This is a genomic window from Cryobacterium sp. TMB3-10, assembly GCF_004402305.1.
Classification (GTDB): domain Bacteria; phylum Actinomycetota; class Actinomycetes; order Actinomycetales; family Microbacteriaceae; genus Cryobacterium; species Cryobacterium zongtaii.
Genome location: NZ_SOGH01000018.1, coordinates 1 through 56,040 on the forward strand (window position 1 = coordinate 1; position 56,040 = coordinate 56,040).

Sequence of the window (56,040 nt, forward strand, 5' to 3'; positions counted from 1 at the left end):
TCTGCAAGGCCTGCCACCGCCTCAAACACCAATCCAGCTTCACCACCCGCCAAGGCCCCGGCGGCGCCCTCACCTGGACCACCCCCGCCGGCAAGACCTACACCTCAGCGCCCACCAACACCGACCCCACCACCTACGACCCCACCACTTACGACCCCACGACCTACGACAGCCAGCCACTCGGCCTCAGCAACTCGGCGGTCTCGCCACCGACGCCACCGGAACCACAGCTGCCGGCCCCGTCCAAGCGGTCGGCCTCCGCGTCTCGACGCAGCGGCGAAGAACCTCCCCCGTTCTAACCGCCCTGCCCAGCTGCGCCTGTTCGTCACCCGCCCAGCAACCGGCGCACCAATCGGCGCAAAGACGTCCGCCCAGGGATGCTAACCTAGAGGTTCCTGGGCCCCCATAGCTCAGGGGATAGAGCACTGCCCTCCGGAGGCAGGGGCGGCAGTTCGAATCTGCCTGGGGGCACATTTTTTCACGTGACACGCCAGTTCGGACTTCTGCCATCTAGTTCGGACAATCGCCATGCGAATTCCGGGAGTTCATCCCGCGGCAGTCCATGAAACTGTTGCGATGACTCCGTTCCATTCCCCGTCGGGTAGGAGCGGATTGCTCCTCGTTGCGTCGATTCCTGTGCCGTTGACGCGGCCCCCAGCGAGTGTCACCATTAACACATGGCTCGAACCCTTGAAGCCGACTACCTTGTGGTGGGCGCGGGTGCCATGGGGATGGCATTTACCGACACGCTAATCGACCACGCCGACGTGCGCGTCGCGATGGTCGACCGCCGTCACGGGGTCGGCGGGCACTGGCTGGAGGCGTACCCGTTCATCAGGCTGCATCAGGCCTCGGCGTTCTACGGCGTCGCCTCGAGCATGCTGGGTGGCGGCAAGCTCCAGGTGAGCGGACCGGAGACCGGGCTTCAGGAGCGGGCGAACCAGGCGGAGATCACCGCGTACTACGGGCAGATGCTCGACCGGATGCTGGAGACGGGCAAGGTCGACTTTCTGCCCAACAGTCACTTCGACGGCGACCACACCGTCGTCTCGCATATCGCAGGGGTTCAGTTCGAGGTGCCCGAGTCGTGCCGGATCGTGAACGCCCACTACCTCGCTCCCAGCATCCCGGCCGAGACGGCACCGCCGTTCGATGTCGCCGACGCGGCTCGCGTCCTGCCCATCAACGACCTCGCGCGGCTGGAGGAGGCGCCGAGCCGGTACGTCGTCGTGGGCGCCGGCAAGACCGCGAGCGACGCCTGCATCTGGTTGCTTGCGCGCGGCGTGGACCCCGACGCGATCTGCTGGGTCCGGCCTCGCGACCCGTGGATGTTCAACCGCGCGCTCATCCAACCTGAGCCCGCAATTTTCCTCAGAATGGCCGCCGACGTCATGCAGATCTCCGAGGGCGCGGCCTCGCTCAGCGGCTTGTTCCTGCAGCTCGAGGACGCCGGGATCCTTCTGCGTATCGACCGCTCGGTCATGCCGACAATGGCCAAAACACCGACTCTCGCGTCGTGGGAGCTCGACCAGCTTCGCTCCATTTCAAACGTCGTCCGCCGCGGGCACATCGAGTTTGTGGATCGCGGCAAGCTCACCTTCGCCGACGGCGCCATGCGGGTTGCGGATGATGCCCTCGTCGTGCACGCCGCGGCGGACGGCCTGAAGTACCCACCCCTCGTCCCAGTGTGGCGACACGAGGACATCACGCTTCAGCCGATCCGGACGGGCTTCCCGTGCTTCGGCGCCGCCCTGATCGGGTACGTCGAGGCCACCCGCACCGACGATGCCGAAAAGAACCGGCTCTGCCCGCCTTCGAACTACGGCAATTCGATGTCCCAGTGGGCTAAAGCGACCGTTCTCGGCACCCGGGCCGCGATCAACTTCACTGCCCAGCCCGACATCAAGGCGTGGTCGGACGGGGTTGCGCTCAACCCCGCGCGAGTGCCGCCGGGATACCCGCATTCCGCTGCGTTGGACGACGCTCGCGAACGTCTTGCGATCCACACCCGTCCGGCGCTGGCGAGGCTCGTCGAGCTGATGTGAGCTCAGCCTGTGCTCGGTCGCTCTTTGAGTCGCGCCACCGCCCGAGCTGGCCCGGCGGGGCGGCGCGCTTCTGCTCACTGTGGGGTGGGGCAGGATCGCGTGTCCGATGTGCGGTGGCAAAACCATCGACCTTGCACGGAGCTACTTCCGCGCAATTACGCGTGTCCGACCTTGGTAATTTGTCCGGACTGGACTGTCACGCGACCACATTTGTCGCGTGACACGCTACTTCGGACTTCTGCCGTCTAGTTCGGACAAACCGCAGACCAGCTCAATGTCTCGCAACCTAAGTGCTTCGAAACCCATGGGATACGAGACGTCGAAGATCGCCGCCGCGACACGGTACCGTCAGGACAGACAACAGGACTGGAGCGTGGGCAATGGTTTGTTTAGGAGTCGATGGGCATGCTGGGTCCTCAGGAGACTTTCAACCGAATAGCAATCTACGCGTTGCCGAGTCTCGTGGTCGACATTGACTAACAGATCTGAAGTGGGAGAAACTCTGCCGGTTGCGGTTAGGGCCACCGTTGTCACCAGGAAGCGCCGTTCACTTATTTTTGGTCGTAAGTACCTTTCGTACGACGTCCGATTCAAGGATGGCAAGGTTCAACAGGACGTGAACCCCAATGCTGTTTTACAGGGCGCCCGTTTTCCAGCTGACTATTGGACGGTCATGCACGGTGCGGAGGCAGTGGCCGGTGATGGCGTGCCGGGCGAATGGGTGGACTATCCGTATGGTCGGCCACTGCACGACTGAGGGAGTCGAGGCCTGACGCAGCGTCATTCATTGACTTGCCATGGACCAGGTCGAATCCCTCACCTCCATTTCGCTCATTGGGCACTTCAGTCTTGTCTCGTAACCTCCGTGTTTCAGAACCCATGAGAAACGAGACATCGACTCAGAAACCGCTCCCGTCAGACAAAGAAAGGGAGACAGGAGGATTGATGCGGGTCCCTAGCCGGTCCGGGTTGCAGGCCGGCACCACGGCCGCCCTGAAAACGCGCAAAGTGCCGTCGGCGCAGACCAGCGCGGCTTCCCTGCTCACCTCGGTGCAACACAAGACGCGGCTGAACCAATCTCTGACATGCGTTTGCGTATGGGCAAGTAGACGTCGATCATTGCGGTGTGCGCTCTATCGACGAAATACCTGTCCATGAAGTAATGGCGAATCTCCTGGACTTCCGTACTCGTTGGATTAAAGGCACGGCGATCTGCACTAGTGCCACCACAGCGTCCTACCACGTTGAGGCGTGGCCCCTGGAAGGGCGTTGGACCACAGAGAACGCAACCACCGGTGTGACCACCAGCTACTCGGCCGTCACTCAGCGAATGATCCAGGCAGGGGCGAGGTCACGCGTCCGCCGTACCCACTCCTACCGACTCATGAATCGGTGTCCTTGGCTTTTCCGTTGTCGTTGCCAATCTGGGGAAGGACTCGTGACGATTTCACGCCAGTCTCCGCCGAGCGATTCGAAGACGAAGCGGTAGTACTCCTTCGGCACCGAACGGACCCGCAAATACTCGGTTCGTTAGTCGTCAACTTGGCTCGCGGACACGCGATCCGACTGCTGACGCCAATGTCGTCCCTGCAGCTCATCGACCTTCTCACACGCGAATCAGCAAGCGTCTCATAACCCAACCGCCTCCTATCCCATGGGTTAAGAGACGTCAAAGTTCGCCTGCTCACGCGACGAGCGGCAGGCGCCTTGTCTCATATCTGGACCTGTCCCGCATCCGTAGGGTTATGCGACATTGGAGGTACCTCTCGTGGCCCTGTGACTGGTGAATTCTGCTTGTGCGGCCTAATCGCAGCGCCATAATTGACCGGTCATTTTCGAGGTTAGGGCGGCGTTGGGGGGGGGGGGCGATATCGTTGATTTGTGACCCCTTCAGTGCTGAACCCAGTCCTCGTGGTTATCCGTGGTAATTCCGGGTCAGGAAAGTCCACTGTGGCTCGGGGAGTGCAGGAGCGGTTCGCTTCCGGCGAATGCGCGTTGATGGAGCAGGACAACTTTCGCCGAACGATATTGCGCGAGGGCGACTTTACCGGCGCACTTAACATCAAGCTGATCGAGCAGGCAGCATCGACGTGCCTCGAACACGGTCTCATTGTCATCGTCGAGGGAATCTTCCACACCGCGCGCTACGAATCGATGCTCGAACGGCTGAGCCGTGCAACCACAGCGAGCACCCTTTTCTACGCCTATGACCTCACGTTCGCCGAAACAATGAGCCGACATGTGACCCGTCCGAAGTCGAAAACTTTCGGCTACGACCAGATGATGGAGTGGTACCACGGATGGCAGCCGTTGACTTTCGTGCCCGAAGTGCGGGTCGATTCATCGTGGTCCGAAAGCGCGACCGTGAATCGGATTGCATCTGACATCGCCACGGCTCGGGTTTCGTCATCTCGCTAGCAGCTGTACTAGAGGTTTTGGCTCGCTACTGAGACGAGTCCCGCTTAGGAAGCATGGACACGATTGATCGGGTGGCGATCGTTGGCTTCAAAGATATCCAGCGCGCCTTTCTGAGGTCCGTATCGAACCCGGACGGTTCAAGAGGCGTGCAGGTGAGTTAGCAAGGCGCCTTATTGCGCCGTTACGAGACAAAGCGATCGGTGGTGATCGCGAGCGGTGACGGGTGAGTTGTTGATCATGTCCGGGGTTGAGCAACAACTGGATGACGTGCTCGAGCCGGTGCGTATGACGCCCGCCATCAGGCTTAATGTCGGGCGGACTTGTGTCTATGCTAATGAACGTTTCGCAGCGATTTCCTCGCCCCCGACCGGTTACCGGTCGTGAGGGCTTAGTCGTTCGCGCTTAGGTCCAGCGACAGATCGGTCGGGGGAGGCTCCTTCATCCGATCTCATCAAAGGACCAGACCATGACTTCATATCTCTCCGCGACGGAACTCACCGACGCGCTCAACCTTCGAGACCTCTCCAACCCGGACCAGGGTCATCACGCGATGCAAACGCTGCTCGGGGGCGTCATATCCGCTCTCGCCGGCCTCTGGGGCATCTCGGCCGAGATCATCCGAAACAGCCCACTCGTCGCCGTCGCCGACAACTATGACAAGCTGGGCTTCGATCCCGCTTCAGTCACCAGAGACCAGCGATACTCGCGTTATGTGAGCCCAACGGTGATGCTGCGCAGCCACACTTCGGCTTCGATTCCTGCCCTGCTGAGTGACTTACCGCCGGAAGCCGGCTGCAACCACCTACTGGTGCTGCCCGGCCTGGTCTATCGCCGCGACGCCATCGACCGCACCCACGTTGGGGCCCCGCACCAAGTAGATCTCTGGCTGGTGAGTTCTTGCACAGGGCTCGAATCCGCGGACCTGCAGACGATGATCGGGACCCTGGTGGAAGCTGTCCTGCCGGGTGCACAGTGGCGTGCCATTCCCGCCGTGCATCCGTACACGGTCCAAGGCTGTCAAGTCGATGTGCTGGTCGGTGCTGAATGGCTCGAGCTGGCCGAGTGCGGATTGATCGCACCCCATATCCTCACTGCGGCTGGCCTGGACCCCGAGGTTTGGTCGGGTCTGGCTCTCGGTATGGGACTGGACCGGGCGTTGATGCTGAGAAAGGGTGTCCCCGATATTCGGCTGCTGCGGGCGGCCGATCCGCGGATCGAACAGCAAATGCTCAACCTATCGCCCTGGCAGGCGGTCTCGGTTATGCCGCCGATCCGCCGGGACATCTCGATTGTCGTTGACCTTGAGGCCGACGCTGAAACTTTAGGCGATCGAGCCCGAGCGGCGTTGGGAGATCGCATAGACGATCTCGAATCGGTAGAAGTTCTGGCCGTCACCGCGCACGCGGACTTACCCGGCGGCGCGCAGGACAGACTCCGACTGCGCCCCGACCAGGCGAACGCACTCGTACGCCTAACGCTTCGCCCCCTCTCCAAAACACTCACCGACTCCGAAGCGAACACCATCCGAGACGACGTCTACAGGGCTTTACACGAAGGCCCTGTGCTCGAACTAATCGGCTGAACATGCGATCGTATCTCTGTTGTGCGCGAACTTCTGCGCACAACAGAGTCTCGGTGTCTAACTACCCATGGGACACAAGCCAGTGAGATAGATCTTGACAATCGCAGAAGCTGCACAGATGCGGCCGATCCGGAGAGCTACCTCGTGAGGTGTGGCCCGACGCCCACCGTGCTGAGCCTCAGTCGAGAACGCGCCATTCGCGAACGAACTCCTCGACGGTCTTGGTTTCGAGGTCGCGGCGCACGGTGTCCAAGAGGACGTGGGGGTCGCCGACGTCAGCGGCAGTGCGTAGAACCTCGGCCCCGCCCGCGCGCCGGCGGATGACAAGGTCGGCATCGACCTCGACGTCACCCAATGCTGCGCGAACCAGCGCCCACGCCCGACGAAGTAGGAGTCGAGTGCGCGTGCCCGATGGCTCCTCAAGCTCTGCGATTAGGTGGTTTGACGCGCGCTCCATTCCCATATCTTGTCGCATAGCGAAGCGCCCGAAGGTTCTTATCCCCGGACTCGGACTATCCAGCCGACAATTTGCCCGTGATGTGCGCGCGGGTCCCGCAGGCTCCTCACACTGTGCTGCATGGCACCACCGGTTTCTGGCACCAGTCCACCTTCCGCCGGGGCGGCCGGTGGCTCAGCGCGGCAGCGCCGCTCACACCTCGCATCAGACATCCCTCTGTCTGGCCAGGTCGCGTCTCATAGCTGAGGCGTCTCGCAACCCATGGGATTCGAGACACAGGAGACCGCCTGTTCGAGCGTCGAGCATCAGGTGACTTGTCTCGTATCTGGACCTGTCTCGAATCCGTAGGGATATGAGACACAATGTGCAGTCGCAGAGCGAGAAGATTGGGAGATTCCCTGGTCTAGAGGACGGACCCCTCCGAGCCCTTCGAAGGGTCTGTCAAACTCAACTGAAATTTCCGCACGACCTCAGCAAATTCGCGTGAACTTGCGGCGCCGGTAAATAGTCGACCGCACTTCTGGGGACAGATCGGAAGGTGGAGCGTCTGACCCTCGTGGCAAAGTATCAGGACCACGGCTGGGTCGTCGTTGAGTCCCCAAGTCACGCTGCCGAGCTCCCACGACATGACACGCGACCAAGGGACCCGGACAACGCATTCGTCGCGGCCATGGCGCGAACGCCAGATCTCGAATTTGGGGCCGACATCCACGAACGCGAGGAAAGCGCCAGATCGTGACCAGCGCGAGGCAAGACGTACACGTTTGAGAGCCCAGATCGCTTCTTCTAAGTCTCGGGACATCGATGTGGTGATCGGTTCAAGCCCCGAAAGGCGCAGCTTCCTGTCCATGGTTCGGCTAGGACGATGCAGGAACCAGAGGTAGAGGACGCTAAGGAACGCAGCTGCCAGAAGCGTAGCCGCGAGAGATATTGCCGCAGACCACAGCTCACCGGGAGGCTTTCCTGCAAAGCGATCTACTTGGCCCGGAATGACTGTCCAAGCAATTAATCCGAAGAAGACTACTGCGAGAGGCCAGCGTTTCCGGCTTCTGGGCAGCTTCAGCTCCTCATCATGCCTGCGGATCCTGGCTGAACTAGCTTCGCTTTGCACGCGTTCGTACTTTCATCTTGGTTCCCAAACATAACCTGCACGGCGCGCCAAAGGTCCGTTGGCTGCCACCTGATTCATCGGTTGGGGTTCTTGTTGAAGCGCGCAGTCGTTCCCACTGATGAATTTGGATTACCAGACTTCGGGGAAGCCTATTCGATGCTCCACGATTGCCATCTTGGACAGCGCTAACCAGGGCGGTGGTGGCCTGCGAATGAGGGGCCTGAGAACTATCCGTTGGATGAAGACAAACAGATTCACATCAAACCACCCCAGACAAGCCCCCAATGTGGCCCTGGTTTTCCAGAACAACACGACCCATGCAACGCAGGCAACTGGAACGACAATCCAAAGAAGCACCATTCGTATCACCACAATCAGAACTTGCACTGCTGTATTCGGTCCACTCACTAGAAGCCTCCCAGCCAGCCAGTCCGTCCAATGGTCGCCCCCAGGGAGCCACACCGAAGAAGACGCCGCATTGCTTATGATCCCCGCGAGTAGGCCCTAGTGGCTGGAATCCAGAGCAGGACCACCGCTGCGAGTGCAATCGCGGAGATGATGTATTGCACTGGGTCGATGTTGAGGAAGGCCATCAGGAATTGAGCGAAGAAGTAAAGAACGGCCCAGACCGCCGCAAATGCGGATCGCTGCAAAGCGGCAATGCCCGTCCAGACGGGCATTAACACGAGAAATGTGGCCGTCAGCGACAGCGCCACCAGAAGTACCACGGTGGTCGACTCGTCGAAATCGGAAAGGAGTACAAAGATTCCTGTCAAGAACGTGACCAGGTTGAATGCTCCGGCTCCGAGCAGTGCCGAAGCCCCGAGCCAGAGGGTCAACGGTCGTCGGCTCACTTTTCTCGAGGGCACATCGAGTCTTGGCGCCCGCGACGGCTTTATGAAACCTTGTCCATTGAACATGTTGTCCTTCGATTCCATCATGTGCAGTCGTCGAGCCGCGAGGGCGCAGTGCCGTCCACCGACGGACAAAATCACTGCCACTGGCCAACCTACCGGTGCCGAACCAGGGCAGGCCCGGCGCATCAGTCGGATCCGTCCTTTGCACGGTGAGTCGGCGCGGGGAACGGGTCATCACTGTCTGTGTGTCGGGAAACCCTGTCTCGAAACCGAAGTGGCTCCTATCCCATGGGATGCGAGACATCGGGCACCTGCCGGCACTGAGTCCATGGGCCCTGAGCTCTTATTTCCGGACACGGACTATCCAGCCGACAAGTACCCGTGATGTCCGCGCGGACTTTGCAGGCTCAAGACGCTGTGCTGCATGGCACCACCAGTTTCTGCCACCCTCACTCCGCGTTCCGCTGGGTCTTCCGACGGGTGAAAGCGCACGGAGATCTGGTCGATTCGAGTCACGCGACCCGTGAGGTCAGTCCAAACCAAAGTCTCCGTTGGGTGCCGCCGCGCTTCGGCGTAAGTGTCCAGCTGTAGAGAGATTGTTCGGCGGCCTGCAAACAATTGGGTCGCCCAGTCGTCGTCCATCGGCACGAGTTGCCAGTCGACGAGGTGATCGAGTGCGACATCGAAGCCCTCCTCAGCGACCTGCCACTCGGTCAGCCACACATCGGTCTCGTGTGGACCGCTGCTCGGCTCGATGTCCTCAGCGTCGACCGCTCCTACATCCTTTTTGACGAGTGGGCGGAAGGAGAAGACGCCGAGACGCTCACCACTGCTCGGGACCGTCATTCAGCCAGAATACAAACCCCAGCAGCTGAGTACTAGGAATGCGGTCTGGAGGTTGGACGAGCCGTGATGAAATGTCTCCCTAGGGCTTCGAGGCACCGCCGGCCAGGCGTTTCGAGCTGAGCGCCACGTTGGCTTCGGACACCTGGATGCGGTGGAGGCTGCGCTCGTCAGCCCGCTCGAATTAGGTCGACGATCTCCTTGGCGCTGACATCCGGCGAGAGACCGATTTGTGCCTGATCGCCTTTCAACGCTTCCATCACCAGGACCGCAGCCTGCAGCTCGCCCCCGATCTTTATGACTAGGCGCGCCGAATCTCCGGCTCCGACGGCCTTCTCCGTGAGCGCGTGAAAGACCTCGGCCCCATCTTTGTCGAACGTCACATCAACCATGTTCTGCCCGTCTTCGGAGACACTGGAATCCCTGACCCCGGCTTCTTCGAATCCAGACGGGAGCAGGACACTCGTACCGTTGACAGATACACACTGGGCATCCGACCCATCAGTGCACGCTTCCGAAATCGCCATCTCTATCATTCCCCCGGTGCCCGGCGATGCCTCGTCGGCGCCAGCAGCAGCGGAGCAGGCGCTGAGCGCCAACACGGCGAGTACAGCCAAAGAGAGCCTGGGCGTTCGAGAAGTCATGAGGTCCTTCCTCGAGGCGGGAGCTGGACACTGACACCGACCCCGCTTGCGACCCTAGGTGACGGCACAGACAAGCACCAGCATCCAGTGGTTTGCGGGCTCCAGCTGTCACTCCGGTGTCAGCAACGTGTCTCGTTAAGTATCTGGCCCGACCTGCTGACAGGCCGCCCCCACTTCGGGCAGCCCCAGAAGGGCACGGACCAATAACCACGGTCATGCTTCCCACGGCCGGTATCGAAAACCGCCAAGCGCAATTTCGAGTGTCTCGAAACCTAGCTGCCTCATTAGCCATGGGATACGAGGCACGGGAAACCCACTGAACGCATGATTCGCATCGTGCGGTGCCTGTGCCGTGCACGCGAGTGTGAGGACTCGTGCAGACGAATGCAAAAAGCGACAAGGGTCGTCAATTTCCGTGCATTGTCCAACGAGCAAGTCATTTGCCGTCATGGAAAGGAATCGTTACGCTTTCCAATATGGAAAATCACTATCGAGATCCCTCACGAGAGGAAGCCGCAGCTGCCCTGAACGCGCTGTCGTGCGACCGGGAGCGCCTCGCGGCGAGCGTGCACGCGCCCTGGACATTGTTAGCCGCCTTCGGAGGTGTCGGTGCGTGGTGGGTTTCGGCAGCAGCGGCCACCAACCCAGGTGCGAACTACGAAGCGCCCTCATCGAGTTGGCTAGCCCTCGTCGGAACGCTCATCGTCGTGTATCTGATCCAACGTGAGACCGGCGTCCGTTTTCGAAGGATGGGCGCGCGTGCAGGCTGGGCGATAGTCGGAATCATCGCCGCTTGCCTCCTACTCTTTAGCGTGTCACTCGGCTTCGTATCGTTCGGAATGCACTGGGCCGTCGCGCCCACCAGCTTGGTCGCCTTTGCGACGACGACCTGGCTGGCCAGTGTCGCTTATCGATCAGCAGTGGAGCATCTGCGCCATGGCTGAGACGCGGTTCGACGAAATCATCCACGCACCCGTACGACTTCGGATCTGCGGGCTCCTGCGCCCGGTCGACCATCTCGACTTCGCCGTGCTCCGCGACACACTGAGCGTGTCCGACGCCACACTCTCCAAACACCTGAAGACCCTCGCCACAAGCGGATACGTCACCTCGCGCAAGACCGTATCGGCAGGTCGCGACGACGCGCGCCGAATCACTTGGTTGGCCCTCACCCGCGCGGGACGAACTGCGTTCGACGCACACGTCCGCGCTCTTCAGGAGATCGCGACACCGTCCATCTGACATCGAATGTTGAAATTGGGCACCGCCGCCTGTACCCGCCAATACCAGGTAACCCGCGACGGATCACGCTGGGAGTTCTCCGGAGCCAACGAACGCGCAACGATCGACTTCAGCGAAGACGGGCGCGTCCAGTGCGACCGAATACCCGTAAGCCCATGGTTCATCGAGTCGATCGGTACCTTGCCGACGCTGCAGGCCCACTCAGGGCGCCGGCGCCGGCGCCGCACCGAGTTGCACCGCCAGCTCCATGCTTCGCAGGCGGGCCGGGGAGAAGTCGTAGGGCATGCTCCGGATGATCTCCGCCGCGCTCCTCACGCGGGAGCCCTCTACCGGGCCGGGGTCGGGCGCCGGGTCAGCGCCCTCGGGCGGGTGCAGCTCGTCCCAGGCGTCGAAGATAGCGTCGTCCTCCTCCAGCTGACCGGACTCCTCGATAACGCGCATCAGCGCGGTCTCGAAGGCGTGCCGCTTGGCCGCCACCTCCGCCACCCGTGGGTCGTCGACGGCGACCGTGTCGTCCAGGGCCTCCTCGGCGGCGTCGACGCGGTCGGACTCCGCTCGCAGTGCCGGATCGGCGGCCAGAGCGAGGAAGCGGCCGGCCTGGACGGCGGCGCCGAGCGGACCGAAGATCCGCTCGGTGACCAGCAGGACGTCCAGGTCGTCCGGGCGCAGCGAACCCTCGGGTACGCCCTCGAGGCGGCCGGAGACGAGATCGTCGAGCAATCCCAGTCGGCTGCCGAGGGTCCGCATGCGCTGCACCGAGGCGCGCTTCCGCCGCAGCTCGGCCTCCTGCGCGGCGAGGGTGTCCTCCAGTCGCGCGAGGACGCCTGCGATCTCGTCCTCGCCGTCGGCACCGCTCGGTGCGGCGCCGTGGACGGCGTCGCGGATGTCGTCGAGGGCGATCCCGGCGTCGGCCATGCGGCGGATCCAGAGCAGCCGGATGATCTCCGCGTAGCCGTACCGGCGGCGGCCGTCGCCGCCCCGCTCCCGCTCGGGCAGCAGGCCGACCTGGTGGTAGTAGCGGATCGTCCGCGGAGTGACGCCGACGAACGCCGCGGCGTCGCCGATCAGGACCTCTCGGGGCGGGGTCGGGAACGGGCGCATGGCAAACCTCTCGGATTGGGACGGGATGTGCTTCCAGCAGACCACATGACGCTACGGCAGGAGCAACCCCCTCTGACATAAAACGCCGACTCCAGCCGCGAGGGCCCGCAGCTGATCGGGTGACTGCTCAGAAGTGCCGCCCACGTCAGCCTGCGCCTCGTACTCGCGAGCTTGCAGCTCGATCACAACCGCCTGATCCACGCTTCCCGACCGTGCTGCGACCCACTCCGATCGTTCCCGCCTCGGCGACCTCGTCGCGCGAGGTGCGGCCCCGCCGCTCATGCGCATCCATCGTTCCGGCGACCGCGGCCTCGGCCGCCGTCTCGACACTCTCCGTACGTACCCCGTCGACAGCCGCCTGCTGTAGGTCGGTGAGGAGCTGCGGAACGTCACAGCGATCACAGCATCCACGGCGGCGTCGTGGCCGGGGACGGCCTTCGCCTCGTTCAACGGGTCCGAGAAGCCCGGCACCGGCACTCGGTCGGTGGCCTCCGCGGCAACGACCACGGCGAGGGCCTTCTCTGCGGAGAAGCCAGCCGGGCCGTCCCGTATGGGGATCTGCCAATCCCTGAGCGTTCCGGTGTCTCGTAACCCAGTCGTCTTGAAACTCATGGGATACGAGACACAATCTCGCTCTTGGTGTCCGCGCCAGACAGCCGGGAAGTTGTGCGGTGGTATCAGCGCCCGGACTGCGAATCGGTACCTGGTCGATCTGCCAGTTTGCCCTCGGTTCGTAACCGCCTGCGCAAGAACCCGCACTGCACGGTCAGCCCCACCAAAGGCCCGGTGGATAGAGCCAGCGCAGCACGGGTCTCCAGAGACAGCGGAATGAAGAGCACAACGATAGACACCACCGCCGCGACTATCCAACCGGCCGCGTATTCGCGGTGCTGGCCTCGGGCCACCAGTGCTGCCCCGGTCACGCACAATGCCCCGATGACTCCGGATGAAACGACCAGCGGTACCAGAGCCGCTGAAGACAGCAAGAAGTCGCCACGGCTGATCCAATCGAACGCCACGCGGCCCCACAGCGCGGTGGCGCCGCCCAGCGTCGCCATTGCGATACCAATGACTGCGAACGTCTGGCCGATGAGGCGCCACGGGCTCAACGGCGACGTCGTGAACCTCGTGATCAGGTAGCTTTGCAACGCGAACAGTGGCACGAGGACGGGTGCCCGGGTGAAAGTGATGGCGAGGATCAGAGAACCGAGTTCGTCCTGCTGTTCTGGGTGGCCGAAGAAGGCCAGCACCATCGGGAATCCGTTGACTATGAGCGCCATTGCTGTGGCTGCGATGACAGTGTGCCCAGAATTCACCAGCAGCCGGCCGAAGCCAAGCGACGTCCAGGAGATGCTCATTGTCGTGCGCGGCGATGCCAAGACGACGACCGCGAGTGACAGGGGAAACGGCAGGATAACCGCCCACGCCAGTTCCTGAAGATCGCCGCCAACAAGCACGGCCCCCACTACGGCGGCGAACCGGAAGATGCCGTCGAGACCGATGACCGCCGCGAGGTGCCGCCACCGGTGGGCACCAGCAAATACTCCGCTTAAGGTGGCGACGAAGACGTTGGCCCCGGCGCCGATTGCGACCTGGAGAACTAGGCCAGCGTGTTCTGCGCCTAGTGTCGCCGGTGCCCACCAGATCCCGGAGACAAGGACAACAGCGACGACCCCGGCCGCGACTAAGGCGGCGAACACCCACAACGACCGCCGCGGTCGTCTGCGGACAGGGGGCGCCGTCTTACCCGACTCGGCAACAGCTCGAAGCTCTGTCTCGACAGCTGTGGCGCGCGTCGTCTCCTGCTGGATGCCGAAAAGAATGCCGACTATTAGAAACAGTGACGACCAAAACACTCCGAAAACAGCGTAGCCAGAGCTGCCCAGTGCCCGGACAGCCAACAACATGACGACGAAGCCGGACAGCCCGCTGATCAATGTCGCTGCCAATACCCATCGCACTGTGGGCTCCCGAGGCGCGTCAGGAGCACGACTGTTGGCCGTGATCTGCGGAGAAGCCATCAATACGCCCTAGCTCAAGGAGGCCCGGTTCCCAGCGGTGGTGAAACCTCGGTCTGTGAGACTGAACTTACCGTCTGGTCGTGCTCTATTGCTTTCAGCGATAGTCCAAGGCTGAGAGGGCGGTTCTTGAGACGTGGAGACCCGCTACTGGTCGTTCAGAGTCTCATAACCTATATTCCTCATATCCCGTGGGATACGAGACACAGGAGATCGCCGGTTCACCGGCGAGTGGCAGGTATTTTGTCTTGCATCTGTAGGGATACAAGACAGTTTGCGTACATCAACGTTGCGCGGCAATCACGGCACCAAATAGTTCGGCGGTTCGATGTGCGCAACGCACGCGCCCGGTCTCCGCGTGCTGAAACTGGGCGACGTCGTGACCGCCGTCGACTGGCGTCGCGATCAGCGCCGGGTGGGGATTAGCGAGTAGGTGCTTCGATCGTCATCTCCGCAAACGGATAGTGGCAGTCCGCTGTTGCTGGCACGTCTTCACAATCCCGGTCGGGGTCGAGCATGATGTAGCCGTCTCCCGTGAGTTCGGATGGAACGGTGACAACGACCGACTGACCGGAGCCCTTCTCTATTCGGGCGCCTGTCGGTGTGTCACCACTTCCGAGCCGCACGATCACTTCGCCTTCCGTAGCGTCCGTTATGGGGCAATGCTCTGGCGTGGTTGTCACCGTCACGGTTTCGCCTGCTATTGAGGTGGGCGGAGTGACGCGGAGCATCAGCGGGGTCTGCTCACAGTCAGCGCCGACTTCCAAGGCCGCGATTCGCGAGCTCTTCGCCTTTAGTGGACGTGCATTGGCGAGGCTTGCGTCCACTACCTCCCGCTCGCCCAGCGGCTCGGACAGGGTCACGGTGAATGGGGTTGCAGGGTTTGACGGACAGGCGTTGATGCCGCCTCGTGGCCGCACTCCGAGCACGAGGCTCACCTGGTCGTCAGTCTCGATACTCACCACCTCAATGCGCTCCTCCGCATCATCGCCCCCACTGCAGGTCTCCTCGGTCACGAGAAGGCGCAACTCCTTCGACAGCGGATCCGGCGGCGACTGGAACTCGACGCCGGGCACAGTCAAATCACCCAGGTCCACGGTGAGCGCACACCGGCTGCTCGAAGCGCCGTACCAACCCGGTGTGAGGTTCGTCGCGTCGTCCACCCAAGCGACCGTGTGCACCTCACGGTCAGGAGCGAGTCCCGGGGACACCGGATCTGCCACCACTTCAATGTCGCGCATGACGCCAACGGTGTCTTCCGTGGATACCGCCACGTACCAACCCTCCCCCGAGGGCACGCCCACTGGACTGCCGTCGTCCCACACCGCTTCTGAGAGCGCGGTGTGCCCATGCTCGCCAATGGAACTCATCGGCACACGCGCCTCCAGGGCCCCACGGGAGATCGACAATCCGTCGCACAAGAAGACGTCACCGGCGACAAATGGTGTCGGTACGATGCTGGGCTCTAAATCAGCAGCGGATCCTGCGCATCCGGACACTGCGAGCATCACAAGCACTGCGCCTAGGCCAGAGAAAGCGATCCTGTGCATGCTGCCCCTTTGTTTTGGATGCTCACGTGGGCGGCAGGCTCTCGCTCAACCACCCCGAGTGCATTTTCGAACTCGTCGGTTTCGTTCGTTCACTAGATAATGTCCTGAACGGGCCGCGGAGTTCTCATCAGCCTCGAACTGGGGTGCTTGGGAACCCAAATCGAGTTGTCATTACGATGTGACGCGTCTCGTAACCCAGCTGACTCAAAACTCATGGGATACGCGACAGAGTCGCGTGGAATGACCGTCGGCAGGTGTCCCTTGTCAGCGGCTTCTGTCCATCAGAGCGGGCCGCGTCCTATTGTTGGCGAGTGAGCGATGATTCGCGGGTCATTGATCCGGTTACGCAGGTTGAACTACTGGTGCCTGCCTACGGCCCTCCGGAAAGAGCGATTCGCCGGGCCGCTCTAAAAAGAGACGGACTTCTGCGGGCGATTCAGTTCTATCCCGAGTGGCCGCATCCATGGCCGTTTTGGGACGAACGCGGTGACGTTTCCGCGGAGGATCTCGGGCTAAGCGATGCACTTCGGGAGGACCTACGTCGCTGGGGCGACGAGTGGGATACGACGTACCGGTATGACACCGGCTGGCCGAGTGTCGCTGCGCGGGATGTGTGGATGAACGAAGGGGATGACCTCGCCGAACGCGTCCAGCGTGAGGTCTGGGATATCGCCGATGTGAGAGCCGAACACCGGGGATTTCGGGAATTTCGACCTTGACGCGAAAGCCACTTGCGGCGGTTGAAGCTCTCATCCGCCTCGCGCGGACCGTCGGTGTCTCGAAACCGTTGTGACTCATATCCCATGGGATGCGAGACATCGGGCACCTGCCGGCACTGAGTCCATGGGCCCCGAGCTCCTATTTCCGGACACGGACTATCCAGCCGACAAGTACACCGTGATGTCCGCGCGGACTTTGCAGGCTCAAGACGCTGTGCTGCATGGCACCACCAGTTTCTGCCACCCTCACTCCGCGTTCCGCTGGGTCTTCCGACGGGTGAAAGCGCACGGAGATCTGGTCGATTCGAGTCACGCGACCGGTGAGGTCAGTCCAAACCAAAGTCTCCGTTGGGTGCCGCCGCGCTTCGGCGTAAGTGTCCAGCTGTAGAGAGATTGTTCGGCGGCCTGCAAACAATTGGGTCGCCCAGTCGTCGTCCATCGGCACGAGTTGCCAGTCGACGAGGTGATCGAGTGCGACATCGAAGCCCTCCTCAGCGACCTGCCACTCGGTCAGCCACACATCGGTCTCGTGTGGACCGCCGCTCGGCTCGATGTCCTCAGCGTCGACCGCTCCTACATCCTTTTTGACGAGTGGGCGGAAGGAAAAGACGCCGAGACGCTCACCACTGCTCGCGCCGGGGGAATCATCACGTTGACTCCGCGCACGCATCGCCAAACGCCGCTCACTGCTCGGGACCGTCATTCAGCCAGAATACGAACCCCAGCAGCTGAGCACTACTTCTCTGCGGGAGGCCCGCCTACGTCACGAAGGTTGCGGACAATGCGAGGGGTTCGAGGCGTCTCATTACCTATGCGCCTCGTATCCCATGGGTTTCGAGGCACGTAGGCTTTGAGACATGGGGATCGCTCGTGGGGTCCACCAGACTGGCGCGGTCTTCGAAACCGAGACTAACGTCTGCAAGTATTGACGCCATGATGCTAAACGGCGACGGCGGCCTACAGATCAGTTACGGAAGCCTTCAGCTCAGTGACGGAGCTCTCTGGTCGGGAGATCTTGAACACGATCGTCTGCCTGAGGAAGTCGCGGTCTATTTCGCGAAGAATGGCGATCCGGGCCAACGATACGGCGTGGCAAGTAACGAGCGCGCTCCCCAACACGTGTTGAGGAGACTGCTCGACGATCTCGAACCCGGCGTGTGGGGAAGTGTTCTGATGAACCGAGCCACGAGTACGGAGACGCTCGAAATTGCCGCTTCACTTCATCCTGATTCGGATGGCATCATCGGCAATCATCTCAATGCTTCAACGGAACGGATGAGACGCCTCAGAGGTAGCTATGTTGTCGGAGCTCAATTCGATGTCTTTTTCGAACGCGTTAGCGCTAGTGAAGCTGAACGGGCTCTCCTTCACAAAGCCATCGATGAACTCGACAATCGAGCCACACTGGGCGCAGCTTGGGACACCGTTCGTCCACCGCCGCAGATCGAATGAAGAGCGCCCAAATGCCAACCTGAATGAGGCCGAAGAAGTGTCCCCTGACCTTTCTGCCTCATAGCCCATGGCATACGAGACATTGAGCTCAGCCCGAAGAGGGTCGGTCGCTTTTTGAGGGGGTGTCCTGTGCACCCGAACTTAACGCCATCGACAGCTACGGAACTGACGCCCCATCCGCCCACGGCGGCTCGACGCTCACGATTTACTATGCGTCTCGTTGCGGCCCGACCTGAGATCGTTCCGGGTGCTTCGCATCCGGAAGTAGTCGGCCAGCAAGAATCCGCCGAATACGACGAGCGCACCAACAAACACTTCGCCTACAGGCGCTCCCGTCAACACCCAGTACAGGAACGTGCTTCCTGCCATGGCGGTGGCCCAGAGGATCGAGGTCAGGACTTTTCTTTGGTGGCGTTCCATAAGACGGACCATTTTCGTTGGGGTAGCTGATCTCAGCACTGTTGCCCTCTGAATCGGCATGAGTGCGCAAAGAGCCACTTCGGCACCTTGCACCGTTTGGCACTAGGTGAGCTTCTCGATTTTCCTTGTGACGTTGTTTCGCAAGCGGTGAAGCGCCACGATGAGGTCACGGGGGATGCTCACCACGACGGCGTTGGTGTGGTCTGCAGACACGTGCACGAGAATGTTCACATCGTTGAGGGTCGCGTCTCGTTCACCATACGCGGCACCCTGGGCGGCATCGTTGTCGACGCCGACCATGAGGATGTTGAACCCTTCTCTGTAGCTTCCAAGCTGGGGTGCTGGAGCATTGGTCTGCCCGACGCCGATGTCGATGGCATTATCATCGACCTTCTGACTGAAGTTCGAGACGGCAATGGCGGCCACCGAGGCCGTGCTGACGACTGCGACAGCCATCACCATCGCCATCCACCGCAGAAAGGTCGTGTACGGATTCGATCTTTTCAGACGCCCGTGACGCGCGATTCCCACAACTCGCGTGCTTCGTCTGCCGTTGTCAGCCACAGCGACCGGGTTCTCGTAGGCGCGGGTGCACCGGAGTCTGGGTTACCGTCCCGTTCCAGAAATCAGCTCTCATCGGGTCTGGGCGATGATCGCCTCAGCAACTGTGGCCGCTCCGTCGGATGCCACGCCAAAGAGCGTCTGGCCGAGAGTGAAATAGACAGGCGAGCGAGGCCCGTCCTCACGACGCGCCTGCAGCGCCGTCTCCCCTGCCACTGCTCCGTCGAGAACGATCGGTTCGAGCGCTGACGAGATGTCGGGCATCGTCGCCAGCTCCTCGATGAACGGGTCGAAGCCGCGTATGACGGTGATTTCAGTGTTCCCGAATCCTTCTGCGAACAGCTCGCACCTGAACACACCGATTCGCGCCTCCACAGCGTCGGCGAGTCCGTCGATGGTTTTCGCGCGCGAATCGACCAGGGTGTACTTCACCGACGCCCCGTCAAGCTGCAGCGCGTTCTCAATTCCCACCTGGTCGAGGCCACCGTCACAGCGTGCCTCGCCCTCGCGGAACTGACCCTTTGGCCAGCCCACTTGGTCAGCCGTCGCCGCGGTGATCGTCGCGAAAGTCGTTTCTGCGGCAGGCATCATTGCATCGAGGACGCCATCGAACGACGCACCCTCGAATCGGCTCCCACCACTGATGAGACCCGACGAGGTAACCCGCATGTCGACCCAGGCGGTCCCCACGGGAGCGGATATCCGCCATCCGGACTCGCCTGCGCTGGTTACCGCGTCGACCTGGCCGACTGTTCGGTGTTCCTCGGAGGGGACATCGCCTGCATACGGGGCCACCCAGTCGGCCGCCGCGTCGGGCAGCACCTCAACGCTCAAATACGCCCAATCGCCCTGTTCATCGCTGATGCCCACCTGTCCCGTTCCCGCTCGCCAGGAACAGGCGAGTCCGCCAGCTCCGGTGAGCAATGCGTGCTCGACGGCGTAGGAAGGCTGTACGGCCTCCACCAGCGCGGGCGTCACACCATCGGTGCCCGTGAGCGCCAGGACCGCGGCGTCTGGTGACAACAGATCCGCGCAGGTGAGCGGCGTTGTTGTGTCAATAGTCTCGGCCGCGACCTTCGAGGAGGCAGGGGCGCTTGCCGGCGCCACGGCCGCGCACGAAGCCAGCGAGGCGGTCAGCACAACGAGGACGGTGGAGGCAGCAAAGCGCAGAGATCGCATATCCCGACACTAACGGCGCACTGAGAGGGCCTGAGCAAAAGGAATGAGGTGACATTCGCTGAATCGGTGTCGACAGCGGGTGTCTCACTGGCTGAGACACAGCCAAGGGCCGCATGGAAGATCCAGCACCCCCAAAAACTGGGCTCACCCCGACAAGTCACCCGCGCACGGCGTTTGGACCACCAGGCTGCCTCGTAACTCGGGCGTGCCCAGCCGTGCTCAACGCCACATACTTGAGCCATGAAACGCACAGTCATGCTGCCAATGTTGGCCGTCCTCGCGTCCCTCGCCCTGACGGGCTGCGCACCCTCGGCCCCGGCGGCAGCGCGCGGCGCAGACACCCCCCTCGAACCAATCGACGCCTACGCTCTGTGCAAGGCTCAGACCCTGTCACTAGCCAACCCGGCTTCGCCTTCTGGCATATCGTGGGCCCCGTTTGAGAGTGCCGTCTCGTTGGTCCGCGACGACGGTGCAATCGGCATCTACATCGAAGCCACCAACGAGAACCGGGCCGAAGGAAGCGACGGGCGGGACATCGGCCTTTTCTGCAGGGTCGGCGGGACCATAGGAGAGCCCGACTGGCTCGGCTTCGGCGTTGGCTCGAGAGAGACAGACCGCGACTACATACTTGACATACTGTCAAGGACGGACCAGGCCTGAGCGTAGCCGGCGCGCTCTGCAGCGCTTGAGGACCCTCGAGCGGGGGGGCTCACTCCACTGCCGGCGGCGGCGCCAGTGCAGCAGCGATCAGGCCACGAATGTAGTCGTAGTCCGGTTCTGAAGGGTCGACCCCATTGTCCGGGACGAGCTCAACGGTGGCCATGGGGAGAGCCTTCGTCTTGCCGACCAGGTTGGTGAAATACCCCAACGCGCCTTGCGGGATGTCGGTCTTGACCACCTGCTGGCCGGCCGCTGCGATCCCCTGGAACTTGGTTAGCACGTTCGCGGGCGTGAACTGCGTGAGGATCGCCTGCTGCAGGACACGCTGACGGGCCATGCGGTCGTAGTCGCTGGAGCCGTGGCGGGCCCGTCCGTACCAGAGGGCGTTGAAGCCATCCATGTGCTGCTGACCCGGCTCCACCCAGCCTTCGACGTCGCTGAGATCGTCTTCCCGACCGCCGATGGGGAGCCGTTCGGCGACGTTGATGTCCACGCCGCCGAGCGCGTCGATGAGGTCGGAGAATCCTTGCATGTCGATGAGCGCGTAGTACTGAATCGTGAGACCGGTGACACCGCGTGCGGCGTCGCGCATCCCCTCGATACCGGGTTCGCTTCCCGCGGCCACGGCGTTGGGGTACATCTCCGGACTCTTTTGATCCACCTCGGTATAAATCGCGTTGAGCATGCACGCCGTCACATCACAGAAGTCCTCGTAGCCATAGCCGTTCGGGTACGCCGCGTTCAGCGGCGAGTCCTCCGGGAAGGGGACCAGGGTGAGATCCCGGGGCAGGCCGATGCTGACGGCCTGCCCCGTCTCGGCGTCGATGCTGACCACCGACATGCTGTCCGGGCGCATACCGTCTCGGTCAGGACCAGAGTCCCCGCCCAGGAGCAAGATGTTGTAGCGGCCGTCGACCGGCGGCTCTGACGGTGCCGTGATGAACATCGTTGAGAGGACCCCGCTTGCCGTTGTGGCCACGTAGGCGCCGTACCCGGACGAGCCGGCCACGACGATCATGACGATCGTCGCCAGCCCTGCAATGTAGGGCCGAGCCTTGGGGAGAATCCTCACCAAACGCACCAGGCGAAGGGTGTCAAAGGTCAGGATTACCCACAGCAGGCTGTAGAACAACATCACCGCGGCCAGGGCCCACAGGCCGATCGTATTGGTGGCCACGGTGAGCACGAGATCGGGATTGACCTTGTACACCACGCCGGCCGTTGCCAGCAGCGCGAGGAAGCTCAGAGACGCGCGCAGGCCGAACCGGCCGAGGCCGCGGCTACCAGCGAGCACCTGCGCAGATCCCGGCATCAGGATGTTCAAGACCACGAGCCACCACGCTCGACGCGTCATGACAGGTCGAGAGCCCGGATCTGGATAGCGAATCGGACTGGAAGACCCGACAGAGAACACGTGTCCCCTTCTCACTTGCATCTCAGAAGCCAAATTAGCGCCGTGGACGCAACCGCCCCCTAGGACCCCCACCCCGCGAGCACCGAGCACACACGTTACGCCTTATGAATCGAACGAATGCCGGAACCGACCGGTGACAGAGCACTTCCGTCCAAGATCACTCCCCTATTGGGGGCATACATGCCGAGGCCCTACCGGGAGCACCGGCTGTTGGCAGCCCACGAAGTGCACGAAGCGGCAATACCATCAACATTATGAGATCTCCCGCCCAGACCTACGGCACCGCCGTTCTTGTGTTGGTCCTAGGCGCCGGTCTCTCCTCATGCACAAACCTCATTGGCAAGCTGCGACGACATCATGCCGGGGAAGCTGGCTCAGGACCTTTTCGGGAGGTCCGCCGAGGTGGTGCAACTGCACACAAGTGAGCCTGACGCTGTCGATCCCCTGGTCGACAGAATGGTCAGCGATGGCATAGCCTGCGGTGGCCTTATCAACGATGTCGTGATCCTCGATGGTGCCGTGTACGTTGGCCAGCTTGCCATGGATGAGGATCAATGGGCGGTGACTAAGTCAGAGTTTGCTGCCGACGGTCACGACGTGGTCGATGAAATCGTCGAAGGATGGGTGTACGTGTCTAAGCCCGGCGATGATCCGACAATGGGCAGTGGTTTCGCCTGGCGAGACGGGGTGCTCTACTACGTACAGAATCCCTTCGTGCTCGCGCTGCTGCCACCCTTCGCGTCAGAATTTGCCGAGGCTACGCCTCTGTCCTGAAATGCTGAGCAACGTCACGGGCGACGGCCCCTGCGGCCGCCCTAAAGAGAGACGGACTTCTGCGTGCAATTCGGTTCTATCCCGGAAGGAACTCACCATGGTGGAAGCCTCAAAGACTGGTAAATCCGGCTGGCGTCGACACTTCGATATTCCTTACGTGCAGGGCGCCGCGTTGATCCTTTTGGGAATCATGATCCTCTTCCAAGGTGCCGGCAACCTATGGATCATCCTGATCGCGGGGATCATGTTTGCGATCGCAGGTGTCGGACTCACGGTACACACGCAGAGTCGCAACGACGATATTTAGCTCTCGTCGTGGGATATGCGACGACACCGCACGCCCCGCGGGCAGAGCGCTGAGCTGGGTTGAGGGAGCATCTTGTGCTTCTGGCGGTCTTCTACCTGCTGTCCTCGCGGCGGCGGCTCAACCCATCCGCTGCTCGGGATCTTCAAGGCTCCGACCCGGAACTCGCTCGAGCCATGTCGGACGTGCGAGCCGACATCGAGCGGGGCCAGCGAGGGCTCTGAAGTCTCGCAGCCGCGACGGCATGAGCCGATGCCGCCAGGATGCCTCATAAAGGAGAGCGTCGTTAACCGGACGGCCAATTCACTTCGAGCTTTCGAATTCGTTGAAGATTGCTTCAAGGGCGCTGAGAGCACCTCGTGACTCGTCGTCCTTTTGGTCGAATGTCCCCGCATAGGTAGAAAGCGTCTTCCATAGCGCCCAGCCCCGCCCACGCGCCCACGCCGGAGCGTCGATATCCAGCTGGTTCCGGAACACATTTCGACCCTCCGAGGTCAGTAGTGTCCAGGCTCCCGCAAGATCGCAGGATGGATCACCCACACCGCAGGTTCCAAAGTCTATGACGGCCGCCAACCGGCCATCGACGAGCAACAGGTTGCCCTGAGCGATGTCGCCGTGGAACCACGCTGGCGCACGATCCCAAGGAGCGCTCAAAGCTGCGCCCCAAATGTCCTCCGCTAGCCCGACGTCGATTCGGCCCTCAAGAACACTCAGCGCGTTTCGTAGTGTCGCGTCAAAAGTGCGCAGTGAGCCGCCGCGGAACCAATTATGCGTACCAGGGCGGGGTCCGCCGGTGGGGTCTATCTGTTGCAACGCTTCGAGGAAGTCGGCGAGGTCCTCAGCAAACCGAAGCGGGTCGGCAACGCGATCGGCGGCGGCCGTCTCTCCGTCGAGCCACGCGTAAACGGACCACGAAAACGGATAATCCTCGCTCGGGCGTCCCTTCCCCAGAGGGGTCGAAATGGGCAACGGGAGTTGGCCGGCGATCTGAGGGAGCCAATGCTGCTCCTTCTCCACCGCGAGGGCATACTCAGCCGCGCTAGGTAGTCGGACCGACATTTCCGGGCCGAGATGGAATGTCCAGTTGTCCCATCCGCCGAGGGCGACCGGCGTGACAGGGAGGGCGGACCACTGGGGAAATTGTGTTGCGATGAGCCGCTGCACTAGTTCGCTGTCGACAGTGACACGGGCAGGCAGGGGTCCAAGGTCATGCCCGCCGCTCATGCTGCACATCGTAATCAACACCTTTGCTCGCGCGTGATTGAGCCCGGTGCGTTTGCACGCGATCCGACTACTGACGCCCATGCCGCTCGTGCGTGACGTCCGTCATCGGGCTCAGGTCCGTTAATTGGCGAGCCACGAGGGGTCGGAAAAGAGTTCTTGCAGCTCTTGGACAAGGCGAGCGGTGTGGAAACCGTCAGCGGCCGCATGATGCACCTGAATGGCGACGGGCATCATGGTTCGCCCCCCAGACTCCCTGTACCGACCCAGGGTGAATATCGGCAGAAGATGCTTCCAGCCGTCGCGTATCTGCAGGCTGAACCCCGTGAACGACGTCCACGGAACGCTTGATATATCAAACACATTTGCGGGCATGTCTGGTTGCGGCTGAAACGACGTGGAGGTGCGGTATCTGGCCAAGACGTCGGCCGCGTGTTCATGGAAGGTGAAGAAGTCGGCGTGAAAAGGAGACCAGACGTTGGAGAACGTCTCTCGCTCCGGGTTGAAGACGGTGAATGCAGGGTGAACGATGTCCCAGGTCGCGGGGATCTTCTCATCGGTGAGAGCCATCCGGAACTCGACGTGTCTATTCACTACTGAGGCGATGGCCCATACCTGCGCGATATAGCTCTTCCATGGACGGACACGAAGCGCCGCTACCAACTCTGTGACGTCGAGTTCGACCGTGATGGCATAAGTGCACTCGACGCGGGTGAGGTAGTGCTCGAAGTGCTCCCGCCGAGGCCAATTGTGCATATCGATCGCACGTGTATGTGTCATGCTCTCGAGCCTAAGTCGGGTAGGCAGCTCCACCGGTCCGCTACGTGGTCGGCAGCGTCGGGCCGGCCTTCGTCTGGCTGTTGGGGGCTCTCTCTTTCTCCGCACCCGGCGGCCAACGCCGCGCAAGGGGTGTGTGTGCCGGCCCGCAGCACTCTGGGCAGGTGACGCCAGGGCGCAATAGGGTGGGCGGATGAACTGTGACGGTGTTGTTGGCGGGACGACATGAGCAGGATGCCGTGAATCCGAGGGGCAGCGCGATACTGAGTCTGAGCGTCGGCTTCGTTGCATCCGTTTTTGCGGGAAGTGGCTTTCTGCTGGGACTGGTGCGGGAGGACCTGCATTTCCAGTGCAGTTTCCATCACATGGGCAGCGATGATCCTGGCTCGTTCTATTGCGCAGACGGCATCGGTTACATCGGTGTTGGAGTGGCCACGTATGGCGTGTATGGCGTTATTCTGCTGATCGCTCTCGGTATCGCCATGGCGGACTTGAAGTCGTCGGGAATACAGTCGCGGCTCATGGCAGGCATCTCAATTTTGCCCATCGCCATGTTCAGCTGGTCCACCTGGTACGCGACAAGCACCCGTCCTATCGATCAGGCGCCGGGCGCCAACTACTGGGTCCAGCCCCTTCTGCCCGTGACGGCAGTCTTAGTCACTGCCGTGATCGTCATCCTGGCAGCCGGGCTTATTCCTCGACCACGGTTACGCACCGCCGGATTCCGAGTGGCAATGGCACTGTTCATCGCGGCTGCGCTCATTCAGCCTGGCAGTCTCTCGGCCGTCGCCGTCACCCTCGGGACATTGGCTGCGGCAGTGTGTCTCGAGTGGCGAGTGCCAGACGAGGTCGAAACCCCCACGGTCACGTCCGCCAAGAAATTCCTCTAAGACAAACCGCACCACCCGACAGCAATGGCATAGCCCCTGTGTGGTCTCTCAAGCCACCTGCCCCCATCCCGTGGATTTCGAGACAGTGGAGTGGACGGATAATCAACGCAAACGGCCCATTGCCCCTGTTCTGGGGCGAGGGTGGTCACTGGTTCCCCAGTAGGTTTCAGGTGGACTCCCTGGAGCGGGTCTAGCGGTGTTCCAGGCCCGACCATCTTGGCTATTCGGATTGGGGTTGCCCACATCCGCTGATAGGGGTGAGATCGTGGATCTGTTGACCATAGCGATGCTCGTACTGCTGATCGCAGTTGTCGCGACCCTCATAACTACGCAGCTACGCCGCAACAAACGGCAAGCGGAACAGCCGCATGTTGCCCCACTCCCCCGTCCGGGAAAACGAACACCCTGGCGATCGTCGCCTTCGTGCTGTCCTACTTCCTCAGCGGTGTACGCCATCCCCCGCTACCTCTCGGCCGGCGAATGGTAATTCGGCCAAGGATGTTCCAGCACAGCAACGTCATCCGTCCGCTCCTCATCGTGCCACTCCTCGCTGTTGTGCTCGCCGGGTGCGCCCCGTCGAACGCCCCGGCGACGGTCAAAACCGCGGCGCCGACTGCCAGCTCGACGCCGACGCCGGACACAGGCCTGCCTGCCGACGATGAGTTCCCCTTGACGACGCCGGCACCAACACCGCTCGCAGAACCCGGCACCCTCACCGCCGACGGCGCTTACCGGCTGTGCATGGATGCCTCAGCCCAGAATCAGATCGAGTTCAACACTTCCTCCACCGTCACTGGTGCACCCCGCACCCGCGCCGACTACGAGAACGCCCCCTTGGCCGACTCCACAGTGATCGACCGGGGAGACGGCTACTTTTTCGTCTATTCGGATCTGACCGATCACAGCGCGGCAGCGGACATCTCCGAAGCCGGCGTATCGTACTGCCTCGTCGGCGGAACGCTCAGCGAACCCCTCTGGGAGACTTACGGCTTGGTCGAGCGCAATTACGGCGAGACCCTCGATCCGTACGCACCGTTCTCCAGCATGGAGTGACCTTCATCCGCGCTGACAGGCAAGGGAGTGTCGCCGTCACCAACCGCCACGCGTCGGAGTATGGCCCTGTCGGGCGTCGTCTGGCATGGCCATTTCGGCCCGCAGCCCCAGGAGCCGGATCGGACGGCCCGCTTCGATTCCGGTCGCGAGGTCCAGGGCCCCCGCGAGGATTTCGTTGCCATCGGATGTGCCCTGGATCTTCCTCGCGCGGGTCGTGGTGACGAACGGCGCATAGCGAATCTTGAGGGTCAGCCCGATGACGGGCCGCCCTTCGGGCAGGACATCCTCGAACACCCGCGCCGTCAGCTCACGCACGGCGTCGTCCACCTGGGCAGGGTCGGTCAGGTCGCGTTGGAAGGTGGTCTCCCGGCTATGCCCGCGGGCGACCCACGGGGTGTCATCCACAACACTGGCACCGTCCCCGCGTCCGAGTTCCGCGTACCACGGCCCCATCTTGGGCCCGAACTCCAGGACCAGGTCCTGGGGGTCGGTCGCGGCGAGTTCGGCGACGGTGTTGATACCGAGTTTCGCCAGCCGGCCAGACACTTTGCTTCCCACGCCCCACAGATCCTTGGTGGGCCGGCTGCCCAAGACACCGAGCCAGTTCCCGGCCGTGAGACGGAAGACGCCGGCCGGCTTGGCAAAACCGGTGGCGACCTTGGCGCGGACCAGAGTGTCGCCGATGCCCACACTGCACCGCAGCAGGGTCCGCTCCAGTACAGCGGCCTGCACTTGCCGGGCGTAGATTTCCGGATTCTCGGTCTTTATGCCGACAAAGGCTTCATCCCAACCCAACACCTGCACGGTGGCTCCGGGCTGCGCACGCAGGGCAGCCATCACAGTTTCCGACGCCGCGAGGTACGCCTCCTGATCAACCGGCAGGATCACGGCGTCGGGCACCTTGCGGGCCGCAATACGCAGGGGCATCCCGGAGCCCACTCCAAACGCCCTGGCTTCGTAAGAGGCGGTCGACACCACCGCTCGTTCCGTGGGGTCACCCCGACCGCCGACGATGACCGGCCGGCCCGCAAGTTCCGGTCGTCGGAGCACTTCGACCGCCGCAATGAACTGGTCAAGATCGACGTGCAGTATCCAGGGGATTCCGCTCACGCCGCCAGTCTGCCCCGACCTCGTCGAGAGTGTCACTCTTCACGGACGAACTCGATCGAATCGAAGACGGCGCGCGCCTCTTCCGTCAACTCGTCAGTGACCGATTGGAACTCACCCACCGCAAAGAGAGCGAGCTCACCATTCAGGTCGAGCACCCGCTCGGTCTCGCGTTCGGTCACCATTGAGTACCCGCGTGTGCAGTCGGTGGCCTGTTCCGACCAGAGGCAGACGTGTTCCTTGCCGCAGTCGTTGATGTTGATGCCGCTCTCGACGGAGTAGTCGAACTCAAAGCCTGAATAGTCGCCCATCACGACCTCAACCGGCGGTGTGGTCTCCGTTGAAGCCTGCGCGGTCATCGCAGCGACAAAGGCCTCAGGCGACGGGTCCACGGCGACGAGCGCGTCCTGCCAGGCGCAGGCATCCGTCGGCACATAGCCGGGGCTCAGGAAATTCACGAAGACCTCCCAATCCTTCAGGACACCCCAGCCGAAGGATTCCCAGCCGTCTGGAACGGTGACCTCGAAGGGTGCTGTGAAGCCGTAGACGACGTAGGTGCCGGCGTCGATGGCACCGGTCGCCGGCAGCGGTTTGGTCGTTTCAGTCTCCGCGGTCGGTGCGGGGGTGGGCCTCTCGGCCGCTGCGGTGCAGGCCGCGAAACCGGCGCACGCCAGCAGGGCGACCACGACACCCGCCAGCGGCGAACGCGTCGGATGAGTGGCGCCTGAGCGCCGGGATGATGTCCACATGTCTGATCCTTCCGTTCGGACCGTGCAGCGAGATGGCTGCAAAGTCAGTAAAGGACGCGCCGATATCAGCTGCATACCGGAAGCCCAGCCGGCCGGTATCGGCCCGATATCGGCCGTCTTGACTGATGTCGGAGGCGAGCGCACAGTGGCGTCATGGAGATACGCGTCCTTGGATCGCTGACTCTTGACGACGGTCGGATTCCTCTTGCTCCGCGCGATCGTGCGGTGATGAGTGCGCTCACGGTCCGCCTCGGTGAATCCCTGTCGGTCGAGTCCCTCGCGGCGGCGCTCTGGGGCGACAACTTGCCCGCGTCGTGGTCGCACATCATTCCTGGATGCATCATGCGGTTGCGCCGGCTGATCGCACCGGCACAGATCGAGACCACCGCACTCGGATACCGGCTGTCCGCAGAGCACCTCACGGTCGACGCCGATCAGTTCGAGCGACTCGTTGCGCGGGGCACTCAGCAACTGGAGCTCGGTGAACCCGAGCGTGCCACGCATACGTTTTCGGAGGCGCTCGCGTTGTGGCGAGGTGAGCCCTTCGTCGACCTCATTGACTGGGCGCCGGCAGAAATCGAGTCCGGTCGTCTCGAGGAGATGCGGTTGGGGGTCGAGGAGCTTCTCCTCGACGCACGGCTCCAGGCCGGCGAGGTTCAGGAGGTCGCCGCATTGGCGCGCGCCCGCGTCGCCGAAGCTCCACTGCGGGAGCGACGCTGGGTGGTGCTGAGCGTGGCGCAATATCGCCAGGGGCGGCAGGCGGAGGCCATCGCCACCGTACGCAGGGCGCGAGGGCTTCTCGCTTCCGAGCTGGGGCTGGATCCGTGCACGGAGCTCGCTGAGCTGGAACAAGCTATCCTCCGGCAAGATCCATCCCTACTGTCCGACCGAGTTTTCCGGCCCGGGAGTACCGAGTGTCCGTACTTCGGTCTGCCTCACGCGCGCGTGGAGGACGCCGAGCGGTACTTCGGTCGCGAGCGGGAGCTGTCCGGGGCGCTGCGAGCGCTCGACGAACACGGCGTGCTGCTCGTCACCGGCTCATCGGGTGTCGGCAAATCCTCGTTCGTCAGGGCGGGGATCGGCGCGGAGATGATCGCCCGCGGCAGAGAAGTCGCCATCGTGACGCCCGGCGAGCATCCGATCGATGCACTGCGCGATGTTGGTCTCACGCCCGGAAACTCACTGCTCATCGTTGATCAATGCGAGCACGCGTTCGCCGCGGACGACCCCGCCGAGATTCGGGAGTTCTTCGGCGCCCTGCAGCGCATGGTCTACCGTGGCCTGCTCGTCATCGCGATCCGCGCAGACCGTCTCGGCGACTTGGCCGATCACGACGGCTTTGCCGGGATCATTCAGTCGCACATGCTCATGCTCACCGCGCTCGGCCCCGACGGGCTCCGGGCCGTGATCGAAAAGCCCGCGGAGCAGGCCGGGCTCATCCTGGAGCCGGGCCTCGTCGAGATCCTCGTCCGCGACGCCGATGGGCGAAACCTTCCGCTGCTGTCCCACGCCCTGCGCCAGGTGTGGGCACGGCGTGAGGGCCGCGTCCTGACCGTCGACGCCTATCGGGCTTCCGGTGAGATTAAGGGCGCCGTCGCGAAGACGGCTGAAGAGGTCATCGCCGCGCTCCCGGCTGAGGACAGGCATTTGCTGCGCGACATCCTCCTCCGACTCGTCGAAGCATCCGCGGACGGTGCGGTCGTAGCTCGTCGGATTGAACGCTCACGGATTTCGATCGACGACGCCCACGCGAGGATCGTCGATCGGTTGGTCGATGCGCGCCTGCTCACCACCGACGAGGAATCGGTGCAGTTGTCGCACGAAGCACTCGCACGGGAATGGCCCCGGTTGAAGGACTGGCTCGCGGACGATGTCGAGGGCCAGCGGATCATGCGACACCTTGGAGCCGCGGCCGCCGCCTGGGATGCGATGGGACGACCCGAAAGCGAGCTCTATCGCGGCGGGCGGCTGACGGCGACCCAGCACTGGAGGGACGCGGCCGATCCCGCACTCACGCCGGTCGAGCGAGACTTCCTCAACGCGGCGGCTGAGCAGGAGTCCGCCGGGCTCGAGGCCGCCCAAAGGCAACTGCGGACAGAGCGCCGGATGGTGCGACGTCTGAAATGGGTGTCGGCCGGCGCTGCGGGTCTCGCGATCCTCGCTGTCACGGCGGGCCTCATCGCGGGCTTCCAGACGAACCTCGCGGGCGAGCGTGCGACGGTTGGGGAGGCACGCCGCGTCGCCGCGTCGGCGCTCGAGGAGCCGCACTTCGATCGCGCGCTGCTGCTCGCGGTCGAGGCCATCCAACTCTGGGACAGTTCCGAAACACGTGTCAATCTTGTGCGGGTCTTCGCGCGCGCGCCCCGCTTGACGAGCATCATTCGTATCCAGGAAGACGGTGTGGCTGCGAAGAGCATGTCGGTCGCGGAGAACGGGACTCGAGCAGCGGTGATCGATAGCGATGACGATGTGCGCCTCTTCGATCTTGACAGCCGCTCGCAGCTCGGCGAGTACGGCCCCTTCGGCGGGAACGTGGTGTCATCGGCCGTCGACCCCGCTTCGGGCACCGTCGCGTACAGCGCGACATCGGACCTGTGTAGCGTCCTCCCCTGCCCTAGTGGGCGAACGGGAACGGTGGATCTCGCGGACGGAGGACGCTCGTCCGTGACGACCTACGCAGGCCTGGCTGGGACAGCGGCGGATGTCGAGTACTCCGCCGACGGATCCCTGTTCGCGGCGCTCGCGGCGACACGCCCGTTCGAGCCGTCTGGGAGTGTCGCCCTGTGGCGAGGCGGAGCAGAGAACCCGTCCGGCCCGACAATCCTGAGTTTGGACGTGAGCGGGTCAGAGCTCGCCGCCCCAATCGGGTGGGTCGGCCAGTTCGGCGCGGTGAAATTCTCGCCGGACGGTTCGCGGCTGTACGCCAGCCGATTCGGACCGACCGTGGTGTACGAGACGGCATCGGGTGCCGTGCTGGATCGGATCGCCGGAGCCGGGATTCTGGCCGTCAGCCCGGACGGCCGTCGGATCGCGGTCCGGGATGGCTTACTCGCGGCGCGCATCGTCGACTCGACCGGGGGCGTAGCGCCCGTCACCGTCCCGCTGACTGACTTTCCATCGGTGGCCGATTTCAGCCCTGACGGCAGTCACCTCGCTGTCGCCGCCGGCACCGGCGTCGTGGTGTTCAAGACCGAGACCGGAGACGTTGCGGAGTCGCTTCGTAATCACGAAGGCGCGGTCACCGCGGTCGAGTACCGGCCGACCGGTGAGCTGGTGGCCGCCGGGGAGGACGGCGCGATCATCACGTGGGACCTCGGCGACTGGTCGGCGGGTTTTCGCACCGACCAGTTCGTCGTGCGGAGGTCGGCCGGTGCGGAGAGCAGCGAACGCACCCTGGCTCTTGAACGATCCGATGGGAGTACGCAGGTGGTCATCGCCGACCCGGCGGCCTGGGAGGAACGCGCGTGCCAGGTCGCGGGACGGGTACTGACCGAACAGGAGTGGGGGGAGCTCCTGGGCGCTCGGCCCTACACGCCGGCATGCCGCGATTGATCCCTCACGGACTGGGTCGGACACACACCGAACAGCTGCAAGCCATGCGGGACGGCCAGCTGAGCTGGAGCGTCAGGGTATTGCCGTCATCTACGACTAACCGCGCCAGAATGCAATGGGTTGGCTAGCCGATCTCTGCCGCGTACTCTGGCAAAAAACAGGAGGAATAGCAGTGATGGCGAATGATCCGTTCCTGATGGCATCGGATGCCCTGTCCGATAGCGGAGCCCGGATCTCCGAGCTTGCCCGTCCATTCCTGCGGTTTCTGCCCATTTCTGGCGCCTCGATCTCGACCTTCGGATCGTTTCTTGGCGCCGAAACGATTTCAGCCACGGATGCCCGCGCCGGGCGTGTGGATGAACTGCAATTCGACCTCGGTGAAGGTCCGTGCTGGGACGCATTGGTCAACCGGGAACCTGTTCTCGAACCCGACCTTGCCTCCACGACCAGCGTCTCCTGGCCGACCTTCCTGGACGCCATTCGTGAGGAGGAGATCGGGGCGATCTTCGCCTTTCCGCTTCTCTTCGGCCCGCTGGAGATCGGCGCCGTTGACCTGTACTCCATAGCCCCGGTCTCCCTCACCCCCGAGCAACAGGGGCAGACGCTCGCCCTCTCAGCCCTGGTCAGCCGGATTATCCTGCGCCACGCCATCAGCACCGACAGCATCCCCGACGATACGACGACATTCTCACGGCGACTCATCCATCAGGCGACGGGCATGGTCCTAGCCCAACTCGGAACGACCGCCGAGGACGCACACCTGATCATCCAGGCGCGGGCCTTCGCCGAGAATCGTCCGATGCGCCAGATCGCCCAGGACGTCATCGAACGGCGGATCCGCTTCACCGCGCTGACCAACACGGGCCGATCTCATGAATGAAACGACCCGCCTCGAATTGCTCTTTGATGCCTTCGCCACCTTCGCGGACACCCTCGTTGTCGGATATGACGTCCTCGAGCTCTTGCAAACCCTGGTGGAGACCTGCCGCGATCTCCTCGACGTCGATTCCGCCGGAATTCTCCTGGCCAATGCCGCAGACAAGCTCGAGGTCGTCGCCTCCACCAGCGAGGCGAACACCCTCGTGGAAGTGATGCAAATCGACGCTGACGCGGGGCCCTGCCTGGAGTGCTTCCGCACCCGTACCGTGGTGTCGTTGCCGGACATCGACGTCGGTTCCTCCCGCTGGGCAGCGTTCTGCGACACCGCCCGCTCCCAGGGCATCCACTCGGTCTACGCCATCCCCCTGCGACTCCGGGAGACGACAATCGGCACATTGAATCTCATGCGGAACGAGCGCGGGGAGCTCAATCAGTACGATATCCGGGCCGCACAGGCCCTCGCCGACGTGGCGACCATCGGCATCCTGCAGGAGCGCACCATCCGTGATGCCTCAACGCTTCGCGATCAGCTGCAGAAAGCTCTCTCGAGCCGGATCATCATCGAGCAGGCCAAGGGCGTCGTCGCGGAAACCGCAAATGTGTCGATTGAGATGGCTTTCGACCTCATTCGCCGACACGCCCGTTCGCACCAGACGTCCCTGAGCCTGGTCGCGCAAAGTCTCGTCGCCCGGGAGCTCAGCCTCTGATCCAACTGCGCGAGACTGGGCACATGTCTGATCTCACTCTGCGCGGCGGCCTCGGCAGCCATGTTGAGGCCGAAATCGACGTCAAACGATCCAGATTCCTCTGCAGTCTCGTCAGGATCGACACCGAGGATGCCGCGCGTGCGGCGATCGACGAGGCACGCAAGAAGCATTGGGGCGCTCGCCACCACTGCTCGGCATTCGTGATCGGGCCGCGGGGCACCCCCGATCAGGTGCGCCGCTCGAATGACGACGGGGAACCATCCGGAACCGCGGGGCGCCCCATGCTGGAGGCGCTGTCGGGACGCGGATTGGTCGACTGCCTGGCTGTCGTCACTCGGTACTTCGGTGGCACGCTCCTCGGTGCCGGCGGTCTGGTGCGCGCCTACTCGGACGCCGTGACCACCACCATCGATCGGGCCCAGTCCCTCGGGGCGCTCGTGGAACGCGAACGCCGTGAGTTGTTCACGCTCACCCTCCCCCATACGGATGCGGGCCGCATCGAGGCCGAGTTGCGCCAGCGCGGTGTGCTCATCCTGGGCACGGACTATGGGCAGGACGCCGTGCTGCACATCGCCGATGATGACGCCGAGCGGCTCGCCGCGATCGTCGCCCACGTAACGGCCGGAGGCGAACACCTGGAAAGCCTCGGCCACGAATGGGTCGACGTCGAACCCGCCTGACACCCCGCCGGGGCAACAGAGGCCTACAGTGGGCTGCATCGCGCCGAAGGGAGATCATATGTCCGGTCGGATTCACATCGACCACTTCACCACCCTCGACGGGGTCGCCCAGGCTCCCGGCGGTCCCGACGAAGACACGGATAGCGAATTCGCGTTCGGCGGGTGGCAGGCGCCCCTGCTCGACGACACCGTCGGCGCCCAGGTCAACGCCGGGATCCAGGCCATGGACGCGCTGCTACTTGGGCGGCGTACCTACGACATCTTCGCGGCGTACTGGCCTCATCAACTCGACGGGCCCGCCGCCGGAATCGCCCGCACGTTCGACTCGATCCCCAAGTACGTGGCGTCGCGGGGCTCGCCGGAACTCGGCTGGCGCGACTCGCACCTGCTCGGCCGCGATCTCGCCCGGGAGCTGACCGCGCTGCGCAAGCGGCACCGGGAAATCCACGTGATCGGAAGCATCGATTTCGCCCGCACCCTGGTCGCCGATGGCCTGTTCGACCAGCTGAACCTGTGGGTATATCCGATCGTGGTCGGGGCTGGCAAGAGACTGTTCCCCGACGACGGACCCCCGATGGCCCTGGAGCTGCTCGGCGCCGAGCCGGCCTCGGAGAAGGGAGCGGTTCTCCTCCGGTACGGTCCGACGGGTTCGGTGCCGGCGACGGGCGACATGAGCCGAGAGGATCTCGACACCTGATGCCAGCGGCAAGGGTGCGACCAGCGCGCGTCATCCGGGCCCTTGACCACACGATGTTCGATCGTGTGGGCCGGCCCACGTCGGCCCGGTTCGATCGATCCATGGTCGGCCTGTCCTCGCTTGCCGATCACGGAAAGCTCTGGGCGGCAGCCGGCGCCGTCCTGGTGGCAACCGGCAACCGGTCCGCCGCCGCGCGCGGCATCACAGCGCTCAGTATCGCGAGCCTCACCGCCAACCTCTTCGGCAAGCAGTTTTTCGGCGGATCACGCCCCCTGCTCAGTCGTGTTCCCCGTCGTCGTCGGCTTCCGCGGCCACCTACCTCGGCGACGTTCCCCTCCGGCCACAGCGCCAGCGCCTTCGCCTTCGCGGTGGGGGCGTCGCTTGATGACCCCAGGCTCGCCATGGTGTTCGTGCCGATGGCCGTGGCCGTGGCGTATTCCCGTCTACACACCGGCTCACACTGGTTTTCCGACGTGGTCGGTGGAGCCCTGCTGGGGACGGCCATCGCGGCGGCCGACGCCGCCCTCCACCGCCGTCGGGCAGCGTTGTGACCGGCGAGGGGCTCCGACCTGCGCCCACCGGCGCCGGCCTGTTCCTCGTGATCAATCCGCACTCCGGCCAAACCAAGCGACGGCCGGACCCGAAACCAATCCTGGACAGCGAAATGCCCGACGCCGTTGTGCATGTCCTCGGCAAGGGCGAGCGCATCTCCGACGTGATGCGTGCTGCCGTGGGCTCGACCACCCCGCCCACCATCCTGGGCGTGTACGGCGGCGATGGTTCCGTCGCCGCAGCGGCAGAGGTCGCGTCCGAGACCCACCTGCCCCTGCTCGTGTTGCCGGGTGGCACTCTCAACCACTTCGCGCTCACGGTCGGGATTCCCGATCTGGCGACGGGCATCGCTGCCGCGCAAGCAGGAACCGGATCCGCGGTTGACCTCGCAGAAATCGACTTCGGCGATCGCGGCAGGGTCCTCGCGCTCAACACCCTCAGCGTGGGCGTGTACCCCCGGTTCGTCCAGTTCCGCACCAGGATGGAGCCCACCATCGGCCGGCCGTTGGCGACACTCGCCGCCGCGCTACGTGCCGCATTCACTGCCGCGCCCCTCGACGGCAGTCTTGACGGCCAGGAACTTCGCGTCTGGTCGATGTTCATCGGAGTCGGGCGCTACGCCCCGCCCCGAGGCGCCCCACTGAAACGGCAGGGATTCGACGACGGGGTCCTGGATGTCCGGATCCTGCGCTCCACAGCCCGATCCCGCGGACGTGGGTTCCTCTCCCTACTGTCCAGCCGGACCCGCAGTCGCACCGACCACGGTCCGGAGCCGATGTTCCACGCTCCACGGCACAGCCTCGTGTTCACGCGAACGGCAATCACCCTGCGGTCCAACACCGACAGCGCCCAGTTCTACGCGCATGACGGGGAAGTTCAGAAGGCGCCACCGTTCATCCCCGGCGGTACGCGCGCGGTGACCGTGCGCGTACTACCGGCGGCAATCGAGATCTACCGCCCGTGAGAACGCTGAGTATCCGCGCCACTAGGACCTTTGTCGCTGGGACCGGCGACCGGTCGGCAGCACGCTGGAGACATGATCCGTTCACGATTCGCAGCGAGCCTTGGCACGCTAGTCCTCCTTGTCTCCGTCGCGGCCTGCTCCAGCGGCGGCGAGAGCACCCCCACACCGACCGCTCCGGACAGCCCGGTCGGGCTGGGCGTGGATGCCGAGTCGATGCTCGCCGAGTTCGACATCGCGGCGCCCGCCAACGTGGAGGACCTCATTGAGCAGCTCCAGTCGCAGCCACTGGCCGAGCGCCCGGCCGGCCTGATGGCCTCCGTGCGGGTCAACGAGCTACTGCTCTCCAGCGGGGACGACGAGGTGGGCGTCCCCCTCCCGACCGACGACTTCCACCTCTCCGTCGCGCCCTATCTGAACGACACTCACGACTGCTACTTCCACTCGCTGACGACCTGCGTCGGGGAACTCGCCGACGAGGAGCTGCAGGTGACGATCACCGACGACGCCAACAACGAGGTGTTCCTCGACGAGACCGTCACCACGTTTGAGAACGGATTCTTCGATGTGTGGCTCCCGGCCGGGCGCGAGCTCACGATGCGCATCGACGACGGTGAGAACACCGCGGAGGTGCCGGTCGGCACCGGCACGGACGATCCCACCTGTGTCACCACCGTGCAACTGAGTTGACCGTCCGTGCGCGCTCCGAGTTGCTCTCGCCGCACCACGCGCACCAGACTGGAAGCACCGGATCGCTATTGAGTTTTCCGCCTGTGGCTAAGGAGCTCACCATGACCGAACCGAACGACGCACGCGTAGGCCTGTACATCGACTTCGACAACATCGTCATCTCGCGCTATCAGCAGCTGCACGGCCGCAACGCCTTCCAGCGCGACGGCATCCGCAACTTCGACAAGACGAGCCGGGATGCCGACCCCGAGGTCGCCGGCCGGCTGGCCGCCGCGACGGTGGACTTCAACGCCATCATCGACTTCGCCGCATCCTTCGGCACGCTGGTCGTCAACCGCGCATACGCCGACTGGTCGGTGCCCGTGAACGCTAGCTACCAGCGCCAGCTGATGTCCCGCGCGGTGGACCTCACCCAGCTGTTCACCACCACCACCCGGGGAACGAAGAACGGCGCCGACATCCGTCTGGCCGTCGACGTGGTCGAAGACCTCTTTCGGCTGCCCGATCTCACCCATGTCATCATCATCGCCGGTGACTCCGACTACATCGCCCTCGCCCAGAAGTCGAAGCGGCTGGGCCGCTTCGTCGTCGGCATCGGTGTCGCCGGGTCCACCAGCACCTCTCTCGCGGCCGCGTGCGACGAGTTCGAGGACTACGACTCGCTGCCCGGAATCGTGAAGGTCACCGCGAACGCCGACGCCGACACCGCCCGTGCTGACAAGCCCAAGGGTGGCCGCCGAGCTGCCGAACCCGTTGAGGTGGAGCCCGCACCGCCGGCCAGCACGGCCCGCAAGCTCACGACAATCCCGATGTTCTCGCACACCGACGATTCCCCCTACGACGAGCCGGAAGCGGCCGAAGACATCGACCCGCAGTCGCTCGCGACGGAGCTTCTCGTTCGTGCGCTACAGATCGGTCACGCCAAGGGCGATGACGACGAGTGGCTGAACACTGGCACGGTCAAGAACCAGATGCGTCGGATGGACCCGTCTTTCAACGAGAAGCCGCTCGGCTTCCGCTCCTTCACCGACTTCCTCTCCTCACGCAGCGCCCTGGCCGAGCTGGCCGAGGACGGCTCGCAGCGCCTCATCCGGCTGCGCCCGGAGGCGAACGCCGGACACTGAGCCGTCGGCGTTTCGGGCCCGCGGCGGGCCCATACCCCCACCTTGCGGGACTAACGACCCAGCGCGGGCCGCGCTGAGCGTGTAAATTCAACTGTTGTGTGAAATTTAACAGGAGAAACTCAGTCGGCTAACCCGGTTCGACTGAGCTGTGTACCAAGCGGGAACCACGCGTTTGGCATCCACACCGTAAGGAGATCCAGGTGGCGTCCTCGCCCGCTAAAGACATTATTGAGAGCATCGGAGGGGCCGCGAATGTCGTCGCGCTCACTCACTGTGCCACCCGACTGCGCTTCACGCTGAAGGACGCATCGGGAATCGACCTGCCGACTGTTGAAGGTATCCCCGCAGTCCTGGGTGCCGTTCCCCAGTCCGGAGACCGCTTCCAGGTCGTTATCGGCGGCGCGGTCGAGACCGTGTACAACGAGATCCTGGCTCTGCCCGAGATGAAGAAGGTCGGAACGGGCGAAAGCGCCGACGACATCAAGGCCGCCGAGCGCGCCAAGGGCCCCCGCGGCAAGTTCGCCGGGCTCGACACCTTCTTCGAGGTCCTCTCAGACTCCTTCCGCCCGATCCTGGGCGCGCTGCTGGGCGCTTCGCTGTTCATCACCTTCATGGCGCTGATGGCCACCCTCGGCGTCATTCCCGCATGGAACGCGCCGGGCGTCACCCTGGAACCGGGCTGGGCTTTCATCAACCTGATGTGGCAGGGCGTGTTCGTCTTCCTGCCCCTCATGGTCGCCTACAACGCCTCCAAGCGCCTCGGCGCCGACCCGTGGGTCGGCTTCGGCATCATGGCCGTCGTCATGCTGCCGGGCTTCTCCGCCCTGGCCGCCTCCGACGGAGCCCAGACCGTCTTCGACGGCAAGGCCGCCATCGTCTCGATCTTCGGCCTGCCGCTGACCGTCACCGACTACAGCTCGCAGGTCTTCCCGCCGCTGCTGATGGCTGCCGCTCTCGGTCTCCTCACCAAGGGCCTGAAGAAGATCATCCCGGCCAGCGTCCAGCTGATCTTCGTGCCGTTCCTGAGCATGCTCGTCATGATCCCCGTCACGGCCTTCCTCATCGGCCCGATCGGCGTCTTCGGCGGAGCGGCCATCGGCGAGTTCCTCAAGTCCATCAACGACTTCTCACCGCTCATCTTCGCCATTGTCATCCCACTGGCCTACCCGTTCATGGTTCCGCTGGGCCTGCACTGGCCGCTGAACGCCGTCATGCTGCTGAACATCCAGTCCTTGGGCTATGACTTCATCCAGGGCCCGATGGGCGCCTGGAACTTCGCCTGCTTCGGTGCCACCGCCGGCGTACTCTTCCTCGCCATCCGCGCCAAGAACAGCCAGATGAAGCAGACCGCGACGGGTGCTCTTGCCGCCGGTCTCCTCGGTGGTATCTCCGAACCGTCGCTGTACGGCATCCACCTGCGGTTCAAGCGCATCTACCCGCGCATGCTCGTCGGTTGCCTCGTCGGTGGTGTCATCATCGGTCTCGGCGGTGGCGTCACGACCAACGCGTTCGTGTTCACCTCGCTGCTGACCATCCCGGCGTTCAACAACATCCCGTTGTACGCACTGGCCGTTGCCGCGTCGTTCTTCACCGCGATGATCCTCGTGATCCTCTCCGGCTACCTCTCGCCGGAGCAGAAGGCCGAAGCGGCCGCTCAGCTCGCCGCAGACACGGCTGCTGAAGAAGCCAAGCACGCGCCCGTCGCCCCGGTTGCCGCACCGGTCGCCGCTGCAGCTACCGCCGCACCTGCCGCCGGCGGCACGGCGACCATGGTCGCCACCGTCCTGGCCACGATCGGTTCGCCGGTCGCCGGCATCGTCGTCCCGCTCGCCGACGTTCCCGACCCCGTGTTCAGCAAGGGCATCGTCGGACTCGGCGTGGGCGTCGACCCGACCGAGAACACCGTGTACGCACCCGCCGCAGGCAAGGTCCTGGTCGCTCAGCCGACCGGACACGCCTTCGGACTGATGCTGGACGGCGGCATCGAAATGCTCATTCACGTGGGCATCGACACCGTCAACCTCGCCGGTAAGGGCTTCGACGTCAAGGTCAAGGCCGGCGACAGGGTCGAGGCGGGTACCCCGCTGGTGACCTTCGACCGCGCCGTGATCGAGGAAGCCGGCTACTCGCTGGTCACCCCGGTCCTGGTGACCAACCCGAAGAAGTTCGGCTCGATCGACCAGGCCGCTTCCGGCCAGGTGAGCGTCGGAAGCCCGCTTCTCACGGTGACCGCCAAGTAACACCCCGCACGAACAAAGGTGGGCAGAGAGTTCTCTGCCCACCTTTGGTGTACCCGCCGGCGCCGGTCGCCGCCGCCCATGGAATACCGGGGAGGTGCCCACGGTTGTAACCAATTCGTCCGCGACAACCTCAGCAAGGAGACCTACATGAGCACCCTCGACGTGACCGAGACCACATTCGGCGAGACCCTGTCAGCCAACGACATTGTTCTGGTGGACTTCTGGGCCGACTGGTGCGGCCCGTGCAAGCAGTTCGCGCCGACCTATGCGGCGTCCTCCGAGCAGCACCCCGACGTGGTGTTCGCCAAGGTCGACACCGAAGCCGAGCAGCAGCTGTCCGCGGCCGCCGGCATCCAGTCGATCCCCACGCTGATGGCCTTCCGTGAGGGCGTCCTGGTGTTCTCCCAGCCCGGAGCGCTGCCGCCGGCGGCACTCGAGCAGGTCGTGACCGCGGTCAAGGCGTTGGACATGAACGATGTGCACCGTCAGGTGGCGGAGCAGAAGGCCGCCCAGCAGACCGCACAGGCCTGACCCCGCGGGCTGGACTGGTACGCGGCGCGAGCCGCCGGGTCACCGCCCAGGTCTGTCATGACCGCCTCACATCCATGCCGAAGATGATCGCCGCATCGTGCACGGCAATGTTGAGGACCGGCCGGCGCCCGCTCAGGTAGCCCAGCGGGCCGTTTTCGGGAAAATGCCATGCCGCACGCAAACCCGCCATCCGGCCGATGACCCGGTTGTGTGACAGCGTCACCCTACCGTCGAGGTCTTCCAGAACCGGCAGCGTGAGCGGGCGCATCCCCGGCCCGCGACCGCGGCACCGTCGACCGACATGGTCATACTCGTGACACCCCTGCGGTCGCTCTGCCGAAACACGGCCAGGTGTTTGGGGATGCCCCAGAGGTCGCGCCCGAGGCTCGGCACCGCCACCAGCAGCTCGTCCTAATCGAGCACCCCGCCGGGCAGATAACGCACAGCGCCGACCCCCACGACGACCCGTGAACCCAGACGCAGCGCGCGCCGCCCGCTCGGCGGCTCGAACCCGGCAGGCAGGCCGGCCGCCGGTACGAGGAACACCGACACGTTCAGGGAACCGCCGAGATACCAGGGCTCGGGCGGGTACCCGGTGCTGTCGGTCATGGGAGGTCCCTTCGCCTGGTGCAGGTCCCGTTTTCAGTGTGGCATGCAGAATGGATGGCATGGTCACCGTTCCGAGCAGCCTCATCGCCCCCGCTCTGCGTCTCATGCGCGCGAACCGCGTGTTCGCCACGGCCGACGGGGCGCGCCGCCGGGTGCGCGAGCTCGAACTCCGGCCGACCCCATACGGGCCACCGAGCAGAATGCGCCGAGATGTACGGATAGACGTTTCCAATCGGGGCTGGCCGGTCTACACCATCACCCCCTTCGGCAGCACCCCGACCGGAAGTGTGGTGTACGTGCACGGCGGCGGCTGGCTGAATCAGATCGCTGGGCAGCACTGGCATCTGGCCGCCCAGATCGCCGCGGAGGCGAACACCGTCGTCACGGTGCCGATCTACCCACTCGTGCCCTTCGGGACCGCAGCCGTCGTGGCCGCCGGAATCGTCGACCTCGTGCTGGACAACCTGCAGTGGTACGGCGCCACCTGCATCGCCGGGGATTCCGCCGGCGGCCAGATTGCCCTGTCCACCGCGCTCGCACTGCGGGATGAGCACGGCATCACGCTCCCCCAGACCGTCTTGGTCTCACCCGCCCTCGATCTCAGCTGGAGCAACCCGCGCATACCGGCCGTGCAGCCGAGCGACCCCTGGCTCGCCACTCCCGGCGGAGAAGTTCTGGCCCGCCTCTGGAAGGGCGACCGGGACATCCTGGACCCCGTGGTGAGTCCGTTGATGGGCGACCTGGCCGGGCTGGGACCGCTCACCCTGTTCAGTGGCTCCAGGGACGTGCTGAATCCGGATGCGCACCTACTCGTCGGTAAGGCCGCAGCAGCGGGGGTTGACCTGGATTTCCACGAGGCCGTGGGGCAGCTGCATGTGTACCCGTTGCTGCCCACGACGATCGGCGGCGATGCCCGTGCGACGATCGTGCACGCGCTGCGCCGGGGAGTGACCACACCGCTCAGCGTCGGCGAGACGCCACCTGCGCCCCGATAGCCAGGGTGAATGCGCCAAGCGCGGGGAGGAGGCCCAGCGCAGCGACCTCTCCGATCACGACAAAGCCCACCATCGCAGGGGCCCATCCTGTTACATCGCCGTGAACTACACCCGGCCCGGCGGTGAACGGCGGATCAGTTGGGCCAGAGACCCGGCACGACGATCGCGAGCTTGCAACGCGGGCAGCGGTGGCAGGACTCGAGACCCTCGGCCGTGTCGACGCCGTCGGGGCTCATCTCGATGCCGCAGGCCGGGCAGAGCGGGCCGGGCTCGTCGAAATCGAATCCGTCGTCGTCCATAGGTGAGCTAAGCCTCGCATGCCTACCGTCGCCAGTCGACCAGGCCGATCAGGAGTTCCGGGCGATCCGGAAACCGACGTCGTCGATCTGGAGGCCCGGGTAGCTGCCCCGCCGCACGGAAGCACGGCAGCTCCAGTGCTGGTCGAACCAGCCGCCGCCGCGCAGCGCGCGGTAGGTGCCGTACCGCTCGGGGTCGGCGAAGTCCCAGCACCACTCCCAGACACTGCCCAACGTGTCGTACAGACCCCAGGCGTTCGGCTGCTTGCCGCCGACGTCGTGCGGGTGTTCGTCTGAGTTGCCGCGGTACCAGGCGATCTCGTCGAGGTCCCCGTAGCGAGGTCCGGCGGTTCCGGCACGGCAGGAGTGCTCCCATTCCGCCTCGGTCGGCAGCCTGTAGCCCTCCGCTGCGGGGTCCCAAAAGATGGCTTCGTCGGCGCCCAGCCGATACACCGGGGTGAGGCCGGCCCGCTCCGATAGGGCGTTGCAGAAGCGGATCGCGTCCCACCACGACACTCCCTCGACGGGCAGCCGTGCGCCCAGGGTCGCGGCAGGCCGAAGACCGGTGACCTGGGCGTACTCCTCCTGGGTCAGCGGATAGGCTGCGATCTCGATCGCGGCGACATCGGCGCTCCAGCTGCGGCGGGTGCGCGCATCCATCATGGTCACGGTCCCCGAAGGAACGGCGACCAGGCTGGGGGCGGCATCCGTCGGCATACCTGCACGGTACCGGCCCGCGCGCCAGGGCACCGCTGTGTTACGCCGGGGTGGCGACGAGGACCAGGGCGCGCAGGGTGGGCTGATCCGACCACGTTCCGGCGAGCACCTCATGGGCCGAATCCGGAGCCTGGTTCGCCAGGACGTCGTCGTCGCCGAGTACCCGTGCCACGATTATCTGCAGCGTACCGGCAGTCACGACGGTGGCGCCGGGCTCCTGCCGGATGCTGATCTCGGCCACCGCGGGCGGTGTCACGGCGGCACCGCCTGGCGTGCCGCTGCCTGCGACGACGGCGGTGGGCTCACGCACCACCATCTGCCCGTCGGTCTCGATGGTGAGCTCGGCCTGGTGGCCTCCGGTGATCGCGGCGGTAGCGACGGCCGCGAGGTAGGCCGGGTCGCCGGTGGCGTCGTAGACCCACCGCTCCCCCAGCACCGAGTGCTGCATGGTGGTGATGAGTGAGGTCTCAGCGCCGGCGAGCGGGGCGTCCCGGTAGGTGACGGGAATCTGCAGTACCGGGCCGGCGCCGGCCGTGATGAAGATGGTCTCGATGCCGACCTGTCCGTCCGGATCGTCGAACCTGTAGGCGGCGAGGTTCGTCACGCTCCCGCCGGCATCGCCGACGAACCAGGGCTGGGTGGGCGCCCAGCGGCTGAGCATGTCGATCTTCGTCGGGGTGATGTCAGCTTGGTGAAGGAGGGCCATGAACCGATCCTACGGCTGCCGGATGATCACTCGGCGTCAGTCAGGGCGGACTGCACGGCGACCACGCCCGCACCCCACTGATCGTCGAAGAACCGCTGGATCGAGCCGTCGTCGTAGATGACCGAAATCCAGAGGTAGCCGTTTTGGGTCCAGTTGGAGAGGATCGGCATCTCGGACCAGTCCGAGGCCGTGGCCGGGCTGTGTTCGGCGGCGTTCAACTCGTCCTGCAGGCGCAGCAGGGTACTCTCCTCGCTCGGGCCGGGCGTGGCCTCGTCGAGCCGCGGATCGATCTGGGCGAGCGGGTCATAGAGCGACAGCGGGATGGGCGGCCGGGTCACCGTGAACGCGGCGGCGTCCCAGGTTCCGGTGACGGCGTAGCTGCCCCAGGTGACGCCAGATTGCGTCTCGGACTGGTCGACAGTCGCCCAGTCCCAGCCGAGGATGGGTGGTCCGCCGCACTGGGGCGGGAGTGACTGGGCGACCGCGCCCAAGCAGAGTTGCGGGGCCTCGCCGTCCTTCTGCAGAACCGTGGCCTGCGCGAGGACATCACCGGCGGCCGCGGGGCGGGGAAACTGCCCCGGGACCGCGGAGGACCGAGGCCCCGGCGCGTCACTGCCGGCGCATCCGCCGACGGTGAGCAGGGTGACGGTGACGCCGGCGAGCACGAGGAGCCCCGAGATTCTCATAACCGCAGTGTGGCAGGCGGGCACGACAGGCGCCAGCAATCATTTATGGTCGAGGAATGACTTTTAACGACGACGCCAAGTACTCCGGCCAGGGTGTGCGCAAATCGGGCCGCCGCACCGGCCTCGCCGTCGGCGGTGGAGGCCTGGGCCTCGTCGCCATCGTGCTGCTCTCCCAGCTGCTCGGGGTCGACCTGTCCGGCTTGCTGGCCGGCGGCACGGCCGGTGGCGGCGACGAGGGTGACACCACTGCGCTGACGAATTGTGACTTCGGCGCCGACGCCAACGCGGACGTGGAATGCCGGGTGGGTTTCACCCGCGACTCGCTCGAGGACTACTGGGCCGAGCAGGCGCCCGCCATGGGGATCAGTTACTCCTCGCCCGTCATCCAGCTGTTCTCCGGCGGGGTGGACACCGGCTGCGGCGCAGCCACGAGCGCCGTCGGGCCGTTCTACTGCCCGGCCGACCAGCAGATCTACCTCGACACCGCGTTCTACGACACACTGCGCACCGAGTTCGACGCCACGGCGGGTCCGCTGTCCCAGCTCTACGTCGTCGGACACGAGTGGGGCCACCATATCCAGAACCGCGCCGGCACGTTCGCCAGCACTGACACGTCCGAGGCCGGCCCCAGCTCCGACGCCGTCCGCGTCGAGGTGCAGGCCGACTGCTTCGCGGGCGCCTGGCTCGGCTCAGCGGCCGAGACCACGGATGCCGACGGCACCCGCCTGCTCGAACCGATCACCGACGCCCAGATCGCGGATGCGCTCAACGCGGCGTCCGCCATCGGCGACGACCGCATCCAGGAGAAGGCCCAGGGCCAGGTGAACCCGGAGACCTGGACGCACGGCTCCAGCGAGATGCGCCAGAGGTGGTTCCAGACGGGCTACACCAACGGGGCAGAGGCCTGCGACACCTTCGCCGTGGCCGACGCCGAGCTCTAGGCCACTACTGCGGCTCGGTGAGATCGACGACCTTGCCCTTGGCATCGGCCTTGACGACCTCGATGCCCTTGAGCGCGGCTGCCTTGGTCTGGTAGCTCTCCGAGGTCATCAGCACTTCACCACTGTGGGTCTTGAGCTTGAAGACATAGCCACCGGATCGGTCTGCAGTCAATTCATACTTGCCGGACATGACACGCTCTCTTCGTCGAGATGGAACTCCGCCGGCTACGAGGCCGGTGGCGCAACCTTACCGCGCCCAGCCGGGGCGGCATCGCCGCGCAGGCCGAGCGCCGGCAGCAGCACCCCGTCGATGAGCGTGATGAGGAAGTCCCGGTCAACGGGCTTGCGTTCGATGAGGGTGCGGTAGGCGGCCATCGACGGGGTGACCAGGCAGAGGGTGTCAATGTCACACTCGGGTGAGATCTCGCCGCGGTCTATGGCCCGCTGCATGAGGAATCGATTGGCCGCCGCCCGCGGTTTGACGATGGCGTTGTTCGCCGCGTCGGCCATCTCGGGCGTGGCCGAGAGCATCGACATCAGCCCGGCCATGATCTGCATCTTCTTCTCGCCGTCCTCGATGGAGCGTGGCTTGATCATCGCCACGAAGTCTCCGCGCAGGGTTCCGGTGTCGGGCAGGCTGGCCTGATCCAGATCGCCCAGCTTCATGCAGGCGACGGCGTCAATGACGAGCTCGTTTTTCGAGGGCCAGCGCCGGTACAACGTGGCCTTGCCGGCCTTGGCCCGGGTGGCGACCATGTCGATGGTCATGCCGTCGAAGCCGGTCTCGGCGAGCACCTCGAGCGCCGCGGCCAAGATCTCCGGGTCACGGGTGTGGTCACGCTTGCGACCCAGTTTGGTCTCGGCCGCGGTACTCTCGGCCGCCCCGGCGGGTTCGAGCTGCGTCATTGCGTCGACCTCCTTTTCGGTGACGGATCAATCCTGTATGCCTCCACATGTTACCGGGGCGTAAATTCAGGAACTGTTAAGATCCGGAACTCCACAGTATCGTATAGAGTCGCGTTTATGTCTCGAACCAATGTGCCCAGTTCCCGCCGGTGGTGGACCCTCAGCGTGGTCGCCCTCGCCCAACTCATGGTCGTGCTCGACTCCACGGTCGTGAACATTGCCCTCCCCTCCGCCCAGGCCGACCTCGGCTTCTCCAACGGCGACCGCCAGTGGATCGTCACCGCGTACTCGCTCGCCTTCGCCAGCCTGCTGCTGCTGGGTGGCCGGCTCTCCGACTTGATCGGGCGCAAGCGCACCTTCATCATCGGCCTGATCGGCTTCGCGATCGCCTCCGCGCTCGGCGGCGCGGCCGGAACCTTCGGCTGGCTGGTCGCCGCCCGGGCCCTGCAGGGCGCATTCGGCGCACTGCTGGCCCCGACCGCCCTGGCCGTGCTCACCACGACCTTCACCATCCCCAAGGAGCGGGCGCGGGCCTTCGGCGTCTTCGGCGCGATCGCCGGTGCGGGCGGCGCCGTCGGACTGCTGCTCGGCGGCTTCCTCACCGAGTACTTCGACTGGCGCTGGAATCTCTACATCAACGTGGTCATCGCCATTGTCGGGGTCATCGGCGCCGCGATCTTCGTCGACCACCTGCAGCGCACCGGCCCGCGGCCCAAGCTCGACATCCCCGGCACGATCCTGGTCTCGGCCGCACTGTTCGGCCTGGTCTTCGGCTTTTCCAACGCCGAGACGGATGGCTGGGACTCGCCGCTGACCTGGGGCATGCTCGCGGGCGCCGTGGTGCTGCTCGTCGCGTTTGTGCTCTGGCAGCGCAAGGCCGCGCATCCGCTGCTGCCGCTGCAGATCGTGCTCGACCGCAACCGCGGTGCCGCCTACCTCTCGGTGATGATCGCCGGTGCGGGCATGTTCGGCATCTTCCTGTTCGTCACGTATTACCTGCAGACGTCGCTCGGCTTCACACCAATGCAGACCGGTTTCTCGTTCCTGCCGATGATCGCGATGCTCGTGCTCGCTGCGCAGCTGTCGACGAACATCTTCGTGCCGCGATTCGGCCCCAAGGTCATGGTGCCGTTCGGCATGGCACTGGGTGCGACCGGCATGATCCTGCTCACCAATCTCAACCTCGACAGCACCTATGCGGCCAATGTGTTGCCGCCGCTGATGATTCTCGGCTTCGCGATGGGCTCGATCATGCCCGCCTCGATGCAGACCGCCACCCTCGGCGTCGACCGCCAGTTCGCCGGCGTCGCGTCGGCGATGGTGAACACCAGCCAGCAGGTCGGCGGCTCGATCGGCACGGCCCTGCTGAACACCCTGGCGGCCACCGCGGCGGCCGACTATGTGGCCTCGCACCTGCCCGCCACGGCCGAGGTGGCCGCACAGGCCGCGGTGACCAGCTACGCCGTCGCGTACTGGTGGGGCGCAGGTTTCTTCGCCGTCGGCGGCATCATCGCGGCGCTGCTCTTCCGCCGGATGGGCCACGGCCTGTCCCTGTCCAACGCGCACCTGGCCGCCGAGACCGAGCCGGTGGTCGCCCGCTAGGGTCGGTTGCTCTCGAGCAGGGGAACGGACGCCGGCTCGAGCGCGGCATCCGTCTTCTCGGAGCGCACGAAGCCGATACCGATCAGGATCAGCAGCCCGCCGACCAACTGCGGACCGGTGAGCTGTTCGCCCAGCAGGAGCCAGGCGTAGAAGGTGGCGGCCACCACCTCGAGTAGACCTACGAACGAGGCGAGCCTGGAGCCGAGCATTTCGCTCGCGGCGATGCTGGTGGAGTAGGCGATGGCCGTGGCCACCACGCCGATGATGATGAGCGGCAGCCACCACGGCACCGTTCCGCCGAACATCGCCACATCCGCGGTGGAGGTGGTGAAGGGCACCAGGCCGCTCAGCCCCACGGCACCCAGCAGCACGCCGCCGAGCAGCAGACCGAATCCGGCCAGCGCCACGGCCGGCAACCCCTCGCTGGGCTGCGCCGCCACGAGGTAGTAGATGGCGCAGCCCACCATGGCGGTCAGCGCCAGAGTGAGGCCGAGCACGTCCAGCCGCACCGACCCGGTCGGGTTCACCACGAGGATCAGGCCGGCCAGCGCCACGATCGAGCCGACGAGCACGACGCGCTTGGGCATCCGCCGGCTGCGCGCCCAGGCCCAGACGACGAGCAGCAGCGGGGCCATGTATTCGATGAGCACCGCGGTGCCGACCGGGATACGTTCGATCGCAGCGAAATAGGCGAGCTGGGTGCCGGCCACGCCGATGACCGCCATCGCGAGCACCCGCCACCGGGCACGCCAGAGCGTCGCCCAGCGGCCGTGTAGCGCGATGACGGCCACCGGGGCGAGCACGATGCCGCCGATGAGCACCCGCAGGGTCACGGCCGCGGCGGGACTCCAACCACTCTCGAGCAGCGGCTTGGCCAGGGCGCCGGAGAGGCCGAAAGTGGCCGCGGCGATGAGGGCGATGACCAGGCCGAGCGAGGTGGACGGGCGAGTCATGGGGCTCCACACAGACAGACAGACGACGGAATTGAAGGGGTGTTGATCATGAAGATAGTGTGGTCGTGAGTAAGGAGTCAATTTGCACTTTGCCCCTGACACCGAGGCGAGTCTGGCGTTCACGGTCGACCTCGCCAACACCGTCGCCGGCGCCACCAAAAGCGGTCCCGACGAGCTCGTCACGCCCGTCCAATTGACGGCGCTCTTTGTGGCCCACCGGTTCTCCGGCCGCCTCGATGGGACCGAGACCGAACTGGCCGAGGTGCGCGCCACCCGTGAGCTGTTGCGCCACATCTGGCTCCTCGGCCGCGACGAAGCGGCCGTGGAGCTGAACGCCATGTTGCGAAGCGCAAGGGCCCTGCCCCGGTTGATGCGCCACGACGGACTCGACTGGCACCTGCACGCCACCGACCCGGCTGCCCCGCTGGCCGAACGCATCCGGGTGGAGGTGGCCCTGGCCCTGGTCGATGTGATCCGCACCGACGAGACCGGCCGGCTGCGCGCCTGCGCGGCCCAGGACTGCGCCGGCGTTCTGGTGGATCTCTCCCGCAACGGCTCGAAGCGGTTCTGCAGCATCCGCTGCGGCAACCGGATGAATACCATCGCGTTCCGGCAGCGCGCCGCGGGCTAGGTCAGGGGTGCGGCCGGCGCAGGAACAGCTGGCGCAGGGCCCGGATGAGCAGGATGAAGCCGACGAGGCCGATCGAGGCACCGAGGAAAGCGAACAGCCGCACCCCCGCCACGAGGTCAGGACCGGTGTCGGAGACCACCAGCACGATGCCCAGGCTGACGGCGGTGATGCCGATCAGCACTCCAATGGCTTCGGTGACGACCGAGCCGATCCACCACCTGTCATCGGGCTCGGCGAAGGCGCGGATGCGCAGGCTGAAGGTGCCCTTGGCCAGGGAAGAGCTGATGGTCTCCAGCCGACGCGGCAGCCGACGCGCCGTGGCCTGCAACACGGCGGCCTGCGCCTGGAGCGAACCGAGAAGGCTCTTGGGAGTGACGAGCCGCCGCAGAAAATGCGGCACCCTGGCCAGCGCCGTTTCCACCATGTCGAAGTCGGGGTCGAGGATGTCCAGGCAGCGTTCCAGGGTGATCAGGGACCGCAGTGCCTGGCCCAGCGAGGTCGGCACGGCCAGGTGGTGGTCGCGGATGGTGTCGAGCATCGCGGCGAAGATCGAGCCGTTGGCGCTGTGCCGGTTCAACGTCAGCACGCGGCCCAGGTCGCGTTGCAGCGAGAGGATGTCGGCATCCGGCGGCGCCTCCACCACCAGCAGCAGGGCATCCGTCGTGGCGATATCGTCGTCGTTCGTTGCCGCGAGCAGCAGCGTCACCAGGCCCTCCCGCATGCTGCGCTCCAGCACGCCCACGTTGCCGAAGTCGATCATGCCCAGCATGCCGTCGGCCCGCAGCATCAGATTGCCGGGGTGCAGGTCGGCGTGGAAGATGCCCGTCACGATCACCTGCTCGAGAACCGCATCCAGCAGGGCCGCGGCGAGCGCCCCACGATCCTCGGGGTCCATCCGGCTCAGCCGCTCGCCCGCGGCGTTCAGCGGGAGACCGTCGATGAGGTCCATGGTCAGCAACCGGCGGGAGCTGGCCTCGGCGTACACGCGGGGCACCACGAGAACCTCGTTCTCCGCCGACGACGCCACCACGCTGCCGATCTGTTGGGTGCTGCTGAACTCGATGCGGTAGTCCAGCTCGTCTCGCAGCGACCGGCCGAAGCCCTCGGCCAGGGTCACCACGCCGAAGTCGCGCCCCCAGCTGGTCTGGTTCTCAATGCGCTGCGCGAGCCTGACGATGATGTCGATGTCCGCGGCGACCTGAGCCGCCGCGGCCGGTCGTTGCACCTTGAGCACCACTCGGGTGCCGTCCAGCAGGGTTCCGGCGTGTACCTGAGCGACGGATGCCGCCGCGAGCGGCAGTGCGTCGACCTGACTGAACACGGTCTCCAGCGGGCCGCCGATCTCGGCCTCGATCACCTGACGGATAGCCGGCCACGGCAGCGTCGCCGCGCCGGACTGCAGCGAGGCGAGCGCCCGGGTGTAGCTGGCCGGCAACAGGTCGCGCCGGGTGGAGAGCAACTGGCCGAGTTTCACGAAGGTGACACCGGCCTCGTTGATGGCCGAGACGAGGGCATCCGGGGTGCGCCCGCCCTTCTTACCTTCGCGGGGAGCGCCGCCCGGCCTCTCGTTGAGGATCCAGCCGATGCCGTGTTTGGAGAGCAGCGTGAGGATCTGCAGGTAACGCTTGGTGCGCCGGCGCCGGTGCAGGGCCGCCCGGAATGCGTCGATCGGGTTGGCGGCCGTGGTGGGCCAGAGCGCCTCGGTGGCCACCAGCATGGCCATGCCGAGCGCGAAGACCCAGCCGAACGCGAGGGCCACGAAGAGCAGCACGACCACGATCGGCACCGTGGGCGTGCCGTCGGCGGCGATCACCTGGGCCTGAATCGAGACGAAGTAGGCGAACGGCCAGCACCCGACGAAGACCAGCAGGCCCACCAGGAAGGTGCGCAGCCAGCCCACCGTGGTGCCGAGCAGGGAGCGGGTGGCGAATCCGATGGCGACGGAAAAAACGAGGGCGACCAGGATGATGACGACCCACGTCCAAAACGATTCCAACAACCCGTGCCCCGCAATCTCTCGCCGTTGGGGCTCAGGCTACCGCGCTGTTGAAGTCAGTGCAGCAGGAGTGCATACCGCACCATGTCCCGGGGTGTTCCGCCCACAGACCGCCAGGCCGGCATCAGCTCGGCGCGCTCGAAACCGGCACGCTCGGCGGTGCGGGCGGAGCCCATGTTCCAGGGCTCCACGTAGAGTTCGAGCCGCGCCAGCGCCGGCAGGGTGCCGGCCCAGTCGACCAGCGCTCCGAGCGCCGCGGCCGCATGGCCCTGACGGCGGGCGGTGGGGCGGATCCAGTAGCCCACGCTGGCGGAGCCGGGGTCGACGCGCGGCCAGAGTCCGATCTGGCCGACGGCCCGGTCGGCCGGATCGGCGATGGCGAACGAGTAGCCCTCCCCAGTGCCGGACCGTTCGTGCTGCCGGTCGATGAAGGCCAGCGCGGCAGCGTGATCATTGGTGGCAGGCACGCTGGTGATCAGCGGAATCAGCTCGTCCCCCGATGCCTCTTGGATCAGCGGCGCATCCGTGGCCCTGAAGGCACGGAGGGTGACGCCGTCGCCGGGCACGACGGGCAGCCGCAGCGTCACGCGGCGCTCCGGGCCAGCAGGGTGAACGCCGCGGTGGCACGCGGGTTATCGGCCGGGCACTCGCTGCGGAAGCGGCGGGTGGCCACCCCGGCCTCGTAGGATGCGAACTCGATGTCGAAACCCGACCCCAGCTGCACGGCCAACCGCATCGCCAGGCGGATGCCGGTGGCGGTGAACTCGGCGGCCAGCTCCGGGGTGCGCCAACGGAAGTCCTCGGTCAGCGCGTCGTAGTAGTCGATCTCCCAGCGGATCAGATCGGTGACCAGGGCGGCATCGAGCTGCGTGGCAGCGTACGCGACGGGGAGCGGGCACCAGAGCACCGTGCCGGCGTAGTCGGGCAGGAGGCGCACGAGCACCGCCGACGATGACGTGGACTCACTGACGCAGTCGTCGATCGACCGGTCAGCCCTATTCTCACGTTGCATGATCGCGCTCCCCCCCAGCGTGCTGCCGTCTCTCACATTCCCCGGTACCTACGATTTCAGGTGTCGATGATCTGCGCAATTCGCGGCGGGTGCGCTGCTAGATTGCAGCGGGGGTTGATGATGACGATCAAAACAGGCCGGGTCGCGGCTGCGCTGCTGACCGTGGCGATGTTGAGCGGATGCACGGCAGTCGGTGTGCGCGAGCCGACCGCCACTCCCACGCCCGGCGCCGCTGCCGATCGGCGCGGCCTGGCCCCCGGCATCGTCGTCGCGACGGGCACCTTCACAGGGTTCGTCGACGGTAGCGGCACCACCGCGCCCCGCCCCGAGGTGCAGGGCACGATCGAGGTGTCCACGCACAACGGTCGGTTGATGGTGAGCCTGCTCGACCTCGACGTCGGCCCGGTGGCGAACACCACCATCCTCGAGCTGAATGCCCTCGACGGCAACGCGACCAGCGGTGAATTCAGGGTCGCGACGAGCTACCTGGGCGACAGCGAGGTCACCACGGCCACGACGCAGACCTTCGACCTCGGCTACGACACCGAGATGGTGACCACGGACCCCAGCTGGATGCGCACGGCCGTGATCTGGGAACGGGTCGACGGCATCGGCACTCTCGGTCGTGCGCTGGCCACTGCCCCGCTCACCTGGACTCTGCCCGACCAAGACCCCGACCTGACCGTGACGGACGCCGGCGCTGGGGACCTGGCCAGGGGCGAGGTGCACTACGACAGCGCCGGCAACCCGTCGGCCTACGTCGTGGCACCCCTCGACGCGCTGGAGACCATCGCCATCCGGTTCGGCATCACCGAGCACGACATTCTCTGGCTGAACCCGATGCGAGGCTATGGAATGGCGCGGGCCGGGGAGACCCTCAATCTGAGCCTGTACGAACGCGGCCGTTGAGCGCCGGCTAGCTAGCGTCCGCTGGTGCTGACCACCGGGGCTCCGCCGCAGGAGGAGGTCTGCGCCTCGGCGACTCGAGGGTCGTCCTCTGGCAGGGCGCCCGACACGGCGGTGTATCCATTGATGGCGGTGAGCCCGTCTGTCGACACCGTGATGCCCGTGGCCATCAGGGAATAGCTGTCGTCGCGGTTTTGGGTGACCTGGAGACCGTTCAACTCGACACCGCCTTCGACGTCGAGGCATCCCACCCCGGTGCCGTTGTCGTGGGTGTTCTGCATGTCGAAGGTGTACGGCCGGGCGTCCACACCGATGGGGGTCACGAACTCGCAGTCCACCAGCGCGTGCAGGGTGGCGCTGCGGCTGTCGTCGAGCACCGTCACGACCACACCATTGTGCAGTGTCGCCGTCCAGCCGTTGTGCCCGCCGGGGCCGGCCAGGTCGTCGGCGAGGGTGACGGTGGCGCCGGAGGCCGTGCTGATGCCGAAGGTGAACGGCGAGGTCGTCTCGTCGTACCACTCGGTGTCGTTCTCGCCGTCGCCGTCGACGTCGGCGATCTCAGCGCTGACCGCCTCGGCCGGCATCGACTCGGCCGTGGCAGGACAGCCCGTGGGCATGGCGACGGCGGGGTCGACCGACGAATCTGGTGTCGCATCCGCGGAGTCGCCGGGCTCGGCCGGCGTCACGGCGCTGGTCTGGGCCGCGCCGGATGCCGCGCACCCGGAGAGAGCAAGGGCCAGGAACCCGGCGACGACGAAATACCGACCGGCGGTCCTTGTTTTCGAGTGAACGGTTGACATCAGGATGATGCTACCGACGTTGTCTGGGGGGCCTCCGTGTTTCGGGCCCGCTTTCGGAGGCGATTGCCAGCGTGGACTGCGGGCGGTGCCTGGAGAGCCCGACAACACCGTAGGCCGCGATCGCGCCGGCGATGACAAAGGCGATCAGGGCGTAGGGCGGGGCCTCGGACGCCTCACCGAGCACGACGATGCCGATGCCGACCGCCACCAAGGGATCCACCACCGTGAGACCGGCGATCACCAGGTTGGGCGGACCCGTGGAGTACGCGACCTGCACGAACACACCGCCCACGACCGCCGCCGTGAGAATGCCGCCGACACACAGCAGGGTGAGCAGCGACAGGTCGCCGGCCACCAGCTGGGTGATCGTGAGTTTGGCCAGGGTTGCGACGAAGGCGTAGAGCACCCCGGCACCGAGCACGTAGGCCACGGCGGTGAGGCGGGCGCGGAGCAGCGTGAAGATCAGGCCGCAGACGATCAGGACGACGCCGAGAAGGATCAGGATGATCGCCACCTGGGGCGG

At 64.9% G+C, this 56,040-nt stretch carries 59 protein-coding genes, 1 tRNA gene and 1 pseudogene (1 of these 61 only partly in view); 31 read left to right on the plus strand and 30 right to left on the minus strand.

Annotation, left to right across the window (positions count from 1 at the left end; all coding sequences use genetic code 11):
- The 6 genes and pseudogenes from E3T22_RS06850 to E3T22_RS06875 all read left to right on the plus strand — a co-directional run.
- Positions 1-299, plus strand: a pseudogene (locus E3T22_RS06850) (hypothetical protein); the annotation flags it as partial.
- A 100-nt stretch (positions 300-399) separates the two neighbouring features.
- A tRNA-Arg gene (locus tag E3T22_RS06855) sits at positions 400-471 on the plus strand.
- 239 nt (positions 472-710) lie between these two features.
- Positions 711-2,045, plus strand: coding sequence for a pyridine nucleotide-disulfide oxidoreductase (locus E3T22_RS06860; protein ID WP_241983621.1), 1,335 nt, complete (start codon positions 711-713; stop codon positions 2,043-2,045).
- A 490-nt stretch (positions 2,046-2,535) separates the two neighbouring features.
- Entirely contained in the window at positions 2,536-2,802 is a 267-nt protein-coding gene (locus E3T22_RS06865) for a hypothetical protein (protein ID WP_134481051.1), read from the plus strand.
- A gap of 1,124 nt (positions 2,803-3,926) precedes the next feature.
- Positions 3,927-4,463, plus strand: a complete 537-nt coding sequence (locus E3T22_RS06870; protein ID WP_103431448.1) for a zeta toxin family protein — start codon at positions 3,927-3,929, stop codon at positions 4,461-4,463.
- Positions 4,464-4,929: 466 nt separating this feature from the next.
- The gene (locus E3T22_RS06875; protein WP_134481053.1) at positions 4,930-6,045 is read left to right on the plus strand and encodes a hypothetical protein; all 1,116 of its coding nucleotides are present in this window, start codon (positions 4,930-4,932) and stop codon (positions 6,043-6,045) included.
- A gap of 178 nt (positions 6,046-6,223) precedes the next feature.
- On the opposite strand, the gene E3T22_RS06880 is transcribed toward E3T22_RS06875, so the two are convergent.
- From E3T22_RS06880 to E3T22_RS06895, 4 genes are all read right to left on the minus strand, one after another.
- Positions 6,224-6,502, minus strand: a complete 279-nt coding sequence (locus E3T22_RS06880; protein WP_241983622.1) for a hypothetical protein — start codon at positions 6,500-6,502, stop codon at positions 6,224-6,226.
- Positions 6,503-8,095: 1,593 nt separating this feature from the next.
- Positions 8,096-8,554: a hypothetical protein gene (locus E3T22_RS06885; protein ID WP_134481055.1), complete on the minus strand. Its 459-nt coding sequence runs from the start codon at positions 8,552-8,554 to the stop codon at positions 8,096-8,098.
- Positions 8,555-8,830: 276 nt separating this feature from the next.
- Entirely contained in the window at positions 8,831-9,316 is a 486-nt protein-coding gene (locus E3T22_RS06890; protein ID WP_134485922.1) for a DUF6578 domain-containing protein, read from the minus strand.
- A gap of 167 nt (positions 9,317-9,483) precedes the next feature.
- Complete coding sequence (locus E3T22_RS06895; protein ID WP_133163838.1) at positions 9,484-9,957, minus strand: hypothetical protein; 474 nt, start codon at positions 9,955-9,957, stop codon at positions 9,484-9,486.
- A gap of 374 nt (positions 9,958-10,331) precedes the next feature.
- Here E3T22_RS06895 and E3T22_RS06900 point away from each other — a divergent pair, with 374 nt between their 5' ends.
- Positions 10,332-10,901: a hypothetical protein gene (locus tag E3T22_RS06900; protein ID WP_241983623.1), complete on the plus strand. Its 570-nt coding sequence runs from the start codon at positions 10,332-10,334 to the stop codon at positions 10,899-10,901.
- Positions 10,894-11,199, plus strand: a complete 306-nt coding sequence (locus tag E3T22_RS06905; protein WP_134479582.1) for a transcriptional regulator — start codon at positions 10,894-10,896, stop codon at positions 11,197-11,199. Before E3T22_RS06900 ends, E3T22_RS06905 begins: the two co-directional genes overlap by 8 nt.
- A 201-nt stretch (positions 11,200-11,400) precedes the next feature.
- On the opposite strand, the gene E3T22_RS06910 is transcribed toward E3T22_RS06905, so the two are convergent.
- The 4 genes from E3T22_RS06910 to E3T22_RS06925 all read right to left on the minus strand — a co-directional run bounded on the left by E3T22_RS06910 (position 11,401) and on the right by E3T22_RS06925 (position 15,688).
- Complete coding sequence (locus E3T22_RS06910) at positions 11,401-12,300, minus strand: MerR family transcriptional regulator (protein WP_134479583.1); 900 nt, start codon at positions 12,298-12,300, stop codon at positions 11,401-11,403.
- Positions 12,301-12,351: 51 nt separating this feature from the next.
- Positions 12,352-12,912 (minus strand): hypothetical protein, encoded by a 561-nt coding sequence (locus E3T22_RS06915; protein ID WP_134479584.1) that lies wholly within the window; start codon positions 12,910-12,912, stop codon positions 12,352-12,354.
- Between the two features lie 65 nt (positions 12,913-12,977).
- On the minus strand, positions 12,978-14,249 hold the full coding sequence (locus E3T22_RS06920; protein WP_134485923.1) for a hypothetical protein: 1,272 nt from the start codon (positions 14,247-14,249) through the stop codon (positions 12,978-12,980).
- A 491-nt stretch (positions 14,250-14,740) separates the two neighbouring features.
- Positions 14,741-15,688 carry a hypothetical protein gene (locus E3T22_RS06925; protein WP_134479586.1) on the minus strand — a complete coding sequence of 316 codons (948 nt, stop codon included), beginning with the start codon at positions 15,686-15,688 and terminating at the stop codon, positions 14,741-14,743.
- 491 nt (positions 15,689-16,179) lie between these two features.
- On the opposite strand from E3T22_RS06925, the gene E3T22_RS06930 reads away from it, so the two are divergent.
- Positions 16,180-16,587, plus strand: coding sequence for a hypothetical protein (locus E3T22_RS06930; protein ID WP_134479587.1), 408 nt, complete (start codon positions 16,180-16,182; stop codon positions 16,585-16,587).
- A 139-nt stretch (positions 16,588-16,726) separates the two neighbouring features.
- Here E3T22_RS06930 and E3T22_RS06935 read toward each other — a convergent pair whose 3' ends face one another.
- Entirely contained in the window at positions 16,727-17,290 is a 564-nt protein-coding gene (locus E3T22_RS06935) for a DUF6578 domain-containing protein (RefSeq protein WP_134485924.1), read from the minus strand.
- A gap of 230 nt (positions 17,291-17,520) precedes the next feature.
- Between E3T22_RS06935 and E3T22_RS06940 the strand changes: the two genes are divergently transcribed.
- Positions 17,521-18,039, plus strand: coding sequence for a hypothetical protein (locus E3T22_RS06940; RefSeq protein ID WP_134408867.1), 519 nt, complete (start codon positions 17,521-17,523; stop codon positions 18,037-18,039).
- 522 nt (positions 18,040-18,561) lie between these two features.
- Here the strand turns inward: E3T22_RS06940 and E3T22_RS06945 are convergent.
- Both E3T22_RS06945 and E3T22_RS06950 read right to left on the minus strand, forming a co-directional pair.
- Positions 18,562-18,915, minus strand: coding sequence for an LCP family protein (locus E3T22_RS06945; RefSeq protein WP_166789277.1), 354 nt, complete (start codon positions 18,913-18,915; stop codon positions 18,562-18,564).
- Between the two features lie 177 nt (positions 18,916-19,092).
- The gene (locus E3T22_RS06950) at positions 19,093-20,199 is read right to left on the minus strand and encodes a hypothetical protein (protein WP_134480490.1); all 1,107 of its coding nucleotides are present in this window, start codon (positions 20,197-20,199) and stop codon (positions 19,093-19,095) included.
- Between the two features lie 240 nt (positions 20,200-20,439).
- Here E3T22_RS06950 and E3T22_RS06955 point away from each other — a divergent pair, with 240 nt between their 5' ends.
- The gene (locus E3T22_RS06955; protein WP_134480489.1) at positions 20,440-20,859 is read left to right on the plus strand and encodes a hypothetical protein; all 420 of its coding nucleotides are present in this window, start codon (positions 20,440-20,442) and stop codon (positions 20,857-20,859) included.
- 49 nt (positions 20,860-20,908) lie between these two features.
- On the opposite strand, the gene E3T22_RS06960 is transcribed toward E3T22_RS06955, so the two are convergent.
- Complete coding sequence (locus tag E3T22_RS06960) at positions 20,909-22,189, minus strand: LCP family protein (protein WP_241983624.1); 1,281 nt, start codon at positions 22,187-22,189, stop codon at positions 20,909-20,911.
- Positions 22,190-22,675: 486 nt separating this feature from the next.
- On the opposite strand from E3T22_RS06960, the gene E3T22_RS06965 reads away from it, so the two are divergent.
- Together E3T22_RS06965 and E3T22_RS06970 are read left to right on the plus strand one after the other, a co-directional pair.
- Positions 22,676-23,047: a hypothetical protein gene (locus E3T22_RS06965; protein WP_134480487.1), complete on the plus strand. Its 372-nt coding sequence runs from the start codon at positions 22,676-22,678 to the stop codon at positions 23,045-23,047.
- A 97-nt stretch (positions 23,048-23,144) separates the two neighbouring features.
- Positions 23,145-23,354 carry a hypothetical protein gene (locus tag E3T22_RS06970; protein ID WP_134480486.1) on the plus strand — a complete coding sequence of 70 codons (210 nt, stop codon included), beginning with the start codon at positions 23,145-23,147 and terminating at the stop codon, positions 23,352-23,354.
- Positions 23,355-23,654: 300 nt separating this feature from the next.
- Here E3T22_RS06970 and E3T22_RS06975 read toward each other — a convergent pair whose 3' ends face one another.
- Together E3T22_RS06975 and E3T22_RS06980 are read right to left on the minus strand one after the other, a co-directional pair.
- On the minus strand, positions 23,655-24,575 hold the full coding sequence (locus E3T22_RS06975) for an aminoglycoside phosphotransferase family protein (RefSeq protein ID WP_134480485.1): 921 nt from the start codon (positions 24,573-24,575) through the stop codon (positions 23,655-23,657).
- Between the two features lie 120 nt (positions 24,576-24,695).
- Positions 24,696-25,352, minus strand: coding sequence for a CatA-like O-acetyltransferase (locus E3T22_RS06980; protein ID WP_088457889.1), 657 nt, complete (start codon positions 25,350-25,352; stop codon positions 24,696-24,698).
- A 197-nt stretch (positions 25,353-25,549) separates the two neighbouring features.
- On the opposite strand from E3T22_RS06980, the gene E3T22_RS06985 reads away from it, so the two are divergent.
- Both E3T22_RS06985 and E3T22_RS06990 read left to right on the plus strand, forming a co-directional pair.
- A complete protein-coding gene (locus E3T22_RS06985; protein ID WP_134480484.1) occupies positions 25,550-26,239 on the plus strand; it encodes a hypothetical protein in 690 nt (229 codons plus the stop codon).
- 498 nt (positions 26,240-26,737) lie between these two features.
- Positions 26,738-27,292, plus strand: coding sequence for a hypothetical protein (locus tag E3T22_RS06990; RefSeq protein ID WP_134480483.1), 555 nt, complete (start codon positions 26,738-26,740; stop codon positions 27,290-27,292).
- Between the two features lie 36 nt (positions 27,293-27,328).
- On the opposite strand, the gene E3T22_RS06995 is transcribed toward E3T22_RS06990, so the two are convergent.
- Positions 27,329-28,384 (minus strand): DNA polymerase IV, encoded by a 1,056-nt coding sequence (locus tag E3T22_RS06995; RefSeq protein WP_134480498.1) that lies wholly within the window; start codon positions 28,382-28,384, stop codon positions 27,329-27,331.
- Between the two features lie 50 nt (positions 28,385-28,434).
- On the minus strand, positions 28,435-29,223 hold the full coding sequence (locus tag E3T22_RS07000; protein ID WP_241980037.1) for a hypothetical protein: 789 nt from the start codon (positions 29,221-29,223) through the stop codon (positions 28,435-28,437).
- A gap of 78 nt (positions 29,224-29,301) precedes the next feature.
- On the opposite strand from E3T22_RS07000, the gene E3T22_RS07005 reads away from it, so the two are divergent.
- The 11 genes from E3T22_RS07005 (at position 29,302) to trxA (ending at position 41,761) form a co-directional block, all read left to right on the plus strand.
- The gene (locus E3T22_RS07005) at positions 29,302-32,700 is read left to right on the plus strand and encodes a BTAD domain-containing putative transcriptional regulator (RefSeq protein WP_134480482.1); all 3,399 of its coding nucleotides are present in this window, start codon (positions 29,302-29,304) and stop codon (positions 32,698-32,700) included.
- A gap of 115 nt (positions 32,701-32,815) precedes the next feature.
- Entirely contained in the window at positions 32,816-33,580 is a 765-nt protein-coding gene (locus E3T22_RS07010; protein ID WP_134408280.1) for a GAF and ANTAR domain-containing protein, read from the plus strand.
- Entirely contained in the window at positions 33,573-34,286 is a 714-nt protein-coding gene (locus E3T22_RS07015) for a GAF and ANTAR domain-containing protein (RefSeq protein ID WP_088455409.1), read from the plus strand. The genes E3T22_RS07010 and E3T22_RS07015 overlap by 8 nt, the downstream gene beginning before the upstream one ends.
- 23 nt (positions 34,287-34,309) lie before the next feature.
- Positions 34,310-34,966, plus strand: coding sequence for a YigZ family protein (locus tag E3T22_RS07020; protein WP_134480481.1), 657 nt, complete (start codon positions 34,310-34,312; stop codon positions 34,964-34,966).
- A gap of 58 nt (positions 34,967-35,024) precedes the next feature.
- Positions 35,025-35,663, plus strand: coding sequence for a dihydrofolate reductase family protein (locus tag E3T22_RS07025; RefSeq protein ID WP_134480480.1), 639 nt, complete (start codon positions 35,025-35,027; stop codon positions 35,661-35,663).
- A 101-nt stretch (positions 35,664-35,764) separates the two neighbouring features.
- Positions 35,765-36,214 (plus strand): phosphatase PAP2 family protein, encoded by a 450-nt coding sequence (locus tag E3T22_RS07030; protein WP_166789278.1) that lies wholly within the window; start codon positions 35,765-35,767, stop codon positions 36,212-36,214.
- Positions 36,211-37,179, plus strand: a complete 969-nt coding sequence (locus E3T22_RS07035; RefSeq protein WP_166789279.1) for a diacylglycerol kinase family protein — start codon at positions 36,211-36,213, stop codon at positions 37,177-37,179. The genes E3T22_RS07030 and E3T22_RS07035 overlap by 4 nt, the downstream gene beginning before the upstream one ends.
- Before the next feature lie 72 nt (positions 37,180-37,251).
- The gene (locus E3T22_RS07040) at positions 37,252-37,866 is read left to right on the plus strand and encodes a CueP family metal-binding protein (protein WP_134480477.1); all 615 of its coding nucleotides are present in this window, start codon (positions 37,252-37,254) and stop codon (positions 37,864-37,866) included.
- Positions 37,867-37,967: 101 nt separating this feature from the next.
- On the plus strand, positions 37,968-38,990 hold the full coding sequence (locus E3T22_RS07045; protein ID WP_134480476.1) for an NYN domain-containing protein: 1,023 nt from the start codon (positions 37,968-37,970) through the stop codon (positions 38,988-38,990).
- A gap of 200 nt (positions 38,991-39,190) precedes the next feature.
- Positions 39,191-41,230, plus strand: a complete 2,040-nt coding sequence (locus tag E3T22_RS07050) for a glucose PTS transporter subunit IIA (RefSeq protein WP_088455402.1) — start codon at positions 39,191-39,193, stop codon at positions 41,228-41,230.
- A 147-nt stretch (positions 41,231-41,377) separates the two neighbouring features.
- Positions 41,378-41,761 (plus strand): thioredoxin, encoded by a 384-nt coding sequence (trxA, locus tag E3T22_RS07055; protein WP_088455401.1) that lies wholly within the window; start codon positions 41,378-41,380, stop codon positions 41,759-41,761.
- Between the two features lie 55 nt (positions 41,762-41,816).
- Here trxA and E3T22_RS07060 read toward each other — a convergent pair whose 3' ends face one another.
- Both E3T22_RS07060 and E3T22_RS07065 read right to left on the minus strand, forming a co-directional pair.
- Positions 41,817-42,029, minus strand: coding sequence for a hypothetical protein (locus E3T22_RS07060; RefSeq protein WP_134480475.1), 213 nt, complete (start codon positions 42,027-42,029; stop codon positions 41,817-41,819).
- A gap of 143 nt (positions 42,030-42,172) precedes the next feature.
- Positions 42,173-42,370, minus strand: a complete 198-nt coding sequence (locus tag E3T22_RS07065; RefSeq protein ID WP_134408285.1) for a hypothetical protein — start codon at positions 42,368-42,370, stop codon at positions 42,173-42,175.
- A 59-nt stretch (positions 42,371-42,429) separates the two neighbouring features.
- Here E3T22_RS07065 and E3T22_RS07070 point away from each other — a divergent pair, with 59 nt between their 5' ends.
- Positions 42,430-43,365, plus strand: coding sequence for an alpha/beta hydrolase fold domain-containing protein (locus E3T22_RS07070; RefSeq protein WP_088455398.1), 936 nt, complete (start codon positions 42,430-42,432; stop codon positions 43,363-43,365).
- A 134-nt stretch (positions 43,366-43,499) separates the two neighbouring features.
- On the opposite strand, the gene E3T22_RS19020 is transcribed toward E3T22_RS07070, so the two are convergent.
- Genes E3T22_RS19020 through E3T22_RS07085 form a run of 4 tightly spaced genes read right to left on the minus strand, consistent with a single transcriptional unit; the run spans position 43,500 to position 45,770 of the window.
- Entirely contained in the window at positions 43,500-43,664 is a 165-nt protein-coding gene (locus E3T22_RS19020; protein ID WP_165787966.1) for a hypothetical protein, read from the minus strand.
- 48 nt (positions 43,665-43,712) lie between these two features.
- Entirely contained in the window at positions 43,713-44,378 is a 666-nt protein-coding gene (locus E3T22_RS07075) for an SUMF1/EgtB/PvdO family nonheme iron enzyme (RefSeq protein ID WP_134480474.1), read from the minus strand.
- Between the two features lie 40 nt (positions 44,379-44,418).
- A complete protein-coding gene (locus tag E3T22_RS07080) occupies positions 44,419-45,084 on the minus strand; it encodes a hypothetical protein (protein WP_134480473.1) in 666 nt (221 codons plus the stop codon).
- A 26-nt stretch (positions 45,085-45,110) separates the two neighbouring features.
- A complete protein-coding gene (locus tag E3T22_RS07085) occupies positions 45,111-45,770 on the minus strand; it encodes a hypothetical protein (RefSeq protein ID WP_134480472.1) in 660 nt (219 codons plus the stop codon).
- Between the two features lie 56 nt (positions 45,771-45,826).
- Between E3T22_RS07085 and E3T22_RS07090 the strand changes: the two genes are divergently transcribed.
- Entirely contained in the window at positions 45,827-46,711 is an 885-nt protein-coding gene (locus tag E3T22_RS07090) for a neutral zinc metallopeptidase (protein ID WP_088455394.1), read from the plus strand.
- Positions 46,712-46,715: 4 nt separating this feature from the next.
- Here the strand turns inward: E3T22_RS07090 and E3T22_RS07095 are convergent, their stop codons facing one another.
- Both E3T22_RS07095 and E3T22_RS07100 read right to left on the minus strand, forming a co-directional pair.
- Positions 46,716-46,901 carry a DUF1508 domain-containing protein gene (locus E3T22_RS07095; protein WP_088455393.1) on the minus strand — a complete coding sequence of 62 codons (186 nt, stop codon included), beginning with the start codon at positions 46,899-46,901 and terminating at the stop codon, positions 46,716-46,718.
- Positions 46,902-46,936: 35 nt separating this feature from the next.
- Positions 46,937-47,617, minus strand: coding sequence for a TetR/AcrR family transcriptional regulator (locus E3T22_RS07100; RefSeq protein ID WP_134480471.1), 681 nt, complete (start codon positions 47,615-47,617; stop codon positions 46,937-46,939).
- 117 nt (positions 47,618-47,734) lie between these two features.
- On the opposite strand from E3T22_RS07100, the gene E3T22_RS07105 reads away from it, so the two are divergent.
- Positions 47,735-49,219, plus strand: a complete 1,485-nt coding sequence (locus E3T22_RS07105) for an MFS transporter (RefSeq protein WP_134480470.1) — start codon at positions 47,735-47,737, stop codon at positions 49,217-49,219.
- On the opposite strand, the gene E3T22_RS07110 is transcribed toward E3T22_RS07105, so the two are convergent.
- Complete coding sequence (locus E3T22_RS07110) at positions 49,216-50,172, minus strand: DMT family transporter (RefSeq protein WP_088455390.1); 957 nt, start codon at positions 50,170-50,172, stop codon at positions 49,216-49,218. The two genes, E3T22_RS07105 and E3T22_RS07110, sit on opposite strands and share 4 nt — an antisense overlap.
- A gap of 82 nt (positions 50,173-50,254) precedes the next feature.
- Between E3T22_RS07110 and E3T22_RS07115 the strand changes: the two genes are divergently transcribed.
- Complete coding sequence (locus tag E3T22_RS07115) at positions 50,255-50,803, plus strand: CGNR zinc finger domain-containing protein (RefSeq protein ID WP_134480469.1); 549 nt, start codon at positions 50,255-50,257, stop codon at positions 50,801-50,803.
- A gap of 1 nt (position 50,804) precedes the next feature.
- Here E3T22_RS07115 and E3T22_RS07120 read toward each other — a convergent pair whose 3' ends face one another.
- The 3 genes from E3T22_RS07120 to E3T22_RS07130 are packed head-to-tail and all read right to left on the minus strand — an operon-like array spanning position 50,805 to position 53,811.
- Complete coding sequence (locus E3T22_RS07120) at positions 50,805-52,802, minus strand: AarF/ABC1/UbiB kinase family protein (RefSeq protein WP_133159808.1); 1,998 nt, start codon at positions 52,800-52,802, stop codon at positions 50,805-50,807.
- A gap of 53 nt (positions 52,803-52,855) precedes the next feature.
- On the minus strand, positions 52,856-53,386 hold the full coding sequence (locus E3T22_RS07125; RefSeq protein ID WP_134480468.1) for a GNAT family N-acetyltransferase: 531 nt from the start codon (positions 53,384-53,386) through the stop codon (positions 52,856-52,858).
- Entirely contained in the window at positions 53,383-53,811 is a 429-nt protein-coding gene (locus E3T22_RS07130) for a hypothetical protein (protein ID WP_134480467.1), read from the minus strand. The genes E3T22_RS07125 and E3T22_RS07130 overlap by 4 nt, the downstream gene beginning before the upstream one ends.
- 120 nt (positions 53,812-53,931) lie before the next feature.
- Between E3T22_RS07130 and E3T22_RS07135 the strand changes: the two genes are divergently transcribed.
- The gene (locus tag E3T22_RS07135; RefSeq protein ID WP_134408296.1) at positions 53,932-54,720 is read left to right on the plus strand and encodes a LysM domain-containing protein; all 789 of its coding nucleotides are present in this window, start codon (positions 53,932-53,934) and stop codon (positions 54,718-54,720) included.
- An 11-nt stretch (positions 54,721-54,731) separates the two neighbouring features.
- Here E3T22_RS07135 and E3T22_RS07140 read toward each other — a convergent pair whose 3' ends face one another.
- Both E3T22_RS07140 and E3T22_RS07145 read right to left on the minus strand, forming a co-directional pair.
- The gene (locus E3T22_RS07140; RefSeq protein ID WP_088455385.1) at positions 54,732-55,517 is read right to left on the minus strand and encodes a hypothetical protein; all 786 of its coding nucleotides are present in this window, start codon (positions 55,515-55,517) and stop codon (positions 54,732-54,734) included.
- A 10-nt stretch (positions 55,518-55,527) separates the two neighbouring features.
- Positions 55,528-56,040, minus strand: the 3' portion of a protein-coding gene (locus E3T22_RS07145; protein WP_240632387.1) for a DMT family transporter. The gene runs 474 nt beyond the window's last position; only the last 513 of its 987 coding nucleotides appear in the window; the start codon falls outside the window, past its right edge; the stop codon is at positions 55,528-55,530.

Coding starts and splice junctions, on each gene's coding strand:
- E3T22_RS07130 (WP_134480467.1), bottom strand. CDS start 53,811: ATGCAACGTGAGAATAGGGCTGACCGGTCGATCGACGACTGCGTCAGT.
- E3T22_RS19020 (WP_165787966.1), bottom strand. CDS start 43,664: ATGGACGACGACGGATTCGATTTCGACGAGCCCGGCCCGCTCTGCCCG.
- E3T22_RS06990 (WP_134480483.1), top strand. CDS start 26,738: ATGTTCCAGCACAGCAACGTCATCCGTCCGCTCCTCATCGTGCCACTC.
- E3T22_RS06945 (WP_166789277.1), bottom strand. CDS start 18,915: ATGGCTGTCGCAGTCGTCAGCACGGCCTCGGTGGCCGCCATTGCCGTC.
- E3T22_RS07135 (WP_134408296.1), top strand. CDS start 53,932: ATGACGATCAAAACAGGCCGGGTCGCGGCTGCGCTGCTGACCGTGGCG.
- E3T22_RS07060 (WP_134480475.1), bottom strand. CDS start 42,029: ATGCGCCCGCTCACGCTGCCGGTTCTGGAAGACCTCGACGGTAGGGTG.
- E3T22_RS06955 (WP_134480489.1), top strand. CDS start 20,440: ATGAAACGCACAGTCATGCTGCCAATGTTGGCCGTCCTCGCGTCCCTC.
- E3T22_RS06950 (WP_134480490.1), bottom strand. CDS start 20,199: ATGCGATCTCTGCGCTTTGCTGCCTCCACCGTCCTCGTTGTGCTGACC.
- E3T22_RS07090 (WP_088455394.1), top strand. CDS start 45,827: ATGACTTTTAACGACGACGCCAAGTACTCCGGCCAGGGTGTGCGCAAA.
- E3T22_RS07030 (WP_166789278.1), top strand. CDS start 35,765: ATGGTCGGCCTGTCCTCGCTTGCCGATCACGGAAAGCTCTGGGCGGCA.
- E3T22_RS06875 (WP_134481053.1), top strand. CDS start 4,930: ATGACTTCATATCTCTCCGCGACGGAACTCACCGACGCGCTCAACCTT.
- E3T22_RS06895 (WP_133163838.1), bottom strand. CDS start 9,957: ATGACTTCTCGAACGCCCAGGCTCTCTTTGGCTGTACTCGCCGTGTTG.
- E3T22_RS07020 (WP_134480481.1), top strand. CDS start 34,310: ATGTCTGATCTCACTCTGCGCGGCGGCCTCGGCAGCCATGTTGAGGCC.
- E3T22_RS07010 (WP_134408280.1), top strand. CDS start 32,816: ATGGGTTGGCTAGCCGATCTCTGCCGCGTACTCTGGCAAAAAACAGGA.
- E3T22_RS07100 (WP_134480471.1), bottom strand. CDS start 47,617: ATGACGCAGCTCGAACCCGCCGGGGCGGCCGAGAGTACCGCGGCCGAG.
- E3T22_RS07085 (WP_134480472.1), bottom strand. CDS start 45,770: ATGAGAATCTCGGGGCTCCTCGTGCTCGCCGGCGTCACCGTCACCCTG.
- E3T22_RS07005 (WP_134480482.1), top strand. CDS start 29,302: ATGGAGATACGCGTCCTTGGATCGCTGACTCTTGACGACGGTCGGATT.
- E3T22_RS06925 (WP_134479586.1), bottom strand. CDS start 15,688: ATGAGTTCCATTGGCGAGCATGGGCACACCGCGCTCTCAGAAGCGGTG.
- E3T22_RS06935 (WP_134485924.1), bottom strand. CDS start 17,290: ATGACGGTCCCGAGCAGTGAGCGGCGTTTGGCGATGCGTGCGCGGAGT.
- E3T22_RS07045 (WP_134480476.1), top strand. CDS start 37,968: ATGACCGAACCGAACGACGCACGCGTAGGCCTGTACATCGACTTCGAC.
- E3T22_RS06905 (WP_134479582.1), top strand. CDS start 10,894: ATGGCTGAGACGCGGTTCGACGAAATCATCCACGCACCCGTACGACTT.
- trxA (WP_088455401.1), top strand. CDS start 41,378: ATGAGCACCCTCGACGTGACCGAGACCACATTCGGCGAGACCCTGTCA.
- E3T22_RS07025 (WP_134480480.1), top strand. CDS start 35,025: ATGTCCGGTCGGATTCACATCGACCACTTCACCACCCTCGACGGGGTC.
- E3T22_RS07065 (WP_134408285.1), bottom strand. CDS start 42,370: ATGACCGACAGCACCGGGTACCCGCCCGAGCCCTGGTATCTCGGCGGT.
- E3T22_RS07000 (WP_241980037.1), bottom strand. CDS start 29,223: ATGCAGCTGATATCGGCGCGTCCTTTACTGACTTTGCAGCCATCTCGC.
- E3T22_RS07110 (WP_088455390.1), bottom strand. CDS start 50,172: ATGACTCGCCCGTCCACCTCGCTCGGCCTGGTCATCGCCCTCATCGCC.
- E3T22_RS07015 (WP_088455409.1), top strand. CDS start 33,573: ATGAATGAAACGACCCGCCTCGAATTGCTCTTTGATGCCTTCGCCACC.
- E3T22_RS07070 (WP_088455398.1), top strand. CDS start 42,430: ATGGTCACCGTTCCGAGCAGCCTCATCGCCCCCGCTCTGCGTCTCATG.
- E3T22_RS07140 (WP_088455385.1), bottom strand. CDS start 55,517: ATGTCAACCGTTCACTCGAAAACAAGGACCGCCGGTCGGTATTTCGTC.
- E3T22_RS06910 (WP_134479583.1), bottom strand. CDS start 12,300: ATGCGCCCGTTCCCGACCCCGCCCCGAGAGGTCCTGATCGGCGACGCC.
- E3T22_RS06980 (WP_088457889.1), bottom strand. CDS start 25,352: ATGACACATACACGTGCGATCGATATGCACAATTGGCCTCGGCGGGAG.
- E3T22_RS07040 (WP_134480477.1), top strand. CDS start 37,252: ATGATCCGTTCACGATTCGCAGCGAGCCTTGGCACGCTAGTCCTCCTT.
- E3T22_RS06940 (WP_134408867.1), top strand. CDS start 17,521: ATGATGCTAAACGGCGACGGCGGCCTACAGATCAGTTACGGAAGCCTT.
- E3T22_RS06890 (WP_134485922.1), bottom strand. CDS start 9,316: ATGACGGTCCCGAGCAGTGGTGAGCGTCTCGGCGTCTTCTCCTTCCGC.
- E3T22_RS06885 (WP_134481055.1), bottom strand. CDS start 8,554: ATGATGGAATCGAAGGACAACATGTTCAATGGACAAGGTTTCATAAAG.
- E3T22_RS06880 (WP_241983622.1), bottom strand. CDS start 6,502: ATGGAGCGCGCGTCAAACCACCTAATCGCAGAGCTTGAGGAGCCATCG.
- E3T22_RS07080 (WP_134480473.1), bottom strand. CDS start 45,084: ATGGCCCTCCTTCACCAAGCTGACATCACCCCGACGAAGATCGACATG.
- E3T22_RS06975 (WP_134480485.1), bottom strand. CDS start 24,575: ATGAGCGGCGGGCATGACCTTGGACCCCTGCCTGCCCGTGTCACTGTC.
- E3T22_RS06970 (WP_134480486.1), top strand. CDS start 23,145: ATGGTGGAAGCCTCAAAGACTGGTAAATCCGGCTGGCGTCGACACTTC.
- E3T22_RS07105 (WP_134480470.1), top strand. CDS start 47,735: ATGTCTCGAACCAATGTGCCCAGTTCCCGCCGGTGGTGGACCCTCAGC.
- E3T22_RS06915 (WP_134479584.1), bottom strand. CDS start 12,912: ATGAGTTTCAAGACGACTGGGTTACGAGACACCGGAACGCTCAGGGAT.
- E3T22_RS07075 (WP_134480474.1), bottom strand. CDS start 44,378: ATGCCGACGGATGCCGCCCCCAGCCTGGTCGCCGTTCCTTCGGGGACC.
- E3T22_RS07095 (WP_088455393.1), bottom strand. CDS start 46,901: ATGTCCGGCAAGTATGAATTGACTGCAGACCGATCCGGTGGCTATGTC.